The organism is Streptomyces sp. NPDC026417, from assembly GCF_055567695.1.
The window spans coordinates 57,467-102,401 of record NZ_JBVHPY010000021.1; the positions used below are offsets into that span (position 1 = coordinate 57,467).

At 71.0% G+C, this 44,935-nt stretch carries 35 protein-coding genes; 18 read left to right on the forward strand and 17 right to left on the reverse strand.

Translation table 11 applies throughout. The features are described from left to right. Nucleotides 1-227: 227 nt before the first annotated feature. The 8 genes from ACZ4NT_RS29095 to dnaK form a co-directional block, all read right to left on the reverse strand. A complete protein-coding gene (locus ACZ4NT_RS29095) occupies nt 228-1,994 on the reverse strand; it encodes a cyclic nucleotide-binding domain-containing thioredoxin-disulfide reductase (RefSeq protein WP_121407731.1) in 1,767 nt (588 codons plus the stop codon). Beyond that, nucleotides 1,994-2,257 (reverse strand): UBP-type zinc finger domain-containing protein, encoded by a 264-nt coding sequence (locus ACZ4NT_RS29100; protein ID WP_121407732.1) that lies wholly within the window; start codon nt 2,255-2,257, stop codon nt 1,994-1,996. The genes ACZ4NT_RS29095 and ACZ4NT_RS29100 overlap by 1 nt, the downstream gene beginning before the upstream one ends. A gap of 155 nt (nt 2,258-2,412) precedes the next feature. Next, a complete protein-coding gene (trxA, locus tag ACZ4NT_RS29105; RefSeq protein ID WP_121407733.1) occupies nt 2,413-2,871 on the reverse strand; it encodes a thioredoxin in 459 nt (152 codons plus the stop codon). Further along, complete coding sequence (clpB, locus tag ACZ4NT_RS29110; protein ID WP_467728270.1) at nt 2,868-5,507, reverse strand: ATP-dependent chaperone ClpB; 2,640 nt, start codon at nt 5,505-5,507, stop codon at nt 2,868-2,870. The genes trxA and clpB overlap by 4 nt, the downstream gene beginning before the upstream one ends. Further along, nucleotides 5,498-5,905 (reverse strand): chaperone modulator CbpM, encoded by a 408-nt coding sequence (locus ACZ4NT_RS29115; RefSeq protein ID WP_121407735.1) that lies wholly within the window; start codon nt 5,903-5,905, stop codon nt 5,498-5,500. Before ACZ4NT_RS29115 ends, clpB begins: the two co-directional genes overlap by 10 nt. Then, nucleotides 5,902-6,855 (reverse strand): DnaJ C-terminal domain-containing protein, encoded by a 954-nt coding sequence (locus ACZ4NT_RS29120; protein WP_467728271.1) that lies wholly within the window; start codon nt 6,853-6,855, stop codon nt 5,902-5,904. The genes ACZ4NT_RS29115 and ACZ4NT_RS29120 overlap by 4 nt, the downstream gene beginning before the upstream one ends. A gap of 6 nt (nt 6,856-6,861) precedes the next feature. Then, a complete protein-coding gene (locus ACZ4NT_RS29125) occupies nt 6,862-7,470 on the reverse strand; it encodes a nucleotide exchange factor GrpE (RefSeq protein WP_467728272.1) in 609 nt (202 codons plus the stop codon). Between the two features lie 8 nt (nt 7,471-7,478). Then, entirely contained in the window at nt 7,479-9,374 is a 1,896-nt protein-coding gene (gene dnaK / locus ACZ4NT_RS29130) for a molecular chaperone DnaK (RefSeq protein ID WP_121407738.1), read from the reverse strand. A 435-nt stretch (nt 9,375-9,809) separates the two neighbouring features. On the opposite strand from dnaK, the gene ACZ4NT_RS29135 reads away from it, so the two are divergent. From ACZ4NT_RS29135 to ACZ4NT_RS29160, 6 genes are all read left to right on the forward strand, one after another. After that, nucleotides 9,810-11,600, forward strand: coding sequence for a PucR family transcriptional regulator (locus ACZ4NT_RS29135; protein ID WP_467728273.1), 1,791 nt, complete (start codon nt 9,810-9,812; stop codon nt 11,598-11,600). A gap of 441 nt (nt 11,601-12,041) precedes the next feature. Then, nucleotides 12,042-13,058, forward strand: coding sequence for a GlxA family transcriptional regulator (locus ACZ4NT_RS29140; RefSeq protein WP_467728349.1), 1,017 nt, complete (start codon nt 12,042-12,044; stop codon nt 13,056-13,058). Then, nucleotides 13,055-14,857, forward strand: coding sequence for a thiamine pyrophosphate-binding protein (locus tag ACZ4NT_RS29145; RefSeq protein WP_467728274.1), 1,803 nt, complete (start codon nt 13,055-13,057; stop codon nt 14,855-14,857). The genes ACZ4NT_RS29140 and ACZ4NT_RS29145 overlap by 4 nt, the downstream gene beginning before the upstream one ends. Then, entirely contained in the window at nt 14,829-15,482 is a 654-nt protein-coding gene (locus tag ACZ4NT_RS29150; RefSeq protein WP_121407742.1) for an SRPBCC family protein, read from the forward strand. Before ACZ4NT_RS29145 ends, ACZ4NT_RS29150 begins: the two co-directional genes overlap by 29 nt. Further along, nucleotides 15,479-16,498, forward strand: a complete 1,020-nt coding sequence (locus ACZ4NT_RS29155) for a ketoacyl-ACP synthase III family protein (RefSeq protein WP_121407743.1) — start codon at nt 15,479-15,481, stop codon at nt 16,496-16,498. The genes ACZ4NT_RS29150 and ACZ4NT_RS29155 overlap by 4 nt, the downstream gene beginning before the upstream one ends. Nucleotides 16,499-16,501: 3 nt before the next feature. Then, on the forward strand, nt 16,502-17,536 hold the full coding sequence (locus tag ACZ4NT_RS29160) for a histidinol-phosphate transaminase (protein ID WP_467728275.1): 1,035 nt from the start codon (nt 16,502-16,504) through the stop codon (nt 17,534-17,536). A 408-nt stretch (nt 17,537-17,944) separates the two neighbouring features. Here ACZ4NT_RS29160 and ACZ4NT_RS29165 read toward each other — a convergent pair whose 3' ends face one another. The 5 genes from ACZ4NT_RS29165 to ACZ4NT_RS29185 all read right to left on the reverse strand — a co-directional run bounded on the left by ACZ4NT_RS29165 (nt 17,945) and on the right by ACZ4NT_RS29185 (nt 23,789). Continuing rightward, complete coding sequence (locus ACZ4NT_RS29165) at nt 17,945-18,760, reverse strand: AfsR/SARP family transcriptional regulator (RefSeq protein WP_183117141.1); 816 nt, start codon at nt 18,758-18,760, stop codon at nt 17,945-17,947. A gap of 325 nt (nt 18,761-19,085) precedes the next feature. Beyond that, entirely contained in the window at nt 19,086-20,303 is a 1,218-nt protein-coding gene (locus ACZ4NT_RS29170; protein WP_467728276.1) for an alpha/beta hydrolase family protein, read from the reverse strand. Then, entirely contained in the window at nt 20,300-20,986 is a 687-nt protein-coding gene (locus tag ACZ4NT_RS29175) for a TetR/AcrR family transcriptional regulator (RefSeq protein ID WP_467728277.1), read from the reverse strand. The genes ACZ4NT_RS29170 and ACZ4NT_RS29175 overlap by 4 nt, the downstream gene beginning before the upstream one ends. Nucleotides 20,987-20,991: 5 nt before the next feature. Then, nucleotides 20,992-22,593 carry an MFS transporter gene (locus tag ACZ4NT_RS29180; protein ID WP_467728278.1) on the reverse strand — a complete coding sequence of 534 codons (1,602 nt, stop codon included), beginning with the start codon at nt 22,591-22,593 and terminating at the stop codon, nt 20,992-20,994. A 299-nt stretch (nt 22,594-22,892) separates the two neighbouring features. After that, nucleotides 22,893-23,789 carry a 4'-phosphopantetheinyl transferase family protein gene (locus ACZ4NT_RS29185; protein ID WP_467728279.1) on the reverse strand — a complete coding sequence of 299 codons (897 nt, stop codon included), beginning with the start codon at nt 23,787-23,789 and terminating at the stop codon, nt 22,893-22,895. A 272-nt stretch (nt 23,790-24,061) separates the two neighbouring features. Between ACZ4NT_RS29185 and ACZ4NT_RS29190 the strand changes: the two genes are divergently transcribed. From ACZ4NT_RS29190 to ACZ4NT_RS29230, 9 genes are all read left to right on the forward strand, one after another. Next, nucleotides 24,062-25,855, forward strand: coding sequence for a fatty acyl-AMP ligase (locus ACZ4NT_RS29190; RefSeq protein ID WP_467728280.1), 1,794 nt, complete (start codon nt 24,062-24,064; stop codon nt 25,853-25,855). Between the two features lie 130 nt (nt 25,856-25,985). Beyond that, nucleotides 25,986-26,315 (forward strand): acyl carrier protein, encoded by a 330-nt coding sequence (locus ACZ4NT_RS29195; protein WP_121407751.1) that lies wholly within the window; start codon nt 25,986-25,988, stop codon nt 26,313-26,315. Further along, nucleotides 26,312-29,365, forward strand: a complete 3,054-nt coding sequence (locus ACZ4NT_RS29200) for a type I polyketide synthase (protein ID WP_467728281.1) — start codon at nt 26,312-26,314, stop codon at nt 29,363-29,365. Before ACZ4NT_RS29195 ends, ACZ4NT_RS29200 begins: the two co-directional genes overlap by 4 nt. After that, nucleotides 29,365-30,387: a 3-oxoacyl-ACP synthase III family protein gene (locus ACZ4NT_RS29205; RefSeq protein WP_467728282.1), complete on the forward strand. Its 1,023-nt coding sequence runs from the start codon at nt 29,365-29,367 to the stop codon at nt 30,385-30,387. Before ACZ4NT_RS29200 ends, ACZ4NT_RS29205 begins: the two co-directional genes overlap by 1 nt. Further along, nucleotides 30,384-32,318 (forward strand): HAD-IIIC family phosphatase, encoded by a 1,935-nt coding sequence (locus tag ACZ4NT_RS29210; protein ID WP_121407754.1) that lies wholly within the window; start codon nt 30,384-30,386, stop codon nt 32,316-32,318. Before ACZ4NT_RS29205 ends, ACZ4NT_RS29210 begins: the two co-directional genes overlap by 4 nt. Then, nucleotides 32,315-32,551: a phosphopantetheine-binding protein gene (locus ACZ4NT_RS29215; RefSeq protein WP_121407755.1), complete on the forward strand. Its 237-nt coding sequence runs from the start codon at nt 32,315-32,317 to the stop codon at nt 32,549-32,551. The genes ACZ4NT_RS29210 and ACZ4NT_RS29215 overlap by 4 nt, the downstream gene beginning before the upstream one ends. Beyond that, nucleotides 32,548-32,820 carry a hypothetical protein gene (locus tag ACZ4NT_RS29220; protein WP_467728283.1) on the forward strand — a complete coding sequence of 91 codons (273 nt, stop codon included), beginning with the start codon at nt 32,548-32,550 and terminating at the stop codon, nt 32,818-32,820. The genes ACZ4NT_RS29215 and ACZ4NT_RS29220 overlap by 4 nt, the downstream gene beginning before the upstream one ends. Further along, on the forward strand, nt 32,817-33,926 hold the full coding sequence (locus tag ACZ4NT_RS29225; RefSeq protein ID WP_121407757.1) for an alpha/beta fold hydrolase: 1,110 nt from the start codon (nt 32,817-32,819) through the stop codon (nt 33,924-33,926). Before ACZ4NT_RS29220 ends, ACZ4NT_RS29225 begins: the two co-directional genes overlap by 4 nt. Continuing rightward, the gene (locus ACZ4NT_RS29230; protein WP_467728284.1) at nt 33,923-34,729 is read left to right on the forward strand and encodes a thioesterase II family protein; all 807 of its coding nucleotides are present in this window, start codon (nt 33,923-33,925) and stop codon (nt 34,727-34,729) included. Before ACZ4NT_RS29225 ends, ACZ4NT_RS29230 begins: the two co-directional genes overlap by 4 nt. On the opposite strand, the gene ACZ4NT_RS29235 is transcribed toward ACZ4NT_RS29230, so the two are convergent. From ACZ4NT_RS29235 to ACZ4NT_RS29250, 4 genes are read right to left on the reverse strand one after another with little or no spacing between them, the layout of a single operon-like run. Continuing rightward, nucleotides 34,668-35,546, reverse strand: coding sequence for an MBL fold metallo-hydrolase (locus ACZ4NT_RS29235; protein ID WP_467728285.1), 879 nt, complete (start codon nt 35,544-35,546; stop codon nt 34,668-34,670). The genes ACZ4NT_RS29230 and ACZ4NT_RS29235 overlap by 62 nt on opposite strands. A 35-nt stretch (nt 35,547-35,581) precedes the next feature. After that, a complete protein-coding gene (locus ACZ4NT_RS29240; protein ID WP_467728286.1) occupies nt 35,582-37,621 on the reverse strand; it encodes an AMP-binding protein in 2,040 nt (679 codons plus the stop codon). Then, entirely contained in the window at nt 37,618-38,793 is a 1,176-nt protein-coding gene (locus tag ACZ4NT_RS29245; protein WP_467728287.1) for a thiolase family protein, read from the reverse strand. Before ACZ4NT_RS29245 ends, ACZ4NT_RS29240 begins: the two co-directional genes overlap by 4 nt. A gap of 4 nt (nt 38,794-38,797) precedes the next feature. Further along, entirely contained in the window at nt 38,798-40,276 is a 1,479-nt protein-coding gene (locus ACZ4NT_RS29250) for an MFS transporter (RefSeq protein WP_467728288.1), read from the reverse strand. Nucleotides 40,277-40,502: 226 nt separating this feature from the next. On the opposite strand from ACZ4NT_RS29250, the gene ACZ4NT_RS29255 reads away from it, so the two are divergent. The 3 genes from ACZ4NT_RS29255 to ACZ4NT_RS29265 all read left to right on the forward strand — a co-directional run bounded on the left by ACZ4NT_RS29255 (nt 40,503) and on the right by ACZ4NT_RS29265 (nt 44,751). Next, complete coding sequence (locus ACZ4NT_RS29255) at nt 40,503-41,123, forward strand: TetR/AcrR family transcriptional regulator (RefSeq protein ID WP_121407763.1); 621 nt, start codon at nt 40,503-40,505, stop codon at nt 41,121-41,123. A 218-nt stretch (nt 41,124-41,341) separates the two neighbouring features. Then, the gene (pgfA, locus tag ACZ4NT_RS29260; RefSeq protein ID WP_467728289.1) at nt 41,342-42,376 is read left to right on the forward strand and encodes a cell envelope lipid trafficking protein PgfA; all 1,035 of its coding nucleotides are present in this window, start codon (nt 41,342-41,344) and stop codon (nt 42,374-42,376) included. Between the two features lie 725 nt (nt 42,377-43,101). Next, nucleotides 43,102-44,751 (forward strand): purine-cytosine permease family protein, encoded by a 1,650-nt coding sequence (locus tag ACZ4NT_RS29265; RefSeq protein ID WP_467728290.1) that lies wholly within the window; start codon nt 43,102-43,104, stop codon nt 44,749-44,751. The last annotated feature ends 184 nt before the right edge of the window (nt 44,752-44,935 follow it).

A 44,935-nucleotide genomic window follows, 5' to 3' on the forward strand; every position in this document is an offset into this window, starting at 1 on the left:
GCCCCCGCGGTGACGCCGGCGCCTCGTGACACGCTGGCCCGCCGCCCGGTCACAGGCAGTGCGCGCAGACCTCCTCGCTGTCCCCTGGAGGGCTGCTCGCACAAGTGGCCACAGCATGTGCAGCAGTGCTGACACCCGCTCCACGCCGCCTTGGTCCCACCGGGCAGTGCACCAACTGGCCATTCCTTTCACGGAGTGCGGAGGCGGTCACTGCTCGATCCGCGCCATCAGGGGGAAGGTCGGGGAACGGACACGGACTGGCCCGCAACCGGCCTGCGCCCCTCGGGGCCCGCCGTGCGGACCAGGTTGCCGGCCCTCTCCCGGTGCTCGTGCACGAGGCGGATCGCCATGGCACCTTCACCGGCAGCCGATGCCACCCGTTTCACGGAACCGCTCCTGACGTCGCCGGCGGCGAAGACCCCGGGAAGGGTGGTCTCCAACAGCAGCGGATCACGGCCGAGCGAGTCCCACTGCGTCGCGTCGATCGCCGGCTGGGCGTCGGCGCCGGTGAGGACGAACCCCTTCTCGTTCAGGGCCAGCACGCCCCTCAGCCATTCCGTGCGTGGCCGGGCCCCGATGAACACGAACAGCGCCGCGGCCCGCAACTGGCGGCGCTCGTGGGTTGCGTTGTCCTCCAAGGTCAACGACTCCAGTTTCTCCTGCCCGGAGACTTCCCGGACTTCGGTATGGAGCAGCACCTCGATCCTCGGGTGCCGTTCCACCTGGTCGACCAGGTAGCGCGACATGTCCGCGTGGAGGTCGCTGCCCCGGACCAGGAGATGGACTCTGGACGCGTGGTTCGCGAGGAACAGTGCCGCCTGCCCGGCGGAGTTCCCGCCGCCGACCACGGCGACCGGGTCCGCCTGGCAGAGACTGGCTTCGTGGACGGTCGCCGCGTAGTAGACGCTGATGCCCTCCAGGTGGTCGATGCCGGGCACTTCGAGCCTGCGGTACCACACACCGGAAGCAAGCACGACGGCGCCGGTCCGGACCCGGGATCCGTCGGTGAAGGTGATGACGTACTCGCCGTCCTGCGGGGTGAGCCCGTTCACCTGGGCCGGCACCCTGAGGCGGGCGCCGAACTTGTGGGCCTGGAGTACCGCGCGTTCGGCGAGCTCGCCCCCGGAGATGCCCGACGGGAAACCCAGGTAGTTCTCGATGCGGGACGAGGTCGCGGCCTGGCCTCCGGTGGCCACGGCGTCGACAGTGACCGTCGCGAGACCGTCGGAGGCGCCGTACACGGCGGCGGCGAGTCCCGCGGGGCCGGCACCGACCACCAGCACATCGCACTGACCGGCTTCCGTCGAGGGGGCGGGCAGCCCGATGAACCGGGCGAGTTCGGTGTTGCTGGGATTGCGCAGCACCCGCTCGCACTTCCAGATGACCACCGGTGTCTCCTCGGGACGGATGGAGAACCGACGCAACAGCGCCTCGGCCTCCTTGTCCTTCTCAAGATCCACCCAGCGGTGGGGCAGCCGGTTGCGGGCGGCGAACTCACGCAGCCGCAGGGTGTCCGGTGAATAGCACGACCCCAGGATCCGGAAGCCGGCACCGAGGCCGATGAGCAAATACCTGCGGCCCAGATAGGCGCGCAGGATCAGATCGCCCAGGACGGGGTCGCGGCTGACCAGGGTGCGTTGCCGGTCCACCGGTACGGCCAGGATCTCGCCCGCTTCGCGCACCACGGCCGTGTCGAACGCCGCCTCGCCCTCGAGCAGCCCGAGTTCACCCAGGAACCTGCCAGGTCCGTGTACCGCCACCGTGTGCTCCTCGGGCCCGCCGTGATCCTGGACGATCTCGACGGTCCCGCCGAGGACCACGAGGAACTCCCGGAACGGCTCGCCCTCCCGGTACAGGATCTCGCCGGCGGTGGTCCTGCGGCGCTCACCGTACGTGGACAGATCCTGGAGTTGCTCCGGTGTCAGGCGCGGGAACGCCCCGTACCGGTCCGGCGTCTCGCGGCTTGCGTCATGCTTGTGCTCGGCCGCGCTCATCAGACCACGGCCTCGTGGACGTAGCACCAGCGCCAGTCCTCCCCCGGCTCGAAGGACTGCACGACGGGGTGGCCGACACTGCCCGCGTGCCGCCTGGCGTGTTTGAGGGGCGAGGAGTCGCAGCAGCCGACGTGCCCGCAGGTGAGGCAGAGCCGCAGATGCACCCAGGGCGAATGCTCCTTGAGGCACTCCTCGCAGCCCTGCGGCGTGCGCGGCGTCACCGGGCGCACCATTGCCAGGTGAGGGTCGGGAATCGTGACCATGAGGATTCTCCTTCCGTGAACAAGCGCGATCAGCCGCGGCCGTCAGGGGGCTGCTCCGCCGAGGGCGCGGCAGGGGGCCGATGGCAGGCGGGAGGGCGTCAACGGGCCAGTCGACCGGACCCGGGCGGGCTGCCACGGCTGCACACCCATGGCGTTCAGCCGCCTGCAGAGGATTGCCGGCCCGCCATTGCCTGTTCGACCCACGAGCGCAGCACCGGCGCGGGTGCCGCGCCGGCCTGCCGGGCGACCATCTCGCCCCGATCCAGGATGAGCAGCGTCGGCACCGCCTGGACCTCGAACCGCTGCGCCAGGCGCGGGTTCTTGTCGATGTCGACCTTGACCAGCTTGATCTTTCCCGCGAGATCGGCGGCGACTTTCTCCAGCGCGGGGCTCACCATGCGGCAGGGACCGCACCAGGTGGCCCACAGGTCGACGACGACGGGCACGGTGGCCTGCTCGACGATCTCGGTGAAGTCGGCGTCGCCCGCGTCGGCCATCCACGGCAGGGGCTGCTTGCAGTGCCCGCACTTGGGGCGGCCCTCGGCGGCCACGGGCACCCGGTTGGTGCGCCCGCAGTGCGGGCAGGTGACGTTGGTGGCCTGCACGGTACTCATGCCGCCCTCGCTCCCTTCACGTCCTCGGGTGGGTCGTAGGTGACCACCAGCTCGCCGTGCTCGGCGTCGACGCGGACCGTCGCGCCGTCCTGGACGTCGCCGCGCAGCAGGGCACGCCCGACCAGTGTCTCCACCTCATGGGAGATGTAGCGCCGCAGCGGCCGGGCTCCGTACACCGGGTCATAGCCCTGGTGAGCAATCAACTCACGTGCCGCCTCACTGAGTTCGATGTCGATGCGGCGCTCGGCGAGGCGGCGGCGCAGTTCGTCGAACTGCAGCTCGACGATCCGCTCGATCTGCCGCTCACCGAGCGGCTTGAAGAGCACGATGTCGTCGACGCGGTTGAGGAACTCCGGGCGGAAGTGCCCTCGCAGCTCGCCCATCACCAGGGCGCGGGCGTCGGGCTTTATCTCACCCTCGGCGGTGGCACCGTCGAGAAGGTGCTCGGAGCCGATGTTGGAGGTCATGATGATCACGGTGTTACGGAAGTCGACGATGCGGCCCTGCGCGTCGGTGATGCGGCCGTCATCGAGGATCTGGAGCAAGGTGTTGAAGACATCGGTGTGCGCCTTCTCGATCTCGTCGAACAACACAACCGAGTACGGCTTGCGGCGTACGGCCTCGGTGAGCTGACCGCCTTCCTCGTAACCGACGTATCCGGGTGGTGCGCCCATGAGCCGGCTGACGGTGTGCCGCTCCTGGTACTCGCTCATGTCGAGGCGGACCATGTTCTCCTCGGAGTCGAACAGGGCCCGGGCGAGGGTCTTGGCCAGCTCGGTCTTCCCGACGCCGGTGGGACCGAGGAAGATGAACGAGCCGATGGGTCGGCGAGGGTCGCGGATGCCGGAGCGGGCGCGGATGATGGCGTCGGCGACGAGCTTGACGGCCTCGTCCTGGCCTATGACACGCTCGCGCAGGATCTCGTCCAGACGCAGCAGCTTCTCGCGTTCGCCCTCCTGCAGGCGGGTGACGGGGATGCCGGTCCAGGCGGCGACGATCTCGGCGATCTCCTCTTCGGTGACCACCTCGCGCAACAGCCTGTTCTGCCCTTGTTTGGCGGCCAGTTGCTCCTCCTCGGCCGCGAGTCGGCGCTCCAGGTCCTGGAGGCGGCCGTAGCGGAGCTCCGCAGCGCGGTTGAGGTCGTAGGCGCGTTCGGCCTCCTCCGCCTCGTAGCGGACCTGCTCCAGTTCCTGGCGCAGGTCCTGTACGCGGCGGATCGCCTGCCGTTCGGCCTCCCACTGGGCGTGTTTGGCGTCGGCCTCGCCGCGCAAGTCGGCGAGTTCCCTGCGCAGTTCCTCGAGGCGGGTTCGGCTGGCGGGGTCGGTTTCCTTGGAGAGGGCCGCTTCCTCGATCTCCAGGCGGGTGACCCGGCGGGTGATCTCGTCGAGTTCGGCAGGCATCGAGTCGATCTCGGTACGCAGCCGGGCGCACGCCTCGTCGACGAGGTCGATGGCCTTGTCGGGCAGGAACCGGTCGGTGATGTAGCGGTGGCTGAGGGTGGCCGCGGAGACCAGCGCGGTGTCCTGGATCTTCACACCGTGGAAGACCTCCAGGCGTTCGCGCAGTCCGCGCAGGATGGAGATGGTGTCCTCCACGCTCGGCTCGTCGACCACGACCTGCTGGAAGCGGCGTTCAAGGGCGGCGTCCTTCTCGATGTGCTTGCGGTACTCGTCGAGGGTGGTCGCGCCGATCATGTGCAGCTCGCCGCGCGCGAGCATCGGCTTGAGCATGTTGCCCGCGTCCATGGCCCCTTCGGCGGCGCCCGCTCCCACGACGGTGTGGAGTTCGTCGACGAAGAGCAGGATGCCCCCTTGGGCGGCCTTGACCTCGCTGAGCACGGCCTTCAGACGCTCCTCGAACTCGCCCCGGTACTTGGCCCCGGCGACCAGGGAGCCCATGTCGAGAGCGAACACGATCTTGTCGCGGAGCCCTTCGGGCACGTCGCCGCGGACGATGCGCTGGGCCAGCCCCTCCACGATGGCGGTCTTGCCGACGCCGGGGTCGCCGATGAGGACGGGGTTGTTCTTGGACTTGCGGCTCAGGATCTGCGTGACGCGGCGGATCTCCGCGTCCCGACCGATGACCGGGTCGAGCCGCCCGGTACGAGCCTCGGCGACGAGATCACGGCCGTACTTCTCCAGGGCCTCGTAGGCCACTTCGGGGTTGGCGGAGGTGACGCGCTGGTTGCCGCGGATACGGGTGAGCGCGCTCAGGAAGGAGTCCCTGGTGATGCCGGCCTGTTTGAGCAGGCGCCCGGCGGCGGTGGAAGAGCTCTCCTCGGCCAGGGCGAGCAGGAGGTGCTCCACGGACACGTACTCGTCCTTGAGGCGTTTGGCCTCGCTTTCGGCGGCGTCGAGCAGCCGGGCCAGTCGCTGGGTGACGAAGACCTGGCCGGGTGCAGCGCCGGGTCCGGTGACCTTCGGACGGCGGGAGAGTTCCTCCTGCACGGCCGCGCGCAGTTCCTTCGGATCGGTGCCTGCCTGCTCCAGAAGCCGTGCGATCAGACCGTCCTCCTGATCGAGAAGGGCGAGCAGCAGGTGTTCCCCGTCGACCTCTGTGTGCCCCATGCCGACGGCCGCGGTCTGGGCCTCCTGGAGTGCTTCCTGGGACTTCTGGGTGAGACGGTTCATGTCCATGGGGGTGTTTCACTCCTCGCGCCTCGGCCGCGCAGGGCGGCTTCGAGCAGGCTGATGCGGTCGAGCAGGTCGAGCACCAGGCCGATGGATGCGTAGTTGAGGCAGAGTCCGGAGCGCAACCGCTGGATGCGGGCAAGGACCGCCGGGGCCGTGGGGTCGAACAACAGGTGCCCCGCGCGGTCGCGTTCGGCGTCGACCAGGCCGAGGGCGACGAACCGGCGGACCACATCGGGGTGGAGGCCCGAGCGACGGGCCACGGCGTCGAGGGAGAGCCTGCGTATGGGCACGAGCGCGTACCGGACAGTCGTCGAGGCGGTGATGTCGCCGCCCGTGCCTACGGGACGGGCGCCCAAGCCGGCGCGGCCGATGCCTGCCGCTCCCGCGGGTCGGTCGTTCATCGCGTCCTCCTGGGGTCGAACGAAGAGGTGGCGGCGAGCTCCTCGAACAGTTCTCGCTCCCGGTCGCCGAGGGTGGGCGGCACCACGACGCGGAGTTCGGCGTACAGGTCGCCGTTCGCGCCGCGCGGGTTCGGCATGCCCTCGCCGCGCAGCCGCAGCCGCCGGCCGCTGGACGATCCCGCGGGCACCGTGACCTTGGCCGTGCCGCCTCCGGGTGTGGGCACCGGCACGGTCGCACCCAGGGCCGCCTCCCAGGGGGTGACCGGGACCTGGATGTGCACGTCGCGTCCGTCCAGCCGGAACAGGGGGTGGGGCTGGATACGCACCCGCAGGTACAGGTCGCCCGCGGCCGCTTCACCACTGCCCTGGCCACCCTCACCCGCCAGCCGGATGCGCTGCCCGTCGGTGACGCCCGGCGGCACGTCGACCTCGTACCGCCGCGGTTGCCCAGTGGGACCTGCGAGCGTGACGGTGCGACGGCCGCCTCGGTACGCCTCCTCGACGGTGAGCGGCAGTTCGGCCTCCTGATCCGCTCCGGGGACGCCGCCTCGGGCGGCGCCGGCTCCGAACATGGAGCCGAACAGGTCCTCGATGTCGATGCCCTCCGCCCCGAAGTCGTCGCCGAAGCCGGTGGCGTACCGGACGCGTGGACCGCCCCCGCCTGCGGTCCTCCGGCCGCGGAAGCCGCCGCCCGCTCCCGCCGCGACCCGTTCGTCGAAGTCCTCGGGGATCTGGCGGAAGTCGTCGCCGAAGCGGTCGTAACGGGCCCGGGTCTTGGGGTCGGACAGGACGCTGTGCGCCTCGTTGAGGTCCTTGAAGCGTTCCTCCGCGCCCGGGTCCTTGTTGACGTCGGGGTGGTACTTGCGGGCGAGTTTGCGATATGCCTGCTGGATCTCGTCCTGGCTCGCGTTCCGCGACACGCCGAGCACTTCGTAGAAGTCCCGCGCCATGGCCGCTCACTCCCGCTTCGCGACAGTCACGGCGGCCGGCCTGAGCTGCCGATCGCCGTCCCCGTAGCCGGGGCGCAGCACCTCGACGACCGTGCCCGGTGGGGCGTCGGGGTCCTGGACCACGCCGACGACCTCGTGCCGGGCCGGGTCGAAGGCGACACCGGTCTCCGCATGCCGCGGATAGCCGAGCAGTTCGACGACGTTCACCGCCTGGTCGCGCACGGCCCGGACGCCTTCCACGATCGCGCCCGGATCGGCGCCGGCGTGGGTCAGGGCGAGTTCGAGGTTGTCCAGTACGGGCAGGAAGGCGGCCGCCGTGCGGGACCGTTCGACCGCCCGTTCGCGCTCCAGTTCCCTGGCGTGACGCTTTCGAAGGTTGTCGAGGTCGGCGAGTGCACGCCGCCAGCGGTCCTCCAGTTCCTGGATCGCGGTCGCGTACTCGTCCTCGGCACGCGCGGGGCCGGCGGCATCGGGTCCCGGTTCGTCGCGCGCCGGTTCCGGCCGGGTCGTGCCCGGTTGGGGCGCATCCCCGAGCGCAGGGCGTACGTCGCCCTCCAGGACGGGCTCGACCGGATCCGACGCCGCCCTGTCGGGTTCCTGGGGGTGGCTGGGCATGGCGCGCCTCAGTCCTTGTCGAAATCGGCGTCGATGACGTCGTCGTCGCCACCGCCGCTCGTGGGACCACCGGTGGCGGCCTCCTGGCTGGGGCCGCCCGCTCCAGCGGCGTCCTGATGGGCCGCCAGCCCGGCGAGCACCTGCTGGAGTTCGGAGGTCAGGGGCCGTACGCGCTCGACGCCGGCCTCTTCCTTGACCGCCGTCCGGGCGTCGGACACGAGCATCTCGGCGCGCGCCTTCTCGTGGGCGGGAGCCGCGTCGCCCAGCTCGGCGAGGCGCTTCTCGACCTGGTACGCGACGGCGTCGAGCTCGTTGCGGGCATCAACGGCCTCGCGGAGTGCCTCGTCCTCGCCCCGGTTGCTTTCAGCCTCCTGGACCATGCGTTCGACCTCAGTGCGGTCCAGATTGGAGCTCTCGCTGATGGTGATGCCCTGTTCCTTTCCGGTGTCCCGGTCACGGGCCCTGACGTTGAGGATGCCGTTGGCGTCGACGTCGAAGGTGACCTCGATCTGTGGCTCGCCCCGAGGCGCCGGCCGGATGTCGGTGAGCTGGAACCGGCCCAGCACCCGGTTGTCGGCGGCCCGCTCGCGTTCGCCCTGGAGGACCACCACATCAACGGCCGGCTGGTTGTCCTCGGCGGTGGAGAAGGTCTCGCTGCGGCGCACCGGGATGGTGGTGTTCCGCTCGATGATCTTCGTCATGACTCCGCCGCGTGTCTCCACGCCCAGCGACAGGGGTGTGACGTCGAGCAGCAGGACGTCCTTGACCTCGCCCTTGAGCACCCCGGCCTGGATCGCGGCGCCCAGCGCCACGACCTCGTCGGGGTTGACGCTCATGTTGGGTTCCTTGCCGCCGGTCAGCCGGCGGACCAGGGTCTGGACGGCGGGGATACGGGTGGAACCGCCGACGAGGATGACTTCGTCGATGTCGCTCTCGCCGACCTTGGCGTCGGCCATGGCCTGCTGGACCGGTCCCAGGCAGCGCTCCACCAGGTCTCCGGTGATCTGCTCGAAGGTGGACCGCATGATCGAGTCGGTGAGGTGCTTGGGGCCCGCGGCGTCGGCGGTGATGAACGGCAGGCTGACCTGCGTCTGCGTCACCGAACTGAGCTCCGTCTTGGCCTTCTCCGCCGCCTCGAACAGTCGTTGCAGTGCCTGCGGGTCCTTGCGCAGGTCGATGCCGTTCTCCTTCTGGAAGTCATCCGCGAGGTAATCCACCAGACGCCGGTCGAAGTCGTCGCCGCCCAGGTGGCTGTCGCCGGCGGTGGAGCGCACCTCCACCACGCCGTCGCCGACGTCGAGGATGCTCACGTCGAAGGTGCCGCCGCCCAGGTCGAAGACGAGGACGGTCTCGTGCTCCTTCTTGTCCATGCCGTACGCGAGGGCAGCCGCCGTCGGCTCGTTGATGATCCGCAGCACCTCCAGTCCCGCGATCCGTCCGGCGTCCTTGGTGGCGGTGCGCTGGGCGTCATTGAAGTAGGCGGGCACCGTGATGACCGCCTCCGTGACCCGCTCCCCCAGTTGTTTGGAGGCGTCATCGGCGAGCTTGCGCAGCACCTGTGCGCTGATCTCCTCGGGCGCGTACAGCTTGTCGCGCACCTTGAAACGGGCCGCCCCGCCGTCACCTTCGACGACGTCGTACGCCACCGCCCTGGCCTCGTCGGAGATCTCGTCGAAATGCCGGCCGATGAACCGCTTGGCCGAGTAGATGGTGCCCTTCGGATTGAGGATCGCCTGGCGCCGGGCCAACTGGCCCACCAGACGTTCCCCGGTGTCGGTGAAAGCCACCACGGACGGTGTCGTGCGGTTGCCCTCGCTGTTGGGCACGACGGACGGCTCACCGCCCTCCCACACGGCGATCACCGAGTTGGTGGTGCCCAGGTCGATGCCCACTGCCTTGGCCATGAGGAACTCCTCCCGGTACGGCGTCTGCGCCGACTCTCCGGATCACGTTCGTTCAGGTGCGGGTGCGCCCTCCGTCGGCGTCTGCAGCCCGCCGATCAGCCGTACAGCCTCTGCGGCGACCTCCTCTTCCAGCAGGGAAACCCGTGGTCAGAGGTGCTCAACGGCGCGTTCGGCTTCCCTGTACCTCTTGTACGAGGCAACCGGACTGCGCTGCTGCCCGGTCGTCGCCCAGACCTCTGCGGGTGTGCGCACGGACGGTCTCGCACACCTCCCAGGGTGACGAGTCGCGTGGCTCGTCACCTGCGCCTGGCGGGTCAGAGATACGCGGGTCGGGTCGCCCTCCGAGGACGAGACAAGAACAGAAGATCTCGGACGGCCGACCCGGAAGCGGGCTCGATCGCTCGCCTGTATTCTCGGGGAGAACGGAGTGATCCCATGGCCGACAGCCGGGCACACCACCTGCACCGCCTGTCCCGTCGCCACTCCGACCGGAAGGGCAGCCTTCCGCGGGGCGGCGCCGGGCGGTACCGCACCGCCGTGCGGCGAGAGCCCAGCCCACCCGCTCCGCCGCCGGCCAACCATGACCTCGACGAACTCACGGCCTTGTCCCGCGCCCTGTTCGACACCCCGGACGAAGGCGAGATCCTGCGCCTGGCCATGGACCACGTAGCCGCCGCCGGGCCGTTCAGCGCCGAGGCCGGATACCTCGAGATGGACGGCGACCTGACCCCCAGACCGCGGGACGGGCGGATCCATGGCTCGGCCGTGGACCGGAGGGTGCGGGAGCTGGCCGGGCAGGACGGCCCCGTGACCGTACCCGGTAGGCCCTGGGGCCGGGCCCTCGGCCTGCGCGTGCTCGACAGACTCCACGGCTATCTCGTGGTGACGTCCCGCTTCCCTCCCACCGAGGCCGAGCGATTCCTGCTGGCCACGCTCGTCCGGCACACCGCTGCTGCTCTGTCGGTGGCCGTCGCCTACCGCCGCCGACGCGAGGATGCGCTGGAACTCCGCCGGCTACGGGAGGAACGCACCGTCCTCCAGCGGCAGCTGATCTCCGTCGCGGCCGAGCTGGGTTATCAGCGAGCCGTTCACACGCTGACGTCCGATGTCGCCGCCTCGGGCGACGGCGAGGAAGCCATCACGCGTGCACTGCACGAGCTCACGGGAGTCCCTGCGCTGATCGAGGACCGCTTTGGCCGGCTGAGGTCATGGACCGGTCCCGGCCGTCCCGATCCCTATCCGCAGCCGGATCCCGTGCGCCAGGACGAGATGCTGCAGGCCGTCGCCCGGGAGGTCGGGCCGGTGCGGATAAAGGACCGGCTGATCAGCCTGGTCCGCCCGCACGGCGAGATCCTGGGTGTGCTGGCCCTGGTCGACGCCCGGGGGGAAGCCGACGAGCACACCGTGTTCGCGCTGGAGCACGCCGCTGCGTCGCTCGCCCTGGAACTGGCGCACCTGCGCAATCTGGCCGAGGTGGAGTTGAGGCTCCACCGCGAGCTGGTCGACGACCTCCTGGCAGGGACGGGCCAGGCGAGCGCCTACGCCCGGTCCGAGGCAGTCGGGCACGATCTGCACCGCAGCCAGTACGTCGTCGTCGTGCAGTGGTCGAACCGGACCTCGGACGATTCCTTCGAGGGGACCGTGGGCCGCGCGGCCGCTGCCGTGGGCATGCGCTCGCTGCTGACCCGCCGTTCCGACCACGTGGTCCTGGTCGCCGACGACAGGCCGCACGCACGCGCGCTGTACGAGGCCCTCGCCCGGGCGACCGGAACACGGTCCGGGTCGATCGGGGTGAGCGCTCCTTCCGACTCTCCGGGCGACATCCCCCACCGCTACCAGGAGGCGCAGCGCGCCCTGGAAGTGCGCCGCCACTCCCACGAGCGCTACGGCACGACGTTCTTCGACGAGCTCGGCCTCTACCGCATCCTGGGACCCGGCAACAACTACCGGGAACTGGAGACGTTCGTCCACGAGTGGCTCGGGCCGCTCATCGACTACGACTCCCGGCACCACACGGGCATGGTGGAAACCCTGTCCGAGTACTTCGACTGCGGCGGCAACTACGACGAGACCGCCGAATCGCTTGCGATCCACCGCAGCACGCTGCGCTACCGGCTCCAGCGCATCCGGGACATCAGCGGCAACGATCTCGCGAACGTCGAGGACCGGCTGAACCTCCAGGTGGCGACGCGAGTGTGGAAGATCGTGTTGGGCGGACCGAACTGACGCTCTGCCGCTGCGATGGTGAGCAACCGTCGTCCAGCGGCCCTGCCGTGCAAAGACCGACAGTGCGTACGCGCAGCAATGACGACCCGAGCAAGGGCTTGTAGGAGCCGCGCACGGACAACGCGTGGGCACCTGCCCCGAGCAGTCGGGCCGGCCGACCGGAAACCCTGCAGATCTGACGCCGCCCACCATCTCGCGGCGGGTCGTTCGCGACGCGGGCGACCTCGGACCGTGTCGGCGAATCCCTGCGCTCTCCAGATCAGGCCATGGGCCGACCGGGAAACCGGCCAATGGCTTGTGAGCCGCCTCACCCGGCGCCTTCCGGATGGAACTTGAACTGCCTGGTCAGTTCGATCTGGGGGAGGCATCGCCTCGCAGTTGGCCGGATGCGTCAGTGATCTGGCATTGCAGCCAGTGCCACATTCGATACAGGCTGTGATCGTGTTTGAGCGACGTGTTGTTGCGGTGGTGTACACGGGCGCAATGGCCCTGGACATCACCGGACCGATGGAAGTGTTCGATACCGCCAACCGACTCCTCGCCTCATCAGCCCTGCCTTATCGAATCGACCTCGTTTCGGCCGACGGCCCCCGGGTGCGCACAAGTTCCGGTGTCATCGTGGAAGCCCTGCCGCTGGAAACGGCCGACGGACCGATCGACACGCTCCTGGTGCCGGGCGGTTGGAGCCTCAACAGTGCCCTCCAGGACCGGACGCTGCTGTCCTGGATCCGCCGGGCGGCGGCCCGTGCGCGCCGGGTCGCCTCCGTATGCGGTGGGTCCTTCCTCCTGGCTGAAGCCGGTCTGCTCGACGGCAGACACGCAACCACGCACTGGGCGTACGCAGAGGCGATGGCCTGCCGCTATCCGGACGTCACGGTGGACGCGGAACCGATCTTCGTCTGGGACGGCCCCTACGTGACCTCGGCGGGCGTCTCCACCGGGATCGACATGGCACTCGCCCTGGTGGAGGCGGACCACGGTGCGCCGCTCGCGCTGGAGGCGGCGCGGTTTCTGGTACTGGCCCTCAAGCGCCCCGCTGCGCATACACAATTGAGCGCCGCCCTGGACGCACAGCTGGCCGACCATCCGCCGATCCGGGCCGCCCAGGAGTGGATCCTCAACAATCTGCACAGCCCACTGCCGGTGGCCGACATCGCGCGGCGCGCCAACATGAGTCTGCGCAACTTCGCCCGGGTGTTCCGCCGCGAGGTGGGCGCGACCCCGGGGCAGTACATCGAACGCGAACGCATTGCCCGCGCCCGCGAACTGCTGGAGACGACGGACCTGACAATCAGTCAGGTAGCGCGGCGCTGCGGATTCGCGGCCCCCGAGACCTTCTTCCGTTCTTTCGGGCGAACCCTGGGCCTCACTCCCAAGCAGTACCGGCACCGCTTTCAGCTCATCTCACCGTCTGGCCTCACCGACCGGCACCACGAGACAGACAGGAGCCCTTTATGACCCCCACGCTCTCCGACATCCCCGAGCCAAGGGACTTACGCGCGGTCGACTACCTGGCGAGGGAGCTCGCTCGGCGGGGTGTCACCCACATGTTCGGCGTCGGCGGCGCGAACATCGAGGACCTGTACGACGCCGTCCACCGTCACGGCGCCGTTCGCGGAGTCGTCGCCAAACACGAGTTCGCCGCCGTCACGATGGCCGACGGCTACGCCCGCACCACCAGGCGTCCGGGCGTGGTCGCCGCCACATCGGGCGGCGGCGCCATGAACCTTGTCCCGGGCCTGGCCGAAGCGCATGCCTCCCGGGTACCCCTGCTGGCCCTGGTCGGACAGCCGCCGACAGGTCAGGAGGGACGCGGAGCCTTCCAGGACTCCAGCGGCAGGGCGGGCTCCTTGGACGCCAGGGATGTCTTCGCCCCGGTCTCCCGGTTCTGCGCCCGCGTGGACAACGCGGACGCGTTGCCGGAGCTGTTGTCCCGCGCTCTGGCGGCCGCCCAGTCGCACCCCCGTGGGCCCGCCGTGCTGCTGCTGCCCAAGGACGTACAGCAGGCGCCACTCCACACGCCCGGCCCCCGGGCACCGGTACGGGACGAACAGGCGTCGACGGCGGGACTCGACGGCGCAGCTCTCACCGCCGTGGCGAACATCCTCGACGAATCCCGACGGGTGCTGGTCATCGCCGGCGAGGAGGTCGCTGCCGCCGATGCGCGCGCGGAACTGGCCGCACTCGCTCGGCGGTTGGGGGCATGGGTGGCGGTGACCCCCGACGCGAAGGACGTCTTCGACAACCGCGATCCGCAGTTCGCCGGCGTCTCGGGAGTGATGGGTCACGCCAACGTCGAAGACTGCCTGCGCCGCGCCGACGTGTGCGTGCTGGCCGGCACCCGGCTGCCGTTGCTGGCCAGCGGCGGGCTGGACCAGGCGCTGGCCGGCACCGACGTCGTGTGTCTGGGGCCCGAGCCGCCGTTCGTGGAGTCCGTCACGCTGGGCGGTGATCTGCGCGAGGCACTGAGCGCGGTGCAGGACCGGCTGTCACCACTCCCCCGGTCCTGCCCTCAGCACGCCGGCCCGCTCCCCACCCCCACACCGGGCCCGGCGCCGACGTCCACCGGACGTACCGTTCCCTACGCCGACGTGGTCGCCGCAGTGGACTCCGCCCTCCCCCACCACGCACACGTCTTCGTGGACGCCGGCAACGCGGGGGCCAGCGCCATCCACCTCCTGCCCGCGCCGCGAGACGGCCGCTTCGTGGTGGCGCTCGGCATGGGAGGCATGGGGTACACCTTCGGTGCCGGCATCGGCGCCGCCCTCGCCACCGGCCGCCGTACCTACGTCCTTGCCGGCGACGGAGCCTTCTTCATGCACGGCATGGAAGTGCACACCGCCGTGGAGCACTCCGCGCCCGTCACCTTCGTGATCCTCAACAACAACGCGCACGCCATGTGCGCGGTGCGTGAGGAGTTCCTCCAGGGCGGCGGCCGCGACGACGACCTGTTCGCCCCCACCGACATCGGCGCCGCGGTCGCCGCCGCCTTCCCTTCCCTGGCGGTCAGCGGCGCGGCGGATGCCGCCCACCTGCGCGCGGCGCTGCTGCGCGGCAACGCGGGCAAGGGCCCGGCGTTCGTCGCCGTGGACTGCGACCCCCGCGAGATCCCGCCGTTCCTCCCCTTCCAGTCCTTCCGTCCACGCACCCCGGCGACGCCCCTGCCCGGGCGCACCGCCGACGCCGCCGACAGTCCGGTACCGACAACCGAGAGCAAGGAGTGCCCCCGTGAGCGAGGCATCATCCACGTTGGCTGACATCCCCGGTCTGATGCGGATCGAGAACCCCGGCAAGGATGAGCTGACCGCCCACTGCATGGAGCTCACCCACGCCGTCTACCCGCACGACCAGGTCTACGGGCAGTACTGCACGATCCACGCGCACGTCGAGTGCCCACCCGAGCAGGTCTACGACTACCTGCGCCAGGGACACCACCTGGAGGAATGGACCTGCAGCCTGCGCGACTTCGCGCCCTCCGGCACGCCCGGCCTGTGGGTGGGCCGCGACCGGCTCGAGGACGACACGGAGATCTACTGCGAGGTCGTCGCCAATCCCGACGCCCTGACGGTGGACTACCACTGCTCGTGGGACCAGGGCGACACACTCTGGATGATCTACCTGATGCGGGTCGTGCCGGCCGCGCTGGTGCTCGGCAAACCGGGATCGGTGATCACCTGGACCAACTGCCGGCACCCCTACTACGACGACAACCCGCACCCCGAGAAGGCTCCGCGCCCGGACCGGGCCTGGGTCGGCGACTTCTGGGACCTCTTCTACGCGGGACACACGGTGGAGATGAACAACCTCAAGGCGATCCTGGAATACCGCCACCGCAACGGCCTGCCCGTCAGCGTGGCACCGCCGAAGGCGGCGACCCGGTGACGACCATCAGCCTCACCGATGTCGCGAGCTACCTGCCCGGCGAGCCGGTCCCCGCCGCCTTCTACACGGACTACCCCGGAGCCGAGGACAAGCTCCGCGACCACCCCATGTTCAAGGTGCCGCCCGCCCGGCACCACGTCGCCGCCGACGAGACCAACGCGGACATGGTCGAACGAGCCGTACAGCCCCTGATCGACCGGCACGGCGGCGACGAGATCCGCAGGGTCGACGTGCTGCTGGTCCACAGCCAGCTGCCGGACCTGCCGTTCGTGGGCGCCGGCACCGAGGTGGCGCGCCGACTGGGGCTGAATCCGGAGTGGCTGATCGACGTGGCCAACGCGGGCTGCGCGTCGTTCGTCCACATGCTGAAGCTGGCCCGGCAGATCCTCGCCACCACCGACGCGAAGACCGCTCTCATCTGCAACGCGCAGAGCGCGGCGGGCCAATGCTTCACCCAGTCGCAGGTACGCAAGCTCGCCCAGGCCGCCATACCGGGCGACGGCTGCGGGGTGGGATACGTGACGACTTCCGCGGCCAGCCCGGTCCTCGACGTGGAGACACGGCACATCGCCGCGTACGCCGGGGACATGACGGTGGCAGTCGACGACGGCCGCAAATACTGGGAGCCGGGCGAGTCCCAGCTCCGGATCGGTTTCAGCGACGCGAGTGTCGCCAAGGTTCTGGCCCGCGGGAACCGCCTGGTTCCTGAGGTCGTCACGGACCTGTGCCGGCGCCTCGGCGTCGCAACCACCGACATCGACGCCCTCATCACCAACCAGCCCAACCGGACGTTCCTGCGCAACTGGCGCGAGGCACTGCAACTCCCCGCCACTCGGCATCTCCACACATTCGACGACTGCGGGAATCTGTTCGGCGCGGCGATCCCGGTCACGCTGGACCGCGCGGTCCGCTCCGGGCAGGTCGAGGACGGCGACCTGGTGGTGCTCGGGGGCTTCGCTCACGCGGGTGACTTCGCCGGCGCGGCCGCGATCCGCTGGCGCGGCGGGCGGAGTTGACCGATGGACACGCCCGTACTGCACCGGCTGTCCCTCAACGAGAGCCCCTATCCCCCGCTGCCCTCGGTGCGCGAGGCGATGCGGGAGGCCGTCGCCGAGGCCCACCGGTACCCTCAGTTCCATCCCGACGACCTCACCGAGCGCATCGCCGAGTGGTGCCGGGTGCCGTCGGCCCGCGTCGCGGTCGGCAGCGGATCGGTGGGCGTAGCGCTGCAGTTGCTCCACGCGGTCGTGGAGCGGGGAGACTCCATGGTCTACGCCTGGCGCACCTTCGACGCGTATCCCCTGCTGGCGTCGATGGTGGGCGCCCGCCCTGTCGCGGTGCCCCTGTGTCCAGACGGACGCCAGGATCTGCCCGCCCTGCTGACAGCGATCGACCACCGCACACGCGTCCTGGTGCTGTGCAACCCGCACAACCCCACCGGAAGCCTGGTCACCGCAGCCGACCTGGTCGCGTTCCTGCGACGCGTCCCCGAGTACGTGACCGTGCTCCTGGACGAGGCCTACGTGGAGTTCGCCCGTGACTCCCGCCTGCCGGACTCGATCGCGCTCCTCGACGCGCATCCCGGCCTGCTGATCCTGCGCACCTTCTCCAAGGCCTACGGCCTCGCGGCCCTACGGGTCGGCTACGGACTCGGATCGCCCGACCTGGTGGCGCGCGTCCGCCTGCAGCAACTCCCCTTCGGCATCAACGCGGTGGCGAGCGCCGCGGTGCTGGCCTCCTTGCGGGCCGGCGACGAACTGGAGCAGCGGGTGGAGTGCGTGGTGGCGGAACGGGAACGGTTGCGGCGGCACCTTGCCGACCTGGGCTGGCACCTACCGCCGAGCCACACCAACTCGCTGTGGCTGGCTGCGCCCGACCCGGTGGACGATGGCGCCGCCGCGCTTGCCGCCGGCGGGGTCCAGGCACGTCACTACCCGGGCGAGGGCATCCGGCTGACCGTCGGCAGCCGGGAAGCCAATGACGCCGTGCGCTCGGCTCTGGCCGCGGTGGGCCGAAAGGGGCCGCAGGCGCGCGATGAGGTGAGCGCCGCCTGATCGACGACGGCTGCCCCCACCTCCCGGTTCTCCGGGATCCGTTGGCCTCATGCGCGCCCGCGTGGTTCGGCCGGCCGTTCGGGACCTGAACCCTCACAGCACAGGACATGCGGCCGCCACCCGGCGACCGGCCTTCGCCGGAACCGGGTGGCGGCCTCACGTGTGGGCGCGATCCTTCCGGGGGCCTCTTGTCACGAACGACGCGGGGCCACGGCGTGGGTCCGGCTGACGTGCGACTGCCGAAGGGGGCCCTGGTCACGGCACCAGGGCCCCCATGGACGGTTGGTACACGGCGGGATACGGCACCCCTGCTCCCCCGCCGGATGCGGGGTCGTCGCCACGCTATCCGCCTCCGGTTAAGCAGCCGCAGTCGCCCGATAAAACGTGCGAGGTGCTCGCCTTGTGCCGTCAGCTGACGGCGGGGACGACGCCGGCGGCCTCCAGGCGGGCCGGGTCGGCCCGGAGGATGGCCTCGTGGGCCAGGCGCAGGGTCGGCCCCGGCTCGACCCCCAGTTCCTCTCTGATGATCCGCCGGGCGTTGCGGTAGCTGCCCAGCGCGTCCCCCTGGCGGCCCGCCCGGTACAGGGCGACCATCAACTGGCGGTGGAACGTCTCCCGCAAGGGATGACGGACGAGGAGACCCTTGAGGTCCTCGATCACCTCGTGGTGACGACCGAGCGCCAGCGCGGAGTCGATGCTCAGCTCCGTGCAGTTCAGCCGCTTCTCCTCCTGCACCGCGAGGAAGGACTCGATCTCGAGGGACCGCGAAATTCCGTCCAGAACGGGGCCTCGCCACAGCGAGAGGGCCTCGCGGAGCAGTGCGGAAGCGCGCTGGAAATCGGCCGCGCCGAATCGTTCTCGGCCACGGTTGTAGCAGGCTTCGAAATCCTGGACATCCGTAGTTCCGCCACTCAGGTCGAGGATGTATCCCGGCGAGTTCGTGATGATTGGAGAGGCTCCTCCGGAGCCGTTCAGAACTTTCCGCAACTGCGAAACGTACACGCGCAGGCTGGCGAAGGCGCAACGCGGCGGGCCCTGTTCCCAGAGTTCGGCGATCAGCTTTTCCCCCGGTATGGTCTCACCCGCCCTGATCAGCAACAGGGCGAGAAGTTTGGCGAGCTTGGGCTGCTCCGGTGTCAGGTCGACGCCGTCGCGGGCCACCCGCAGCCGGCCCAGTAGTTCGTAGCGGAGCGCGTGGTCGGGCTCTAATCGGGACAGGGACATACAACCCCCCGAATGCATCGCGTGCATTCAACTAAATCTTGGTTCCCCCATCCGACCCCAGGATTGAGGTCCCATAAGGACAGCAGTTCACTGCTATGAAGAGCAGCTTATGCGAGGTGGTTGCACGATAGCAGTCCGTTCCGTTACGTGGTCATTAAGAGAATAAAATCCGGTCATGGGCGGCCACGAATCACACCGCAGTAAATCGGGCCACGAATGTAATTCGGCCTGGACGGCCCGTCCGCCGGGGCGGATCGGGCCGTCCAGGCCGGTATCGTCGATTGCGTGCCCGCCGACAGTGCCGGCCGGCCTCGTGGTCGCTCGGTCAGGCCATCGACCGCCGGTCCGCCGCCCCGAGTGTCTCCATCAGCCAGGAAAACAGCTTGTCGTGGAAGAGCCGCATGGCGCCCGAGTGGCAGTGCGCCCCGCCGCCCTCGTCGGCGGTGAACACGTGCAGTGTCTTGGGTGAGTTGAGGCCCGTGTACACCTTCTTCGCATGCTCGAGGCCGGCGAAGAACAGGTCTTCCTCCGCGTCGAGGACGAGCACGGGACAGCGCACCTGACCGATCACGTCCGCGAGACCGAACGCGGGCAGTCGGCGCAGGAGTTGGGAGGGGGTGTCGATGCCGAACGTCCACATCGAGTGCCGCATCAGCCAACGGGTGAAGGTCTGCTGAGCCGCGATCCCCCACATCACCGGGTCGGCGAAGTCGTCGCAGTCCTGCTCGACCCACTCCAGCACGAAGGGGGGCAGTCCGACGACATCGCCCAGCTGCCAGACGGCGTCATGGGCCACGCAACCGGCCAGCCGATGCTCGAATGCCGCCGCCCGCACCGCGAGCAGGCCGCCGAGGCTGGTGCCGACCAGCGTCAACCGGTCGGGGTCCACACCAGGCAGCGACAGCGCGTGGTCCACGACCGGAGTGACCACCTTCTCCCAGTCGGGGCGGAAGACGAGTCCCTGCTCACGCAGGACCGAGCCCTGCCCCGGACCCTCGAAGCAGAGGCAGTTGTAGCCGCGGGCGAGCGCTGCGGCCGCCACGAAGAAGTACCCTTCCTCGACGGTGGAGTCGAGGCCGCCGTGGTGGATGATGGTCGGCCTGGGCCGGTCCGAGTCGTCCGCTCGGTAGAAGTAGGCGGGCAGTGAAGTGTCCTCGTAGGGGATACGGAGGAACTCCGGTGGACGGTCCATGAGTGCGGCCGCCTCCGCGAAGGAGTCCGTCGACCGTCGCATCAACCGCAGTGCCTCCGGGTCGCGTTGCTGCTCACGTTGGAAGAACTCTGCGGTGCGGTAGTAGTTGTGAGCCCGAAGCAGGGAGTACCGGGCGTCGACGGTGCGGCCCTCCTCACGGGCCGTGGTGCCCAGCCGGTGCACGCGGTCGGCGAGGGTGCTCCACGCCCGGCGCCAGGCCTCGGTGTCGCCGTCGGGGATGTGTGCGGCGGTCGCGACGACCTCGCCGAGCTGCGCACCGCCGTAATCGGCGTAGCCGGCGGCGCGCAGTGCCTGGTAGTCGAAGGCTGGGTCGTCGAAGAGGAACTTCATTGCTGCGGCTCCTGGGGAGTTGGAAGGTGCTCCGGTGCCGTGCCGGGTCCTGCGCCGGCACGAGTGGTGCGGGTTCCGTTCAGGAAGGTGTCGACGATGGTCTCGGCGAACGCCGCCGACTTCACCGGGCGTTGGCGGAGGATCAGCCGGGCGGCCATCGGTCCGGTGAGCAGCTCGACCGCGTCGTCCAGGTCGAGGTCGGCACGCAGCTCACCGCGTGCGATACCGTCCCGCAGCACCCGCACGATGGCATCGCGCCGGGCGGCGACGACGGTGTCCTCGAACTGCTCCACCAACTGGGGCCGGCGTACGGCCTCACCGAGCAGGCTGCCGATCAGGCGGTGCAGGTTGGTGTCCTGACCGCGGTGGCGCAGCTGGTCCACGAGAGCCACGAGCCGGTCGCGGAGTCCGAGTCCGTCCAGCGGCGGAATGGGCAGGTCGAGGGTGCTCAGCGCGGCGAGGACCAGCTCCTCTTTGTTGCTCCAACGGCGGTAGATGGTGGCGCGTGCGACTCCGGCGCGCTGCGCGACCAGGTCCATGGACAGGTCGCCGAAGCTGCATCCCTCGCCGAGCAGACCGAGTGTGCTGTCGAGGATCGCCCGGTCGGCGGCGGGGTCGCGTCGGCGGCCGCCCCGGGGGGTGTGTCCCGGGGCGGCCGCCGGACGGTCGGCGTGTTGCGGCATGCGGTTCAGACCTCCGTGGGGTGGATCTGTCGAGGGGTGCCGGCCGCCTGCGGGCCGGGTGCCGTGGCACGTGTGCGGGATGGCAGCAGGATCAGGCAGACGAGGGCTCCGGCAAAGGTGACGCCGGCGGCGACCAGGGCCGTGAGGTGCATGGCCGCTACGAACGCGTCGTCGGCCCGGGCAGCGAGCGCGGAATCGCCCAGCTTGTCGGCGACAGTGAGGGTGGCGGCGACGGACTCCCGCGCCGTGGCCCGCAGCGGCGCGGGCAGCGGCGCGAGGTGGTCGTCGATGTGGGAGCGGTAGGCGACGGAGAGCACCGACCCGAGGACCGCGACGCCGAGCGCGCCGCCCACCTGCCGGAAGGTGGTGTTGACCGCCGCTCCGGTGCCCGCCCGGTCCCGGCTGACGGCGGACATCGCGGCGGCGGTCGCAGGGGGCATCACGCAGGCGATGCCGACGCCCATGACGAACAGCACCGATTCGAGGACCCAGACGCTGGTGTGTTCGTCCACGGTGGCCACGACGAGGAACGCCAGCGACGTGAGCAGCATGCCGCCCGTGCACACCGGCCGGGCGCCGAGGCGCTTGGCGACCAGTGTCGCCGGCGGCGAGAAGGCCAACTGGGCCACCGCCAGAGGCAGCAGCAGGCAGCCCGCCTCCAACGGGCTCCAGCCCCGCACACTCTGCAGGTAGAACACCAGGAAGAAGGTCGCACCGAGCAGGGCGAAGAAGATCAGGCCGATCGCGGCCACGGCGGCGGAGAAGCGGCGATCCCGAAACAGTGCGAGGTCCAGGGCGGGACGTGCGCAGCGGCGCTCCCAGAGGGTGAACAGGGCCAGCACGGCAAGGCCGGTGAGCATCGGACCCCATACCGTGGCGCGAGTCCAGTCGTCGGACTCGCCGCCCTTGATCACGCCGTAGACCAGGACGGCCAGGCCCGCGACGGACAGGGTGACGCCCAGCGGGTCGAAGCCGGCACTTCGAGGATCGCGCGACTCGGGCACGACGAGCACCGCGGCGATGGCGCCGACCGCGACGACGGGCAGGTTGATGAGGAACACCGAGCCCCACCAGAACCGTTCGAGCAGCGCGCCACCGGTGATGGGGCCCAACGCGACGGCCAGCCCGGCCGCCCCCGCCCAGACGCCGATGGCCCTGGCGCGTTCGGCGGGCGGGAAGACGGCCATGATGATCGCGAGGGTGGCGGGCAGCACGAGGGCGCCGCCCACGCCGAGTCCCGCCCGGGCGACGATGAGTTCGCCTGCGCTCTGCGCGGAGGCGGACCACAGAGAGCAGCCGCCGAAGACGGCGAGTCCCGCGAGCAGGGTGCGCTTGCGACCCCAGCGGTCGGCGAGGAGGCCGGTGGTGAACAGCAGGGCGGCGAAGACGAGGGTGTAGGAGTCGATCGACCACTGCAGCTCGCTCTGCGTGGCCCCGAGGCCGGTCGGTGCCGGCTCGGCGAGCGTCTTGAGGGCCACGTTCAGGATCGACGTGTCCAGGACGACGAGCAGGAGACTCACCAGCAGGACGGCGAGGACGCGCCACCGGTGCGGGTGGGCGGACTGGGTGGGCTGCTCGACGGGCTTGGGGCGGGGCTGAGTTGTCACGGATACCGCTCCTCGGAAGGAAGAGGGGGTGCGTGAGCCGGGTGCCGTGCTTGTGCCGTGTCCCGTCGACGCTAGACCCGCCCACCAATCGAGTCAACGGTGTATCGATACAGACTTGACTCGATTGCTCGGCGGTCGGGCGGACGGCGCCTCGTCCGCCCGACCGGCCACTGGGCCCCGAGACCCGCCTCAATCGCCGAGCCCGCCCCGAGCGCACCGCGTACGGTTCGTGCTGCCGCCGGCCCGCCCCGCACCCTCCGCACAGCGCGCACCGCCGGCGTCACGGCTGTCGCCGCACATCACAGCCTCGCCGCGGCGCCCGTCTGTGCATCGCGCCCTACCCCGTACGGCTCTACCGCCCCGGCGATCAGGAAGCCCCCTTCGACTCGGTCGCAGCGCAGGTCCCAGCCCGGTGCCGTGGCCCCCAGCCCCCAGGTACCGTCCCGGGGGCCGGGCCGAGGGCGCAGGCGCCGGAAATCGAGTGCCAGTCCCACGCCGAGCGCCTTCGTGTACGCCTCTTTCAGCGTCCACAGCCGGACCAGCCCCGGGTTCCGCTCGGCGGGTGGCAGCGCGTGCAACTCCGCCAGTTCGAGCGGGTGACAGAACCTCTCGGCGAGTCCGGCCGCCAGCAGAGGACGGTCCCACGCCTCGACGTCCACTCCGATCCGGCGACCGCGTGCGACGCCGACCACCAATCGGTCCGACGTGTGGCTGATGCTGACATCCAGCCCGGCGGGTCGAAGGAGCACCGGCCGGCCGCGGTCGTCACGGTCCACGACCACCCGGTCCGGATCGGTGCCGCTGACCACGGCCACGGTGTACCGCAGCAGCAGCCGGGAGCCCAACAGCCGTGCCCGTACAAGGGGTTCACGGGCCGCGTGGTAGCGGTTCCAGTCCGGACCGAGCACCGCACGCAGCGCGGACCCGGCGTGGGCGCTCCTTTCCCAGTCACCGAGCCGGCCGTGGCAGACCACGTGGCCGCGCCGCCTTACGGCCTCCTGGACCGCGTGCCGGTCCGAGGCGGGCACAGGCCCGGGCGCGAGCATCCCTTCGCCCGGCACCCGGCTCCCGGGCAGCGGGCCCGCGTCACCGGCACCGTACGGCCGGCCCGCGTCGAGAGCCTCGGGCAGCGGGCCCGCGTCGGGGACGCGACCTCTGCCTGCCTTCTCCTCGCAGACCCGGTCCCTGTCCGTCATCGGGGCGGCCTCCTTCATCGGTTCGGCAGGCACTGCGTGCCAGCACTGATCGTGCCGTTCCGTGCACACACCGTTGTATCGGTTCGGGTGACGGCCGTCCCGAGAACCCCGAACCCGTGACGTGCGCACCAATTTTGGCTTTACGTCTGCTTTTCACGGCACCTCAAGGCTGAACACACCGGTGGCACTCGGTGCCTTCCGAGGCGCTGCATCGCACCGGTCACCGACCGCGGAAAGGACTGTCTGTGCCGCACCAGCCTGACCACCGAACGATGACGGACGCCGTACGCGCAGGCGCCCGAAACCACCCCGACCGTGCCGCGTTCATCTACCTGCACGAGGACGGCCCGGACATGCGGGCCGAGGAACTCAGTTACGCGGAACTGGACCGCCGGGCCCGCCTCGTGGCCGCCCGCCTGCGCGACGCGTCCAAGGGCGACCCCCGCCGCCCGGTGCTACTGCTCTACCCGCCGACCCTGGACTTCGTCACGGCCTTCCTCGGCTGCTTCTACGCGGGCCGCACCGCCATCCCCGCCCCGCTGCCCGACGAGCCCGGCGAACGCCTGGCCCGGGTCAGCGGCATCCTCCAGGACGCCAAAGTGGGGGCAGTGCTGACGCTGCCCGGCTACCGGCAGGCCATCAGTGCCTGGTTGGCCGCCACCGGAGAACAGGACGTGGCGTGCCTGGCCACCGGCTCCGGCGAGGACGACGGCGTGGACCCCGACTTGTGGACCCCGCCCCCAGTGCGTGACACCGACGTCGCCTTCCTCCAGTACAGCTCCGGTTCCACCAGCGAACCCAAAGGCGTGATGGTCACCCACGCCAACCTGGCCGCCAACCAGGAGTCCATCCGCGCGGCCATGAAGACACCCGAAGGCGTTGTGGCGGGGAGCTGGCTGCCCCTCTACCACGACATGGGCCTCATCGGCATGACGCTCCAGCCGCTGTGGGTGGGCGGCACCAGCGTGCAAATGTCACCGATCTCGTTCATCAAGCAGCCGGTCCGCTGGCTGCGCATGATCCACGACTACCGGGTGGAGGGCACCGCCTCACCCAATTTCGGCTACGAACTGTGCGTACGACGCGTAACCGAGGAGCAGTCCGCGGGGCTGGACCTGTCCAGCCTGCGGGTCGCACTCAACGGAGCCGAACCGGTGCGCGCCGACACCCTGCGCGCTTTCATCGGGCGCTTCGCGGGAAACGGCCTTCGCCCCCAGGCCGTACTGCCCTGCTACGGCCTGGCCGAGAACACGCTCCTCGTCTCCGGTGACGACCCCGACGCTCCGCACCTGGAACTCAGCGTCGACACACACGCGTTGGAGCAGGACGAGCTGCGGCCCGCCCGCACCGACCGTCCCACCCGCACCCTCGTCAGCTGCGGCCGCCCGCAGGACACCGAGGTCCTGATCGTCGACCCGATGACCCTGCGGGTCCTGCCAGGAGGACAGGTCGGCGAAATCTGGCTGCGCGGGCCGTCGGTGGCGGCCGGCTACTGGAACCGACCCGCGCTCACCGCCGAGACCTTCCAGGCGTCGACGGCCGACGGCCGGGACGGCTACTTCCGCACCGGCGACCTCGGGGCACTGCTGGACGGCCAGTTGTACGTCACGGGGCGGATCAAGGAGATGCTCATCCAGAACGGCCGCAACCTCTATCCACAGGACATCGAGCAGGCCGTCCAGGAGTCCGCGGACGCCTTCCGGCGCGGCGGCGGAGCCGTGTTCTGCGTCACCGACGAGACCTCCGATCGCACCCACATGGTCGTGGTGCAGGAACTGAGGCCGCACGCGGCCGGTGACGCGGCGGGGCTGGCCGCGCTCGCAGCCTCGGTGCGGGCATTCCTCAGCCGCCAGTTCCAGCTGTCCACCGTCAACGTGGTGCTGGTACGCCCCGGCGTGATCCGCAAAACCACCAGCGGCAAGACCCAACGGACTCTCATGCGGCGCATGTTCCTGGACGGCGCGCTGCCCGTGCTGCACCAACACCTGGAACCGGCCGTCGCCGCCCTTCTGCCCGCCGCGGACCCGGCACCCGAGCCCACCGCCGCCGGGGCGCCCCACCACTGAGACCGGCTCCGGAGCCGGCACCGGCACCCGCTTCCCCGGTTCGTGCTCCGAACCGCTGCCGAACCGCGCATGCGCAGCCGGCGCAGACACCCGCCCCTTCCGCCACCGAGACCCGAAGAGAGAAGCCGCCATGAGCTCCGCCCACGTGACAGGCACCACCTCCCGCCTCCTGAACGGCTTCCTGACGCACGACGACGCCGCCGACCTCGAGGCGTGGCTGACCAAGCGCGTCGCCTTCCACCTGCACCGGGCAGCCCACGACATAGACCCCGACACCCCCCTCGCCGACTACGGCATCGACTCGGTCGCGGCCATCAGCATCTGCGGGGAGATCGAGGAACACCACCGGATCGCGGTCGCGCCCACCATCGCCTACGACTACCCGACCGTCCACGCCATCGCCGACCATCTCGCCGACCTCCTGGCCGAGAAGGCCAAGCACCAGCAGGAGCCCTCATGACCGCACGCGAACCCATCGCGGTCGTCGGCCTCGACTGCCGCTTCCCCGGAGCCCGCGACGCCCAGGAGTACTGGTCACTCCTCATGGACGGACGCGACGGCACCCAGCGGGTGCCCGCCGAACGCTGGGACGCCGACCGCCACCACGGTGCCGCACCCGGCACGGGACACAGCGCTGCCGAAGTCCGGCCCCCGGGCCGCAGCAACACCGTGCGCGGCGGGTTCCTCGCCGACCCCGACGCCTTCGACCCCGGCTTCTTCGGGATCGCACCGCGCGAGGCCGCCGCCATGGATCCCCAGCAACGCCTGCTGCTGCAGAGCTCCTGGCGTGCCATCGAGGACGCCGCGCTCGCCCCGCAGGACCTGGCCGGCACCGACACCGGAGTCTTCGTCGGCGTGATGGCCAACGAGTGGGCCTTCCTGCAACTCGCCGACTACGACCGGATCACCGCCCGCCACGGCTCCGGAAACGGCTACTTCATGGGCGCCAACCGCGTCTCCTACCACCTCGACCTCAAAGGTCCGAGCCTGGCCGTGGACACCGCCTGCTCCTCCTCCCTCGTCGCCGTCCACCTGGCCGTGAATTCGCTGCGCGCCGGCGAGTGCGACCACGCGCTCGCCGCCGGCACCAACCTGATCATGACGCCGGTCATCAACATCTTCTACACACAGGCCGGCCTCTCGGCACCGGACGGCCGCTGCAAACCCTTCAGCGCCGCCGCCGACGGAATCGGCCGGGCCGAAGGCGTGGCGGTGCTGGTGCTGCGCCGGCTCGCTGACGCCTTGGCGGACCGCCAGCCGGTGTACGCCGTGCTGAAGGAGACCGGCATCAACCAGGACGGGCGCAGCAATGGCATCACCGCACCCAACCGGTGGGCGCAGCACCAGCTCATCGAGTCCGTGTGGCGGCGGGCCGGCGTCACCGCCGACGACATTCGCTTCGTGGAGGCGCACGGCACCGGCACCCTGCTGGGCGACTTCATCGAGGCGCAGGCCCTCGGTGAACTGACCAGCGGCCGCAGCGGCGGCAGCGTCGCGCTCGGCTCCGTGAAGAGCAACTTCGGGCACGCGGAGGGCGCGGCGGGAATCGCCGGACTCATCAAGGCCGTCCTGGCGCTGCACCACCGCACGGTGCCGCCGAGCAGGTTCGCCGATGACGAGAACCCGAAACTGGATCTCGCGACACGCCGGTTGTCGCTGCTGAGGTCACCGCTCAGGCTGCCGTCGGGCACCGTGCACGCGGCGGTGAGCAGTTTCGGCATGGGCGGCAGCAATGCCCACGCGGTGCTTGCCTCGGCTCCCCGCTCGGTGCACCGCAGTCCCCGCCCGGCACCCGGCGTGTTCACCGTCTCCGCCCGCACGCCGGATCGGCTGCGGGCGAACCTGCTGGCACAGGCCGACGCGCTCGCCCGCCGTCCGGAGAACCAGCTGGCCCAGCTGTGCTGGAGCAGCAACCGCGTCAAGTCGCGGATGGGGTACCGGGCGGCCGTGGCCGCGACCGATCTGCCCACACTGGTGGCCGGGTTGCGCTTGGCGGCGGGACGCGCCGAGCAGTCCGCGCGGGTGGACGGCGGGCGCCGCGGTCCCTCGGTGGCGTTCGCGTTCACCGGGCAGGGCTCCCAGCATCCGCGGATGACCGCCTCCTGGTACCGCTCCAGCCCCGCCTACGCCCGTCACCTCGACGACATCGACCAGCTGCTCGCCCCACACGTCGGCAGGTCCGTACGCGACCTGGTGCTCGACGGCGACACCGATGCCCACCGCGCCAGGCTGGCGCAGCCCGCCCTGTTCGCCGTCCAATACGCGCTGGCCGCCGTCCTGACCGAGGCCGGCATCACCCCGTCGGCCGTGATCGGGCACAGCATCGGCGAGTTCGCCGCCGCCTGCGCGGCCGGCGCCCTGGACCCGGGCGACGCGGCCCGGCTGGTGGCCCGCCGCGGGGAGCTGATGGACAAGCTCCCCGAGGACGGCGGGATGCTGGCGGTGAGCCTGGGCGCCGACGAGGTCGAGGCGCTGTTGGTGGAACGAAGCCGGCTCGGCGTGGCCGCCGTCAACGGACCGCGCCGCACGGTGGTCGCCGGTGACCTTGACGAACTTGCTTCGCTGGAACAGCAGTTGACGGAGCGCTCGGTGGCCGCACGGCAGCTGGCCGTCACCCACGCCTTCCACTCGCCGCTGATGCGACCCGTGGTCGAGGACTTCCGGCGCGTGTGCGCGGAGGTTGCCGACCGGCCTCCCCTCCTCCCCGTCTTCTCGACGGTCCACGGCCGTGAACTGACCTGTCCGGAAACCATGGACGCCGACTACTGGGCCCGGCAGATCACCGAGCCGGTACGGTTCGCCGAGGCCGCCGAGGCTCTCCTGGCCGCCGGCGTCAGCCACGTCGTGGAGATCGGCCCGCGTGCCATCCTCACCCCGCTGCTGTCGCGGCTGAAAGCCGACGGCGGCCACACCGTGAGCCTGCACAGCGCCCATCCCGGAGACCACGCGCCCGGGCACCGCCCTCAGCAGTTGTTCGGAGAACTGTGGGGCGCCGGACTCACCCCTGACTGGGACCTGCTGTACGCCGAGGCGGACCGGGTGCCCCGCCGGCTGCCGCCGTACCTGTTCGACGAGTCGTTCCGCTCCTGGCGCTCCGGAGCCGCGCCGGAGCACCCCGAACCGTCCGCGCCGCCCGCCCCCAGCGGTGCGGACACCTCCGCGGTACCGAGTGGCACGGACCGCGGGGACCAGTGCCCGCCGACCCGGGCGGGAGATCCGCCCGACCCTCTCGCCGCCCTGACACGCCGTCTGGTGTGCCGGGTCGGCGGGCACGACCCACGGCAGGTGCGCGACGACGACCGGCTGCATGAGGACCTCGGCTTCGACTCGATCCGCGTCATGGAACTGAAGACCCGCATCGAGGACGCCCTGCCACAGCTCGGCCCGCTCCCGATCGAAGACCTCCTCGCCCACCTGCGCACCCTGGCCGACCTCGTCGGGTACCTGCGCGGTCGACTCACCGACGGCGGCGCCGCCGCTGAACCCGCCACCGCGGAAGGAAACCGCTGATGTCCTCTCCCACCGCATACCTGGCCTCCGTCGGCACCTGCCTGCCCGGGGACCCGGTGGACAACGCGACCCTGGCGAAACTCGTCGGGGTCGACGCGACCTGGGCCGACATGTTCATCGGCAACGTCAGCCGGTACTTCGCCGTCGATCTCGCCACCGGCCAGGTGCGCCACAGCCTGGCCGACATCGCGACGACCGCCGCCGACCGGGCCCTGGCGGAAGCCGGCCTGGAACCGGGCGACGTCGACTGCGTCGTCATGGGCACGGCCACCCCGGACCACCTGATGCCCGCCACCGTGAACCTCGTCGCCGACCGGCTCGGCATCGACAACGTCCCCACCTACCAGCTCCAGTCCGGCTGCGCGGGCGCCATCCAGGCACTGGACGTGGCCCGCACCCTCCTGCTGGCCGGGCGCTGCGCGACCGTGCTGGTGATCGGCGGCGACGTCTGCGCCAAGCACCTGGAGACCGACTTCGACCCCGGCAGCCGCACCTCCGCCGAACTCGTCAACTACGTCCTGTTCGGTGACGGGGCCGGCGCCGCCGTCCTGAGCACCGAAGCCCTGGGCCACGGCATCGAGATCCGCCAGGTCCTCAACCGGCTGGTGGGTCTGGGCCGGGAGCCCGGCCAGGTCATCGACTGGTTCGGGCTGGGCGACCGGTACAGCGACCGCGCCGCGGTCTTCGAGGACTACAAGGCCATCGAGGAGGCCGTACCGGTCATGGCACAGCAGACCTTCTGGGAGCTCTTGGACGACCTCGGCTGGGGCGCCGACGGAGTGGACTTCCTGCTGCCCCCACAGCTCTCCGGCCGGATGAGCGACCGCATCTCCGCGGGCATGCCCGCCCCGGACGCCCGCCGCGTCAACGTGGTGCGCACCGTCGGCAACAACGGCAACGCCCTGCCGTTCCTCCAGCTCGACGAGCTGCTGCGGCAGTGGGACGGCCCCGGGCGCGCGATCGCAGTCGCCATCGAGTCCAGCAAGTGGATCAAGTCCGGTCTCGCACTGGAGCGTTCATGACCGAGACCGAGAACCGCGTCGCCGACACGCCCGCCACCTGGCTGGACCCCGGCGCCCTGCCGGCCCTGCGCGCCCTGCACCGGGCGGGCGTCCTGGCCGCCGAGTACGGGCGGGTCAGGACCCTGCTGGCCCGTATGCCGACGGGAGACCTGCCGGCCGCCGGGCAGCTGCTCGCTCGGCTGGACCCCCAGGAAGTCTGCCGTCACACCGACGTGCCAGTGGTCACCGTCAAGGTCACGGGACACTCCACGGTGGCTCCCCTCGTGGCCCCCCTGACCGCCGAACTGGCGCGCCACGGACTGCTGTTGGAAGCACAGGTCAGCCCCTACGGCTCGTATCTCCAGGACCTGATGAGGCCGGCGGCGGCCGGCGAGGACCAGCCGCAGCTGACGCTGTGCCTGCTCGACGCGCACACGGTGTTCGACGACGTGACCGTGCCCTGGCGGGTGGAGGACGTCGAGGCCGCCGCCCGCGCCCGGCTGTCCCTCATCGCCGGCGCGGTGCGCGTCCACCAGGAGTCCGGGCACGGCCTGCTGGTCCTCAACACCGTGCCGCTGCCCCGCCGTCACAGCCACCAGCTTCTCGACCTGCGCTCCCGGGCACGGCTCGGCGCGGTGTGGCGGGACTTCAACCGCGGGCTGCTGCTCCTCGCCGAGCAGCATCCCGGCGTGGTCACGGTGGATCTCGATCCGCTGATCGCCGAAGGCGTTCCCGCCTGGGACGCACGCACCGCCCAGTACGCGCGGGCCCGGCTGTCGGACGCGCTGCTCGCCGCCTACGCCCGCGAGGCCGCCCATGTCGCACGCGCCCGGCTGGGCCGCACCCGCAAGTGTCTGGTGCTGGACCTGGACGGCACACTGTGGGGCGGGGTGCTGGGCGAGGACGGACCCGCCGGTGTGGAGCTCGGAGCCGGCCTCAAGGGTGAGGCGTTCCAGGAGTTCCAGCGGGTCCTCCGGCAACTCGCCTCGCAGGGCTTGCTGCTGGCCGTCAGCAGCAAGAACGACTCCGACGCGGTGCACGAGATGCTGCGCGGCCATCCCGCCATGGTGCTGCGCGAGGACGCCTTCGTGCGGGTGAACGCCAACTGGAAAGCCAAGCACGACAATCTCCGTGACATCGCCGACCGGCTCGGGCTCGGCCTCGACAGCTTCGTCTTCGTCGACGACAGCCCCTTCGAATGCGGCCTGGTCGCCGAGCAGCTGCCCGAAGTCGCCGTCGTCCGGGTCGACGAGGAGCCCGCACTGCATCCCTCGGCGCTGCTCGCCGACGGCTGGTTCGACCTGTTCGAGCTCACCGAAGCCGACCTGGAACGCGCCGGACGCTACCGCACCGAAGCACTGCGGCAGGACTTCCGCGAGGACTTCGGCTCCTACCAGGACTATCTCGAAGGGATCGGGCTGGAGGTCGCCCTGCGGCCGCCGCAGGAGTCCGAGATCGGCCGGGTCTCCCAACTCACGCTGCGCACCAACCAGTTCCACCTCGCCACCGAGCGCCTCCAGGTGCCCGCGGTCACGGCCCGGATGCGGCAGGCGGGCCGGCAGGTGATCGCGGTGCGGGCACGCGACCGGTTCGGCGACCACGGGCTGGTCGGCGCCCTGTTCCTACGGCGCGACGCCGAGGTACTGCGCATCGACAACTTCGTACTGTCCTGCCGGGTGTTCTCCCGAGGCATCGAGAGCGCCTGCGTGGCGGCGGTGCTGCAGCACGCCCGGAACACCGGCGCGCGCGCCGTGACGGGCCGCTACGCGCCCTCCCCGCGCAACTCCGCCTTCGCCTCCTTCTACGCCGAGCACGGCTTCGCCGTCACCGGCACCGACCCGGACGACCGCAACGCCGTCGTCTTCCGGCACGACCTGGCCGACCCCGCACCCGCCCCCGCCCATCTGCTGCTGCACGCCGCATTCGGGCCGTTCGACGGAGATCCCGTATGACCACCGCCCTCGCCGACATCGACGCATTCCGCACCCTCCTGGAAGAGGAACTCGGCCTCCAGGTCGGCCCCGGGGACCTGGACCGCCCGCTGGACGACTTCGCCGACTGGGACTCCGTACTGCTCCTACGGCTGGTGACCGTGGTGGAGACCCTCGTCGGTGGACGCGTCCCGGTGGTCGACCTGCTGGAGACCCGGACGTTCCGTCAGATGTACGAGGTGGTGAACCGGTGACCGGGCACCGCAGCGACCCGGTGGCCGAACAGGCCGGACCCGGCACGGACCGGCACCTGCACGCCCTGCTCCCGGACACCCCCGTGGACCTCCTCCTCTCCCCGGGGCTCGGCCGGGCGCTGCGGGACGGCCTCACCCGCCTCGTCGCCACCGCGCGCAGGCCGAGAACAAAAGCGGGCGGCCCCACCGGGACAGGGACACGCGCCCCCGCGACGCCCCGGGCCGCCGAACCGGCCGGCCTCCCCGACAAGAAGGGAGCCGCACGATGATTCCCCTCTCCGAGCTGCGCGCATCAGCCCTGCCCCACGCCTACGCCCAGGGCGTTCCCGCGGACGTCGTCCACCGGGTGCTGCGCTCGCTGCGCCCGGACACCAAGGACGGGGGCCCGGGCGACTGGACCCACGAGTGGTCCTCCCTAGCCCAGGCCGCCGAGGCACGCGGCCGCGACCTGGACGCGGTGCGCCACTACACGATGGCCCGCTTCCCCTACGTGGACGGGCCCGCGCGGCAGGCCGCCCAGAGCGGCGCCGTGGCGGCCTTCGACCGCTGGCGAACCCGCGTGCGCGGGATCTCCCGGATCGACCTGCCCTTCGAGGGATCGGGGTTCGCGTGCTGGGCGGCCGGGCTGTCGCGGCGCGACCGCCTCCCGCTGCTCCTCGTGCTGGGCGGCGTCACTTCCACGAAGGAGCAGTGGGCGCCGCTCCTCGCGGACGCCGACCGGCTCGGCGCGGCGGTCGTGGTCACGGAGCTGCCCGGCGTGGGCGAGAACCTCCTCACCTACGGAACGGACAGCACCCGCATGCTGAGGTATCTCCTCGACCTGCTCGGCCAGGCCGCCGACGCCTCCCGGACCTGCGTGGTGGGCTTGGGCTTCGGCGGGCACCTGGCGCTGCGGTACGCGCTGGAGGACGACCGCGTCCGGGGGCTGGCCACCGCCGCGGCCCCGGTGCGTGACTTCTTCACCCGCGCCGCGCGCGGAACCCCACTGCCCCGCCTGACGGCACTGGCCCTCTCGCACGCGACCCGCACCCCGCTGGACCGGCTCCCCGCCGCCCTGGCCGACTGGGGCCTGGACGAAGAGCGGCTCACCCTGCTCCGAACACCGCTCGCCTGCGCGGCCGGCCGCGACGACGCCGTCGCGCCGCCCTCCGACGTACAACTGCTGCAACGGACCGTGCCGCACCTGCGCCTGGTCCACAGCGACACCCTCGGCAGCCGGCCCGAGCAGGCCGCGGAGACCAGGCTGTGGCTGCTGTCGCAGGCGCTGCGCATGATCGGCACGGCGAGCGGTGTACGCCGGGCCGCCTCGGTCCGGGCCCGGCTGCTGCGCGCCCGCCGCCGCCTGGCCGGTACCTCGTGCGGAGCCCCCGTATGACCGCCGCGGCCGCCGTGTCCTGCCTCGGCCGGACGCCCCGCGAGGACGCCCGGCTCCGGTTGTTCTGCTTCCACCACGCGGGCGGCGGCGCCTCCTTCTTCAGCTCGTGGGCCGCCCGCATGCCGGCGGGCGTGGACGTCCTGCCGGTGCAGTTGCCGGGGCGCGAGGCGCGCTACCGCGAGCCCCGCTTCCGGGACGCGGGCGAGGCCGTCGAGGCGCTCGGGCTCGAACTCGCGCCCCTGCTCGACGCGGGCCCCTGGGCCGCCTACGGCCACAGTATGGGAGCCATGGTGGCGTTCGCGCTGGCGGCGGCCCGGCTGCGGGCGGGCGGCCGGCCGCCCGAGGTCCTGTTCCTCGGGGCGTACGCGGCTCCGCACGTCTCATCGACGCTGCCGCCACCCGACGAGTACGACGACCGGGAACTCGCCAGGCTGCTGGTCGAGTTCGGCGGCCTCAGCCCTCAGTTCCTCGACCGGGAGGACTGGCTGCGCGTGCTGCTGCCCGTCCTCCGCGACGACCTGCGGATCTGCGCGACCGCCCACCGGGCGGGGCTGCCGGACCCGGACGACGAACGGGCCCGGCTGCCGGTACATGTCGAGGCGTTCGCGGGCGCGGACGACCCCCTCGTCACCCCCGACGGGGTCGGGGCCTGGGCGCAGTACACGGACTCGTTCCGCAGGACGACCGTCCCCGGCGGTCACTTCTTCCCGCGGGAGGCACCCGACCCGTTCTTCGACCGGCTCACCTCGCTTCTGGCCCCGCTGTCGGCGCGGCCGGACCCACCACGCGCGGCACCCGGCTGATCCGCCGGGTGGCGGAGTCGGCGTTCTTCTCATACAGCGTGCGCTGCTCCTCCACACCGGGCATCACCCACAGCGGGCGGGAAGAACCGTCGGCGAAGTGCAGTCCCCGGGTGTCGGGCCGGACTCCGGTCAGCGTGAGGGCAAAGGGCTCCAGGTAGTCGATGCCGCCGTCCGCCGTGAGCCGGAACGGCCGGTCGTGGCCCGGATAGATCACGTCGGACGCCGTCAGCACCCGTTCGATGCTGCATGCGGCCTGCTCGGCGTCCCAGAACACCAGCGGATTCCGTCCGGTACGGGCCACGTACGCGAAGTGCAGGGCGTCACCGGTGATCGTGGCGCGCCCCAGGTCGGTGCGGACGACCACGCCGATGCTGCCGGGCGAGTGTCCGGGCAGGCCGATGACCTCGACGCCCGGGATGATGTCCTCACCGTCGGTGACCTCGCGGACGGACAGTTGTTCCAGGAGCAGGCCCGTCCAGGAGGGCGTGGCCCAGTCGTTGGCATGCGGGGTGTGCGCGTAGCGCCGCTCGTCGGGGTGCAGGACAAGAGTGGCCTGCGGGAACAGATCGATGTTCTGGACGTGGTCCCAGTGGGCGTGCGTGAGGACAACGGTGTCGATGTCGCCGGCGGTGAGCCCGTGCACGGCCAGCGCGTTCCACAGGAAGGGGCGGCGGCCGACGTGGGCGGCGTCGACGAGGATGTTCCGGTCCCGTCCGGCCGCGTCCGGGCCGCGTACCAGGAACACTCCGCAGAACGCGGGGTAGCCCTGGTCGGTGTCGATGGCGAAGCCGGGCAGGAGGATGTCGATCGTCGGCATGGGACTCCTTCGGTCGGCAGGCACTCGGCCCGCTCTCACTGGTGGTCCTGCAGGGCGGTACGGATCGCGTCGAGGCCGGCCGGATCGGCGAGTGCGGTCACATCACCCGGTGCCTCACCGGTGACGAGGCCGCGGAGGAGCCGCCGCATCACCTTGCCGTTGCGGGTTCTGGGCAGGGCGGGGACGGCCACCACCCGGCCGGGGCGGAACGCGCCACCCAGCGCGTCCGCCACCCGGGCGCGGATGCGTTCGGCCTCCGGCGCGCCGAACGGCCGCCCGGCCACGGGGACCGCGAAGCACCACACGGTCTCGCCCTTGACGGGGTGCGGGATGCCGACCGCGGCCACCTCGGCGACGGCCGGGTCACCAGCGGCGGCGTCCTCGACCTCGGCGGGCCCGAGGCGTTTGCCGGCGACCTTGACGACGTCGTCGAGCCGGCCGTGGACGAACCATTCCTCGCCGCTGCGGGAGACGAGATCGCCGTGCGACCAGCGCCCGGGCCTGCGGGTGAAGTAGGTCCGGGCGAAGCGTGCTTCCGCCTGCCACAGCCCCTTGGTCATGCCGGGCCACGGTTGCCGTACGACGAGCTCGCCGGCCTGTCCCTCGGGGGGCTGCCCGCCGTGGTCGTCCTCGATCGCCGCGTCGATCCCCAGACAGGGTCCGGCGAAACCGCACGGCGACTGGGGCAGCGTCGGCGCGGACGCGAGCAGGGAACCGCCGACTTCGGTGCCGCCGCAGATGTTGATCACCGGGCAGCATCCGCCGCCGAGTTCGGTGAAGTACCAGCGCCACGCCTCCTCGGTCCACGGCTCACCGGTGGAGGCGAGCAGACGCAGCCGCGACGGTGCGGTCGGCTGCGTCTGCTCACGGCTCATGAGCGTGCGGGACAGGCTGGGCGAACTGCCGAAGACGGTGACACCGTGGTCGTCCAGCAGCCGCCACAGACGGGTCGTGTCGGGCTGGTCGATCGCGCCCTCGTACGCCAGGAGGCTCACGCCCGCGAGCGTGGCGCCGACGGCGACCAGCGGGAACATGATCCAGCCGGGGTCGGTGACCCAGAACACCACGTCGTCCGGCCGCAGGTCCAGGTTGTACCGGGTCTCGCTGCCGACCTGCACCGGAAAGCCGCCGTGCGTGTGGATCGCGCCCTTGGGGCGACCAGTGGTCCCCGAGGTGTGCAGCAGCAGGAAGGGGGCGTCGGCGGGGAGGGACACCGTCTCGGTGGGCGGGCCCTCCGCGAGCCGGCGCCAACTCGTCGTCACGGGGCCCGCCGCGTCGGCGGGCTCCTCCCGCGGCTCGGTGCGTACCGGTGGGGGCGCCGACGCGCGGGCCGGCACACCACGCCCCCGCCCGGTCTCCGGCAGCGCGCCGTCGTCGTCCACCGCACCCGACTCTCGCCGGGCCACGACAAGACGGGTGACGCACGGGGTCCTCCCGAGAGCCGTGCGCGCCACCGCCTCCATGTCATGCCGGCGTCCGTGCCGGATCGTTGCCCCCGCGGTGACCAGGACCCGGGCACCGGCGTCGGCCAGCCGTACCGCGATGGCCTCGGCGCCGAACCCGGAGAACAGCGGCACCAGCACGGCACCGATACGCGCGCAGGCGAACAACAGCAGGAACGCCTCGGGGCCGGGCGGCAGATACCCCGCCACCCGGTCCCCCTCCCCCACCCCGAGGGCACGCAGACCCCCCGCCACCCGCGCACTACGGCTGGCCGCGTCCTCGTAGGAGAGGACCCCCGTCGTGCCGTCCTCCCGCTCCCAGCGCAGGGGGGGCGCCCGCCCACGCCCCTGCCGCACATGCCGGTCGAGACAGGAGTCCACCAGGTTGGTGCGCCCGTCCGGGAACCAGTGGGTGGCGGCGATGCCCCCGGAGTCGTCGTAGACCCGCGACGGCGGGGTGTGCCAGACGACGCCGATGTCCGCCGCGGCCCGCTCCCAGAACCACCCGGGATCGGCGACGGACCGGGCGTGCAGGGCGCGGTAGCCGCCATCGATGCCGTTGGCGCGGCAGAAGACCGCAATGTTGCCGTGCTCGGTGAACTCCGGCGTCGGATGCCACACATACCCACTCATCGCGTGTGGCCAGGGTTCTCGATCAGGGCGGCGATGCCCTGACCGCCGCCGATGCACAGGGCGACGACCGCCAACCGGCCGCCAACCCGCCGCAGTTCGTGTGCCGCCTTGAGCAGGAGAACGGTTCCGGTGGCGCCGACGGGATGCCCCAGGGCGATCGCCCCGCCGTTGGGGTTGACGCGCTCGGGGTCGAGCTTGAGTTCGTCCATGACGGCCAACACCTGGGCGGCGAACGCCTCATTGAGCTCGACCACGTCGATCGCGTCCAGAGTGAGGCCGTTGCGCCGCAGCAGACTGCGGATGGCCTCGGCCGGACCAACGCCCATGATCTCCGGCTCCAGACCCGTGACCACCGTGTCGCGCAACCGGCACAACGGGACGGCCCCGGCTGCGAGATCGGCCGTGCGCATCAAGAGCACAGCGGCAGCGGCGTCATTGATACCCGCCGAGTTCCCGGCGGTCACCGTGCCGGTCGCAGAGAACACCGGGGCCAGCCCCGCGAGCTTCTCCGCCGTCGTGCCGGGGCGCGGATGCTCGTCCAGCTCCACCACCCCGTCCCCGACGACCACCGGCACGATCTGCTCCTCGAACCGTCCCTCGGCGACCGCGACGGCCGCCCGGCGTTGGCTTTCAGCGGCCCACCAGTCCTGGCGCTCTCGTGAGATGCGCCAACGCTCGGCCACCACCTCACCGGTCATGCCCATGGGATATCCCCCGAAGGGATCGGTGACCAGAGACATCGTCCCGTCGACCACCGGCTCTCCCGGGACCTCATCGGGAGCCCGTTCGCCGTAGTCGAGCAGCGGCTGCCGGGTCATCGACTCGTTGCCACCGGCCACGACGACGTCCGTGTCGCCGAGCGCCAGGCTCTGGGCCGCCGCCCAGACGGCCTGCAGACCGGACCCGCACAACCTGTTGACGTTGTATGCGGTGGTCGTCACGGGCAGCCCCGCGGCCAGGGCCGCCCGCCGGGCGTTGAAGGCGTCGGGGCCCACCTGGCCCACGCAGCCGAGGACGACCTCGTGGACCCTCTCGGGGCTCAGCCCGGAGCGGACCACCGCCTCGCGGATCACGAGCGCGCCCAGCTGGTGCGCGGGGACCGACGCAAGCGCTCCCTTGTACCGGCCGATCGGCGTACGCGCCCCTTGGACGACGGCGATGTCTACGAGCACCGGATCACTCCTTGGCTGAGGGCTCGGCGTCCGAGGCGGACGCGCGGGAGACGGGGGGTGGGGCGGACGGCGCGAGGTCGGCGGGGGTCGCGGATGCAGGAAGCTCAGCAGGGCCGTCTGTCGGCGTCGAAGGTGCTGCGCCGAGGGCGACGACGTCCCGGTCCGGCCGGATCAGCAGCGCCGAGAGCACGGCACCGGCGATCAGCAGGCAGGCGGTGAGGTCGAAGGCCCGGCTGTAGCCGGCCGCCTCGGTGGGCGCGGCGTCGATGATGCGCCCGGTGACGTAGGGGGCGAGCAGACTGGCGAGGGCGGCGAGAGCGTAGGACAGTCCGAGGGCCGCGCTGCGCCGTCGGGCGGGGCAGATGTCGGCCACGGCCGCGTTGGTCAGCGGGGTCTGGCCGTTGCCCGCGGAGAACGCCAGAACCAGCAGGGGCAGCAGCAGTGCGGTGGGACCTGCCCGGGTCGCCAGCAGGAGACTCACACCGGCGAGCAGTGGAAACACCGCGCCAAGGAGTCCCTGGGCGACCCGGGCGGCCACCCCTCCGCGCAGCAACCGGTGCACGACGGCTCCCGCGGAGAGGACCAGGACGGCCATGGACAGGGCGGGCAGCCCGACGATCCCGCTGACCTCGGCGTCGCTGAAGCCTGCCTGCTCCTGGAGGTAGAGCGGCAGCCAGGCGAATCCCAGGGAGAGCGTCCACATGACCGCGAAGGTGGAGAAGGTCGCGCCGAGCCAGGTGCCGGTCGTGACGACCCGCCGAAGAGAGACTGGTGGGCGTTCACTCTCCGCGCCGGCCGGGACCGTCTCGTCGACCGACGGGCCGTCGGCCGTCGTCGAGCGGTCTTCCGCCGGGTCGGGGCCGCCCAGGTGGGCGGCGTAGGGACCGGCCCCGCCGACGCGCAGCCAGACCAGCGTCCACACCAAGCCGGCGGCGCCCAGCAGGCCGAACGCGGCACGCCAGCCCAGGGTGTTGCTGATCAGAACCACCAGCGGGGCGGCCAGCACCGTGCCGCCGGCGCCCCCCGCCACGACGACGGCCGAGGGCAGCGCCCGCCGCTTCGGCGGGAACCAGGTGAACGCCGTGTGGTTGGCCAGTGGGAAGCCCGGCCCCTCGCCCGCTCCCAGCGCCACCCGGGTGGCGACCAGCGCTCCGAACCCGGTGGCGGGTAGGAGGATCGGCAGTTGAGCCGCCGCCCAGACGAGGGCGAGCACCGCGAGCAGGAGCCGGGGGCGGATGCGGTCGCCCAGGAAGCCGACCGATACGGCCGAGAGGCTGAAGAGAAGGTAGAAACTGCTGGCAATGGTACCGAACTCCGTTGCAGACAGGCCGAGTTCCGTTTTGATGGGCTCGGCTGTCAGTCCCAGTACGGCCTTGTCGGCGGCGTTCACGACGATGAACAACGCCAGCACGACCAGGATGGTGCGGGCCCGGCGGCGCGTACCGTCCGGGGCGTCCGCCCGCGGATCCGTCGCGACGGTCATGCGCGGACCGGGCGTGGGCCGGGCGGCACGGGAGAGAACACCGACGCGCGGCTGGTGTGACCGTCGCGTTCAAGGGAGTCGAAGCAGCCTGGGAGGAACGTCACCGGGGCTCCATTCTCGAAGCAGAACAGAACGGAACGGGGCCGTTCCGTCTCGCATCTCGGGGCGGAACGTACACCCGGCCACAACGGAACGCAACCGTTCCGTCCAGTGCTAATCTCCCGCAGTGGAACCGACCAGCCGCAACGACGTCGGCCGCAGGCCCACGGGCTCCGCGGTACTGCGCGAGACCGTGACCGAGACGATCCGACGGGCAGTGTTCGAGGAACTGGCCGAGACCGGGTTCGCCCGGATGTCGATGGAGGCCGTGACCCGCCGGGCCCGCGTCGGCAAGGCGGCCCTCTACCGCCGTTGGCCCGCCAAGGAGGCGATGGTGGTGGAGCTCGTCTCCGAGGCGGCAGCAGCACACCTCCCCGTGACCGCCGGCTCCGGTTCGCTGCACGACGACGTCGAGCGCTTCGTCCGGGATACCGTGGCCGACCTCCGCCATCCGCTCGTCGGCCGGATCATCCCCGATCTCCTGGCGGAGTCCGCCCGCAACCCCTCGCTGAGCGCCGCACTCCACGACGCGGTGCTGGCCCCCCGGCGCGCCGCCGTGGCAACCCTGATCCACCAGGCGATCGAACGGGGCGAACTGCCGGGGGACGTCGACATGGGTCTGGCCGTCGACCTGTTCGGCGCCCCGCTGTACTTCAGGATGCTGGCGGTCGGCGGCCCCACCGACGACGCCTACATCAGCCGTGTCACCCGCGCGGTCCTCGCGGCGCTGGCGGCGGCCGGCCGCTGAAGGGCGGACCACCGGCACCTTGTGACCGCCGGCGGCCGCGGAGTTGTGACCCTGCCGTAGTCGGAGTCCGCTGATGTGTGAACGGGCCGCGGGGTTGTCACCCCCATGTGTAGACGCGGCGGCGCGGCGGGTCTACTGTCCCCCGCCAACACCTGTGCGCGCTGTCCTCACGTCGTCGCGCCGCCCGCGGGCCGGGCGGCCCAGTTCTGGAGTGCCGGATGCGCCGCACTGCCCTGCCCTGGCCGTTCTCGCTGTTCCTGCTCGGTCCCGGAGTCTTCCTGCTCGTCCTGGCGGCGATGCTCGTGTGGTACGTCAGGCCGCACGCTGCCGTGAACCCCCTCGACATCGACGTGACCGCCGTCTACACCGGTACCGGGAGCGTCTTCGACGCCGACGAGGTCCGGACCGTCCCGGACCGGAGGATCACGGTGACGCAGCGCGTGCGGGGCGACGTCGCGGCCGGCGAGCGCAGCGGTGCGGCGGTCTGGGACGTGGTCACGACGGTGGACACGGAGGAGTCCCTCCCTGCCGCGGACCCGCGCGACGCCCTGGACTTCGTCACCGGCCGGTGGGTGACGGACCGCCGGACCAACAAGCCCGTGCACTGCTGCGGGGAGAAGGGCTACCACGAGGGCGAGGCCTACCTGAAGTTCCCCTTCGACGTACAGAAACGGGCCTACCACTGGTGGGACAACACCCTCGGCGCCACCGTCGTGCTCCACTACCAGGGCACTCGAAGGATCCACGGCTACCGGGGGTACGTCTTCACGGGCGCCGTCCCAGCGACGAGGACCGGCACACGACTGGTGCCAGGGGCCCTGGTCGGACGCCCGGGCAGCGGGCGCGTTTTCGCCGAGGAGTGGTACGCCAACCACGGCATACGGCTGGTCGTCGACCAGCGCACGGGCCGTTCGCTCTACGCCCGTCTCGGCCCCCGCCGCACCCTCCGCGCCCCCGGTGGGACACGGGACGCCGTCGTCCTCCTGGACAGCACGAACCTGACCTTCACCAAGGCCACCCAGAAGTACCAGGTCAGCCAGGCGAGAAGAGAGAGCGGCCGGCTACAACTCCTGGGCCACACTGTTCCGCTCGCCGCGACGGCGACAGGCTTCGCTCTCACGACAACAGGCGCCATCCTGCTGACGAGACGCCGTCCGGGAGGCGACACGACAGCGGGCCTTCGTCATGGACGCGGCGTGATGAGGTGGAAGAGGACGGCCCGGCACACGCCGGGCGGCGGCACCAACGCGTGAGTCCGCACATCGAGTCTCACGCGCGAGGATCCGCCCACACCGACCATGGAGCGCCTCCCCACCTCATGAAGTGCCCCCACCGCCGCCATCCCCTCCACCCGCGACAAACAGCGGACCGGATCCGCCACCCCCGTGATCGGCAGGGTCGACCGGGTTCTGCCAGTGGCTATTGCTGCCATGCTCCCGCTCACGCCGTGCGTCGATCCCCCACAGCACTGCCCCGTACAGCCCGACGACCGCCACGAAACCGCCGACCACAACCAACAGCTCCACCGAAGCCACCCCCGTTTTGCCTCGTGGCCCGCACACCAACCCGCAGGACCACAACCCGACTGATGAGATCACCATCCCCCGCAGATCACGGCGATACTGCAGACTTGAGCAAACCCAGAGGTCATGAACCCCTCTCCCGAGGGGCAAGGGCGTCGTCCTCCTCGTCCGCCTCCGTCGCCCGGGCTCAGACTCGCCCGCCTTCCGCTGGGAACTCCACTCCTGCACGGTACGACCGACCGCGCACGCACGGGGGAAACGTCGTGTTCACGACAACGCACATCAGGGGTAACACCCTCTCTCTAGCGTGACCTGCCGTGGGGATCAGAGCCGTCAACAGGGCCGCCGGGAACGACTCATGACGGCTCCTTCGGCTGCCCGTCCTGCCGATGACGCCACACGGGGCTCTCCACTCCGTCGCAGCACCCGCACCCAGCCCCACCGGGAGGCGTGCCATGAGCACCACCGAGTCACGACAGACCACGACAGGCACGACGAAGGACGCTGCCGACCAGGCGGTCAAGGAGACCCTGGAGGACTACACCCTCCGCTTCGCGCCCCGCAGTTACCGCCGCTGGACCCCCATGGTCGTCGCCACGACGGCACTCGGCGGCATCGCCTACATGGCCGACTTCTCCATCGGTGCCGGCATCGGCCTTGCGCACGGCACCGGCAACGCGCTCGTGGCGATCGCGGTCGCGGCCGTCGTCATCTTCGTCACCGGCTTCCCCCTCGCCTACTACGGCGCCCGCTACAACATCGACCTCGACCTGATCACCCGCGGCTCCGGCTTCGGCTACTACGGCTCGGTCCTCACCAGCGTGATCTTCGCCAGCTTCACCTTCATCTTCTTCGCCCTCGAGGGCTCGATCATGGCCCAGGGCCTCAAGCTCGGCCTCGGACTGCCGCTGTGGCTGGGGTACTTGGTCTCCACGCTGATGGTCATCCCCTTGGTGATCTACGGGATGAAGGCGCTCAGCAAGCTCCAGGTGTGGACCACCCCGGTCTGGCTGCTGCTGATGGTCGGCCCGCTCGTCTACTTGATCGCCACCGACCCGGGCACCGTCGACCGCTTCCTCTCCTACGCCGGCACCGACGGCGAAGGCGGCGTCGACTCCGCCTCCGTGCTGCTGGGCGCGGGCGTGTGTCTCTCGCTCATCGCGCAGATCGGCGAGCAGATCGACTACCTGCGCTTCATGCCGCCCAAGACCGAGGCGAACAAGCGCACCTGGTGGACCGCGGTCATCATGGCCGGGCCCGGCTGGGTGGTGCTCGGCGCGCTCAAGCAGGCCATCGGTGTCTTCCTCGCCGTGTACATCCTGGCCGAGGTCGGGCCGGACGTGGCGCCCGAGCCGATCCAGCAGTTCAAAGGCGCTTTCGACGCGATGATGCCGTCCTGGCTGGTGCTCCCGCTGGCCGTGGTCCTCGTCGTGATCAGCCAGATCAAGATCAATGTGACGAACGCCTACTCCGGCTCGCTCGCCTGGACCAACTCCTTCACCCGCATCACCAAACACTACCCAGGCCGCATGGTCTTCGTCCTGGTCAACCTCGGCTTCGCGCTCGCCCTGATGGAAGCGGACATGTTCAGCTTCCTCAACGACATCCTGGGCTTCTACTCGAACTGCGCGATCGCCTGGGTCGTCACCGTGGCCACCGACATCGGCGTCAACAAGTACCTGCTCAAACTCTCCCCGCAGGCGCCCGAGTTCCGCCGCGGCATGCTCTACGCGGTCAACCCGGTCGGTGTCGTGGCCTTCGTTGCCGCGTCCGGGCTGTCCATCGCGACGTACTTCCACGCGCTCGGCGACACGCTCCAGCCGTACTCCCCCGTCGCCGCCGCCGTCATCGCCTTCGTCCTAACTCCGCTGATGGCGATCATCACCAAGGGCCGGTACTACCTGCGCCGCACCGACGACGGCATCGCCGAGCCCATGCTCGAAACCGACGGCAATCCGAGCGCCCTCGTTCTCGACTGCCACGTCTGCCACCAGCCTTACGAACGCCCGGACTTGGCCGCCTGCGCCACCCACGACGCCGTGGTCTGCTCGCTCTGCCTCAGCACCGACAAGGTCGGCGACCACGTCCTGCCCGCCGCCCCGTAGGCCGACCGAGCGGGACCGCCGGCCAGCCTTCTGCAGTACACGTTTTCGAGCGTCGCAGACACGCCCCGGCACCGTGAATCGCCGCGGGGGGGGGGGGGGGGGGGGGGGGGGGGGGGGGGGGGGGGGGGGGGGGGGGGGGGGGGGAGGGGGGGGGGGGGGGGGGAGTAAACAGGAGAAGGGATGG

Coding starts and splice junctions, on each gene's coding strand:
- ACZ4NT_RS29225 (WP_121407757.1), top strand. CDS start 32,817: ATGATTCCCCTCTCCGAGCTGCGCGCATCAGCCCTGCCCCACGCCTAC.
- ACZ4NT_RS29095 (WP_121407731.1), bottom strand. CDS start 1,994: ATGAGCGCGGCCGAGCACAAGCATGACGCAAGCCGCGAGACGCCGGAC.
- ACZ4NT_RS29250 (WP_467728288.1), bottom strand. CDS start 40,276: ATGACCGTCGCGACGGATCCGCGGGCGGACGCCCCGGACGGTACGCGC.
- ACZ4NT_RS29215 (WP_121407755.1), top strand. CDS start 32,315: ATGACCACCGCCCTCGCCGACATCGACGCATTCCGCACCCTCCTGGAA.
- ACZ4NT_RS29195 (WP_121407751.1), top strand. CDS start 25,986: ATGAGCTCCGCCCACGTGACAGGCACCACCTCCCGCCTCCTGAACGGC.
- ACZ4NT_RS29120 (WP_467728271.1), bottom strand. CDS start 6,855: ATGGCGCGGGACTTCTACGAAGTGCTCGGCGTGTCGCGGAACGCGAGC.
- trxA (WP_121407733.1), bottom strand. CDS start 2,871: ATGAGTACCGTGCAGGCCACCAACGTCACCTGCCCGCACTGCGGGCGC.
- ACZ4NT_RS29235 (WP_467728285.1), bottom strand. CDS start 35,546: ATGCCGACGATCGACATCCTCCTGCCCGGCTTCGCCATCGACACCGAC.
- ACZ4NT_RS29145 (WP_467728274.1), top strand. CDS start 13,055: ATGACCCCCACGCTCTCCGACATCCCCGAGCCAAGGGACTTACGCGCG.
- ACZ4NT_RS29115 (WP_121407735.1), bottom strand. CDS start 5,905: ATGAACGACCGACCCGCGGGAGCGGCAGGCATCGGCCGCGCCGGCTTG.
- ACZ4NT_RS29210 (WP_121407754.1), top strand. CDS start 30,384: ATGACCGAGACCGAGAACCGCGTCGCCGACACGCCCGCCACCTGGCTG.
- ACZ4NT_RS29165 (WP_183117141.1), bottom strand. CDS start 18,760: ATGTCCCTGTCCCGATTAGAGCCCGACCACGCGCTCCGCTACGAACTA.
- ACZ4NT_RS29100 (WP_121407732.1), bottom strand. CDS start 2,257: ATGGTCACGATTCCCGACCCTCACCTGGCAATGGTGCGCCCGGTGACG.
- ACZ4NT_RS29190 (WP_467728280.1), top strand. CDS start 24,062: ATGACGGACGCCGTACGCGCAGGCGCCCGAAACCACCCCGACCGTGCC.
- ACZ4NT_RS29240 (WP_467728286.1), bottom strand. CDS start 37,621: ATGAGTGGGTATGTGTGGCATCCGACGCCGGAGTTCACCGAGCACGGC.
- ACZ4NT_RS29265 (WP_467728290.1), top strand. CDS start 43,102: ATGAGCACCACCGAGTCACGACAGACCACGACAGGCACGACGAAGGAC.
- ACZ4NT_RS29135 (WP_467728273.1), top strand. CDS start 9,810: ATGGCCGACAGCCGGGCACACCACCTGCACCGCCTGTCCCGTCGCCAC.
- ACZ4NT_RS29205 (WP_467728282.1), top strand. CDS start 29,365: ATGTCCTCTCCCACCGCATACCTGGCCTCCGTCGGCACCTGCCTGCCC.
- ACZ4NT_RS29185 (WP_467728279.1), bottom strand. CDS start 23,789: ATGACGGACAGGGACCGGGTCTGCGAGGAGAAGGCAGGCAGAGGTCGC.
- ACZ4NT_RS29160 (WP_467728275.1), top strand. CDS start 16,502: ATGGACACGCCCGTACTGCACCGGCTGTCCCTCAACGAGAGCCCCTAT.
- ACZ4NT_RS29230 (WP_467728284.1), top strand. CDS start 33,923: ATGACCGCCGCGGCCGCCGTGTCCTGCCTCGGCCGGACGCCCCGCGAG.
- ACZ4NT_RS29125 (WP_467728272.1), bottom strand. CDS start 7,470: ATGCCCAGCCACCCCCAGGAACCCGACAGGGCGGCGTCGGATCCGGTC.
- ACZ4NT_RS29200 (WP_467728281.1), top strand. CDS start 26,312: ATGACCGCACGCGAACCCATCGCGGTCGTCGGCCTCGACTGCCGCTTC.
- clpB (WP_467728270.1), bottom strand. CDS start 5,507: ATGGACATGAACCGTCTCACCCAGAAGTCCCAGGAAGCACTCCAGGAG.
- pgfA (WP_467728289.1), top strand. CDS start 41,342: ATGCGCCGCACTGCCCTGCCCTGGCCGTTCTCGCTGTTCCTGCTCGGT.
- ACZ4NT_RS29175 (WP_467728277.1), bottom strand. CDS start 20,986: ATGCCGCAACACGCCGACCGTCCGGCGGCCGCCCCGGGACACACCCCC.
- dnaK (WP_121407738.1), bottom strand. CDS start 9,374: ATGGCCAAGGCAGTGGGCATCGACCTGGGCACCACCAACTCGGTGATC.
- ACZ4NT_RS29170 (WP_467728276.1), bottom strand. CDS start 20,303: ATGAAGTTCCTCTTCGACGACCCAGCCTTCGACTACCAGGCACTGCGC.